Consider the following 53431-nt stretch of genomic DNA (forward strand, 5'->3'; position numbering starts at 1 on the left):
GGGTAGGGAATAGGCAGTAGGCAGTAGGCAGTAGGTTGGTGTTTGCCGCTCAATCTTTCTCCCTACTGCCTACTGCCTATTCCATACTGCCTGCACTAAATTCCTTCGCCGGCAAGCTCTTCCGAAAGCGTGGCGACCTGGTCCTGGGCGCTGCGCATCATCGGATAGATGGCCAGCACCTTCTGCCAGGCTTCGAGCGCCGACTGCTTGTGGCCGGTCAGCGCCATGATCTGCGCCAGGCCCGACAGCGCGCCGAAATGGCGCGGCTCGAGTTGCAGCGTGTGATCGATGTCGGACATCGACTTGCCGTAGTTTTTCATCATGAAATGCACCGTGGCGCGCCGGTTCCAGCCTTCGGAATAGGTCGGCTGCAAGGTCACAACCTGATCAAGCAAATCGAGCGCGACGTCGAATTTCTGGTTGTCCATCGCCTTTTGCGACCACAGCATCATCAAGTCGACCGAGGCGCTGCCGGACTGGAACCATTCGCTCCAGATGTTGCCGGCGATGCGTTCGGCGGCCTTTTCGTTGCGTTCGCGCTTGAGGTCGGAAAACAGCTTGTCGAGCCGGGCCTGTTTCGTCATCGGCGCGGCAGGAGCCTCCGGGGCAGCCGGCGCCGCCGGCTGATCGTCCGCGGCGCTGGCCGGCAAGCTTGTGACGCCGGAAACAAGCAGGGCTGTCAAAAATGCAAAAAGAATCCGCATCGCCCGATCCTAGTCCCGGGCGGCGGAACAGCAAAGTGATTTTAGCGTGAGAAGGTCGGCAGACCGACAAGCATCAAGGGGCGGAGGCGAAAAGCCTCCGGCCGAAAGCTCAGCCCTGGCGCGCCTTGTAGCGCGGGGCGGTCTTGTTGATGATGTAAACGCGGCCCTTGCGGCGAACCAGCTGGTTGTCGCGGTGACGCGCCTTCAGCGCCTTGAGCGAATTCTTGATCTTCATGGTCTTGCCTGTCGGTGTGGACCCGGTTCCGGGTCGAAATTTTAAGGCGCGCCAGAAGACGCGCCTTTTCAACGGTGGGTGGCTCATAAACGAGGAGCCTTGTCCGTGTCAACCGCAAGCATGCGCCATACCTCCATATCATCAAATATCCGCCATGTCGGCCTTGCGGCATTGCGCGGCCGTGGGCCGGCTGGGATGATGCGGAGTGTTTCAAGTGATTTGGGGACGATCATGCGCCGAATATTACTGTCCGCCTGCCTTGTCGTCCTGGCGGGAACGTCGATCGTGCGCGCACAGGAATGCGACCGCTCCGACGACAGCCAGCAGATGATGAACATCTGCGCCGGCGAGGACTACCAGGCCGCCGACGCCAAGCTCAATGCGGCCTATCAGGACCTGATCAGCTCCGATGATGCCAACGGTAAAAGATTGCTGCAGGCGGCGCAACGCGCCTGGATCACCTTCCGCGACGCCGAGTGCGCGCACAGCACGGCCGCCAGCGTGGGCGGTTCCATCCACGCGATGGAGGTTTCGCAGTGCCTGGCCAGGCTGACCAATGACCGCATCAAGCAGCTTGCGGCCTCGGCCAATTGCGAGGAAGGCGATGCGAGCTGCGCCAGCCCCAACGAGGACAGCGACGAGCTGCAATAGGTTCGCTTCCGGCTATTGAACGCGACGGCTGACGCGGATGAAATGGCCCATCTTGCGGCCGGGCCGCGCCTCGGCCTTGCCATAGAGATGCAGCATCAGATCGGGCTCGGCGAGCAGTTGAGGGGCGCGCAGCACGTCGTCGCCGATCAGGTTCTCCATCACGCAATCGGAGTGGCGCTCCGGGCTGCCGAGCGGCAGGCCGGCAACGGCGCGGATATGCTGCTCGAACTGCGAAACGATGCAGGCCGCCTCGGTCCAGTGGCCCGAATTGTGGACGCGCGGCGCAATCTCATTGGCCAGCAGCGAACCGTCGGAAAGCACGAAGAACTCGACGCCGATGACGCCGACATAATCGAGCGCCGACAGGATTTTTGCCGCCGCCGTCCGCGCCGCTTCAGCCGTCTCACGTTTGACGCCGGCTGGCACCGTCGAGGTGTGGAGAATGCCGTTGCGGTGGACATTCTCGGCCGGGTCGTAGGCTGCCACTGCGCCATCCAGGCCACGCGCTGCAATCACCGAGATCTCACGCTCGAAGGGCACGAAGCTTTCCAGGATCAGCGGCACATTGCCCATCGCCTCGCAGGTGCCGGCGAAGCCGCCCGCCTCCATGTTGCGGAAGACACGCTGGCCCTTGCCGTCATAGCCCATGCGCCGCGTCTTCAATATGCCGCTGCCGCCGAATGTCTTCAGCGCCGCCGTCAGGTCCTCGTCGGTGTCGACCGGACGAAAATCGGCGGTGGCAATGCCGATGCCGTTGAGGAATGTCTTTTCGCTCACCCGGTCCTGCGCTACGTCGAGCGCGCGCGCCGGCGGATAGACCGCAACCCTGGCGGCAAGCGCTTCTGCCGCGGCAACGGGAACATTCTCGAACTCGTAGGTGACGACGGCACTTGCCGCCGCCAGCTCGGCAAGGGCGGCCGGGTCGTCATAGGATGACGTAATCTGCCGGTTGGCGACTTGTGCCGCCGGGCAATCCGGCTGCGGCTCCAGCACGATGGTGCGGTAGCCGAGGCGGGCGGCGGCCATCGCCAGCATGCGGCCAAGCTGGCCGCCGCCGATGATGCCGATGGTCGATCCGGCGGGCAGGCTCACGGCGTGTCCGTCGGTTCGTCGGCAACCTTGGCGGTCTGCGAGGCGCGCCAGGCATCGAGGCGCTGGGCAAGCTTGTCGTCGTTCAGCGCCAGAACGGCGGCTGCCAACAGGGCCGCATTGGCCGCACCCGCCTTGCCGATGGCCAGTGTCCCGACAGGAATGCCGGCCGGCATCTGGACGATGGAGAGCAGCGAATCCTGCCCCGACAGCGCCTTCGATTCCACCGGCACGCCGAACACCGGCAGCGGCGTCATCGCCGCCGTCATGCCGGGCAGGTGCGCCGCGCCGCCGGCGCCGGCGATGATCACCTTGTAGCCGGCGGCCTTGGCGCCCTTGGCGAACTCATAGAGCCGGTCGGGCGTGCGATGCGCTGAGATGATCAGGCGTTTGTGCGGGACGCCCAGCGCCTCCAGCGTTTCGGCCGCCTGGCGCATCGTCGCCCAGTCGGACTGGCTGCCCATGATGATGGCGACGTCGGCGCGTTGGTCGTTCAAGCTTGTTGCTCCCCGGCGACAAAGGCGCGCCTTAGCGGAATTCGGCAGCGACGGCAAGGATATCAGGCCACCGGCAAGGCCGGTGGCCATAATCCAGCCTAAACCGCCGCCTTGCGGAAGCGGGCGACGAAGTCGTCGAGTTCGGGGCGCTCCATGTCGGAGATCGCCCAATAGGAGAAGGCGCCGTCGCTCCAGTGCACCATCGAGAAGCCGCCGGAGGAAAGGTCGCCCGGCTGCGTGGTCTTGACGCCCTGCTGCGGTTCGGCGACCAGCGTGATCAGATGCTCGCGGTGGCGGTAGACCAGGGCCGGCACCGGCCGTCCGGATATCACCTCGACCCGGCCGCCGATCAGCGCGTAGCCGTCCTGGGCAAGGTCGGGGGCCGGCGGCGAGACGCCGATGCGGGCGTCGAGCCAGGGCTTGACCGTATGGCGGTCGGACGAAACGATGTCGATCGGGCTCGCGGCAAGTAGGCTGCGGCGATGGCCGCTGGCGACCGCGGCGGCAAAGCCGTCATCGACACCGCTCTGCATCACCCATTGCGTCGCCCCGCTGGCCAGCACTGCGCTGATCATGATCGACGCGGCCATGGCGCGCCAGTCGAACGAGCCGAAGCGGCGCGCTCTCGGTGATGGCCGCGCCTCAGAAGGACGTGTCCCGGCTTCCCGTCTCTGGCCGCCGCCAGCGCCGGCAATCAACCCCGGCAGCGTCGACGGCGTACCGTGCTGCGGCTCCGCCTCGACCGGCGCCTGCCGTTCGGTGCCGGCCATGCCGATCGACGCGATGCGGGCCCGAAACGCGTCGCTGACATCGGGGCGCGGCAAGCGGCTGACGGCGCCTTGCAGGGCGACAATGCGGGCATGCTCGGCGGCAAGCCTGGGGTCGGCGGCGATGCGACGCTCCACTGCAAGAGCGGCCGCCGCATCAAGCTCGCCATCGACAAGGGCATGGATCATCAGTCTGATACCTTCGGGATCGTTGGGCAGTCCGTCGTCGTGCGTCATGACGCTCTCCCCAATTCTGACGCGAGCAGGCCACGGGCGCGGGCCAGCCTGGACATCACCGTGCCGATCGGCACGGCAAGCATGGCCGATATCTCGCGATAGCTCAGGCCGTTGATATCACGCAGCACCAATGTCTCGCGAAATGGCTGCGGCAGAGCCGCTATTGCCGCCTCCAGCGCTGCACTATCGGCCTTGGCGATCAGGCTCGCCTCCGGGCCGTCCTCGTCGGGCATGCTGGTGCCGTGCGCCGCCGCCATGTCATCGAGGTCGCCCAGATCGCCGACGGCCATCATGACACGCGGCCGGTTGCGCGCCATCCAGGTGTAGGAGGTGTTGCGCACGATGGTCAGCAGCCAGGCGCGGGCGTTGCCGCCGGCGTAGCCTGATATGCCGGCATGCGCCTTGATGCAGGCGTCCTGCACCACATCCTCGGCATCGGCGGCATTGCCGGTCAGCCATCGGGCCAGCGCCAGCGCGTCGCCGAGATGCGGCAGCACCACTTCGTTGAAGCGTTCTGCCAGGGCCCTCTCGCTCAAAGCGGCACCATGATCCGATACTCCAGGCCGTGCCGCCTCAAGATGCGACGGCGACCTTGCCCTGCTCGCAGGGGCAAAGCCCCCGGGAACAGGCAGAGCCGCCTGCCTTGCCGAAACTGAATTCATCTGCGTCACCGCTGTCAAGCGCCACGAAGGAGAGCCTGACGACCATCATGCTTGCCAGCGCATCGCCACGGCCGACGCCGTGTTCGCTGTCCTTGCAATGATGGGGCATGCCGGTCTCCTCAACGTCAGCCGTGGCGTATACGGAGGAGATTTGTCGCGGTGCCGATTTATTCCCAAAGCCCGCGATCCGGCTGTTCACAGTCGCGTGATCGCGGGTGGTTTGGGATGGTTGGCCTGGCGCTCAATCCGGCCAGCGCAGTGCGCCAGAAGAATCCTTCCGCGCGGTCTTCATCGCATCGGCGGGACGGTCCTTCGCGGTCAGCACGGCACGCAACCGCTCGGCGACGATCTCGGCCTCGCCGGGATGCAGATTGCAGGGATCGAGGAAGAAGTGGCCGCGCTCGACTTCGTGGTTGCGCACGATGATCGGCGGCGTGCCGGCCGCCAGCGCCGAGGCGAGGCCGGCGGCGCTGAAGCGGCTCTCCGGCGATACGAAGATCTGCAGCCGGTCGAGCGGATTGGCTGTCGGGTCCGGGATGATCTTGGCAAGGATGCCCGACAGTCCCTGCAACGCGTCCTTCCAGAGATTGAGCGCCGCCTCCTCGCGCCGGCGGATGCCGGCGTGATCGCGCTTCTCCCAGGCTTCCAGTGCCGCCATGGTGCCGGCGATGCTTTCCTTGCCGACCTTCATGGCGCGCGCCACGCCGCGGTTCTGCAAATAGGCGGCCCGCACCAGATCCTTGCGACCGGTGACGATGCCGCTGGTCGGCCCACTCAGGAACTTGTGGCCGCTATAGATGACGACATCGGCGCCGCGGGCGAGAAAAACGCGCAGATCATATTCGGACGCCGCATCGACGATCACCGGCACGCCCTTGGCGTGGCAGATCTCGCAGAATTCCTCCAGCGACAGCATGCCGTACTGCACCGTGTGGTGGGCGACGACATAGAGGCCGGCCGCCGTGCGCTCGTTGATTGCTTCGCGCGCATGGTAGTCCTGGGTGACGCTGACCGTGCCCGCGGGCACCACCTTGGCGCCGGCGACGCGGATCGACTGGTCGATCGGGGCGCCGTAATTGACGATGTGGCCAAGCTGGATGACGACCTCCGATTTGAGGTCGCCGGTGTCATCAGGCAGGCGCTCGATGGCGAGCAGGCTGGTTCCTGTCATTGCACCGGCGATCGCCATGGTGATGCCGCTGGCGCAGCAGGCGGTGATGAAGCCGGCCTCGCCACCGGTGAGGCGCGCCACCACCGTGCTCGCGGCGCGCTGCAGATCATCCATCTCCACCCATTGCGAGGCCATCTCCGCCATGGCGCCGATCGCCTCCGGAACGATGATCGATGCGCCGAGCGCGGTCATGGTGCCGGAGACATTGATGATCGGCCGCAAACCCAGCCGTTCGCGAATGGTGGTGTTGGAGCCGGTGTCGGAATAGGTTTTCATGTGAGCGGATCCCGTGAGTAGCAGGTCAGGCGGCGATCTCGACGACCGCCTCGATTTCGACAGTGATGTTTCCAGGCAGCGAGCCGACGCCGATCGCCGAGCGGGCATGGCCGCCGATCTTGTCGAAGACATCGGCGAACAGGTCCGAGCAGCCATTGACCACTTTCGGATGGTCGCTGAAGGTCGGCGTCGCGTTGACGAAGCCGAGCAGCTTGACGACGCGCACGATGCGGCCGAGATCGCCGGCGGCGGCATGCATGACGGCCAGCAGATTAAGCCCGGTCAGGCGCGCATGCTCATAGGCCTGCTCGACGGTCACGTCCTCGCCGACCTTGCCGGTGCAGAGCGTGCCGTCGGCGCGCAGCGGCCCCTGGCCCGACAGGAAGATCAATCGCCCGCTCTCGGCATGGGTAACGAAGTTGGCGATGGGCGTCGGCGGCTCGGGCAGCGTCAGGCCGAGTTCGGCGAGCCGGATGTAAGGCGTCATGGAAGCAGGCTCCTTGGGACGGCACCGGCCGTCCAATGTCAGAAATGCGAGGCGCGGAAGCGCGCCAGGAAGGTGCGGAGGCGCTCATTGCTGGTTTCCGCCGCCAGGATTTCCTTGGGCGGGCCGACGGCGCTGACGCCGCCATCGGCCATGAAGACGATGCGGCTCGAAGCGTCGCGGGCGAAGGCCATTTCATGCGTCACCATCAGCATGGTCATGCCATCTTCGGCCAGGCTGCGCACCACGGCCAGCACCTCGCCGACCAGTTCGGGGTCGAGCGCCGAGGTGATCTCGTCGAGCAAAAGGATTTTCGGCTCCATCGCGACGGCGCGCGCGATGCCGACGCGCTGCTGCTGGCCGCCGGAGAGCTCGGCCGGCAGGCTGTCGGCCTTGTGTGCGAGGCCGACGCGGCCGAGCCAATGCTCGGCGATCTGGCGCGCCTCGGTCTGGCTCTTTCCCCGCACCTTGGTGAGCCCGAGCATGATGTTGCCGGCCGCGGTGAGGTGCGGAAACAGGTTGAAGCTCTGGAACACCATGCCGGTCTCGGCGCGCATCGCAGCCAAGTCGCGTTCGCTGCGGCGCTGGCGCGTTCCGGCCTCGCGATAGCCGACCTCCTTGCCGTCGATGCGGATCGAGCCTGAGTCGTAGCTTTCGAGGAAGTTGACGCAGCGCAGCAACGTGGTCTTGCCGCTGCCCGAGGGGCCGATAACGGTGACCACTTCGCCACGTTTCACCTGAAGGCTGACGGAACGCAGCACCTCGACGGCGCCGAAGGCCTTGGAGACATCGCGCACGTCGAGCAGCGCGGGACTGGCGTTTGTGGCGTCGGACATCGTGCTATTCCCGAATGAAGGCAAAGCGCCGCTCGAGCCGCCGGCTGGCGAGCGAGAGCGCATAGTTGACCGCGAAATAGATGAGCGCGCCGAGGATATAGAGCGGCATCGCCTCATAGGTGCGGCCGATGACCTGGTTGATGGCCTGCATCAGATCGGTGATGCCGAGCAGCGAAACTAGCGCGCTGCCCTTGACCGCATCGGTGACGCCGTTGATCCAGGGCGGCAGGAAGCGCCTGAAGGCCTGCGGGAAGATGACGGAGGTGAGCCGCTGGCGGAAGGTCAGCCCGATCGCCATCGCGGCCTCGGACTGGCCTTTCGGGATCGAGGCGACCGCGCCCCTGAGATATTCGATGACCTGCGCGGTCTTGAACAGGGTGAGCGCCAGCACGGCCGCCCAGAAGGACGGCAGATGCAGCCCGACCGCCGGCAGGCCGTAATAGACGAAGAACATCAGCACCAGGATCGGAATGCCGCGGATGGTGTCGGAGAAGATGCGCACCGCCCAGCGCAGCGGGGCGGGGCCATAGACCAGGCCGACGCCAAGCAGGACGCCGGCGACGAGCGACAGGGTGACGACCAGGAGCGACACCCAAAGGGTCAAGGCGAAGCCTTTGGCGAGGAAGGGCAGGGCGTAGAGGATCTGGCTCGCCATGTCAGCGCGCCGCCCTGAACCGGCGCTCGACGAGCCTGAGCCCGAAGAGCAGGATGTAGCCGGTCACCAGATACATCGCCGTCGTCACCAGATAGACCTCGACGATGCGGAAGGTGTTGAAGTTGATCCACTGGGCGCCGAAGGTGAGCTCGGGCACCGAGATGACCGAGGCTATCGAGGTGTCCTTGAACAGCGAGATGAAGGTGTTGGACAGCGCCGGCAGCGTGATGCGCAGCATGGTCGGCAGGCGCACATGGATGAGCCTTTGCCAGGGCGTCAGGCCGATCGCCTTGCCGGCATCGAGCTGGCCGCGCGGGACGGCCTCGAGGCCCGAGCGAAACACCTCGACCAGATAGGCGCCGCTATAGACCGACAGCGTCAGGACGAACGAGGTCGGCGCGCTGTAGGCCAGGTCGACCACGGTCGGCACCCCGTAGAAGACGAGATAGACGAGCAGGATCAGCGGCACGTTGCGGATGAATTCGACATAGGCGGCGATGATGGCCCGTACCACGCGTCCGGCCGAGACGTACCAGACCGCGAGCACCAGGCCGATGACGGTGCCGATGGCGATCGAGATCACCGCAAGCTCGAGGCTGAGCAGCAGACCGCCCCACAGCTTGTCGAAATGCCGCCAGATCAGGTTGAAATTGAGGGCATAGCCCATGCGTGCGCCTCGGTGTGAAGGCCGTCGAATGGATCGCGGAAGGGCTGGAATGCCGCCCTTCCGCGATCCGGGATCAGATGACCGGGAAGCCGGGATGGCGTGCCGGCGGTTCCTGACCGAAATAATCCTTGAAGGCGGCGTCGTAGAGTGCCGATTCATGGCCGAACATGGCGATGGTGAAGGTCTGGTTGACGAAGGTCAGCCAGTCGAGGTCGCCCTGCCGCAAGGCCGCGCCGTAGAGCATCGAATACCAACTCTTGCCGGCGTCGAAATATTTGTCCGGATTGCGCGAGGCGAGCCAGCGCACGGTGGACAGGTCGACGGCTGCCGCGTCGGCGCGCTTGGATTCCAGCGCCTGCAGCACGTTGGCCTGGGTGTCGATCTGCAGCACCTGTGCCTGTGGCAAGGCAAAGTGGACGGAGCTTTCGGCATCGACATTCTGCAGGATGGAGATGCGCGTCGCCGAACCGCCGGCAAGCAGCTTGTCGAAGGTCTTGTTCTCGGCGGTGGGCAGCGTCAGCAAGGCGACGCCTTCGACATAGTACGGCCGGGAGAAGTTGATCAGCTGCGAGCGCTGCGCCGTCATCGTCATGAACTGGATGGTGATGTCGACCTTGTTGGTGGTGACGTTGGGAATGCGCTGCGCAGGATCCTGCATGACGAATTCGACCTTGGTCGGATCGTCGAACAGACCCTTGGCCAGGATGCGTCCCATGGTGATGTCCATGCCGACCAGTTCGCCGGCATCGTTCTCGAAATGCCAGGGCGCGTTCGTGCTGCCGGTGCCGACGATAAGCTTGCCGCGGTCGAGCACGGTGCGCAGCAGGCTGTCTGATGCCGCCTGGGCGGCCGCCTTCTGCGCATCGACGGTTGCCAGCACGCCGGTGGCGGCCAGTCCCGCCATTCCCAATTTCAGAAAATCACGTCTTCCGGATGTGTCGTTCACGGCGACCTCCTTTCGTGTTGTGTTCCCCATGCACAGGCAAAGACACACGTCGATGATTTCAAAGCGATTGTCTCTTACAAGAGACGCATGTATCCTGTACAAGACAGATACTAACACCAGGAATCGACAATGCAAGATGGCAATGCCTTGGCCGTTTCGGCCGACGAAAAGACGACGGCCTCCCGCGAGAAGGGCCTCAACCGGGTGCTCGAGATCCTGGACTTCCTGCACACGACGCAGCGGGCGATCGGCATTGGCGACCTTGCCAAGGGGGTGAATGCTCCCCGCTCGACGACCTACACGCTGGTGCGGTCGCTGGTCGACGCCGGCCTGCTGGAAATGGCGGGCGACGGCAACCGCGTCTATTTCGGCAAGAAGCTCTATCTCTATGGAATGGATTATGTGCGCGGCAACGACCTGCTGCGGCGCGGGCGCCAGGAGGTCGACCATCTGTCGCGCGAGACCGGCGAGACCTCGGAATTGTGCATGCTGCAGAGCGGCCGCTACACCATCGTCCACTCCAGCCCAGGCACCAGGCCGTTTCGCATCAGCTCCGCCACCGGCCTGCAGATACCGCTGCCCTGGACCGCGTCTGGCCGGCTGCTTCTGGCGGGGCTGGAGCGGGCCGAGGTCGAAGCCATGGTGTCGGAAGACGATCTCGTGCTGCCCGACGGCCGCAAGCTGCGGCTCGACGATTTCATCGACGACATCGCCAAGGCTGGGGTGACCGGCTACTGCGTCACCTCGGGCCTGGTCGATGCCTATACGAAGTGCCTTGCCGTGCCGGTCTTTTCAGCACCGGGCAAGGTCGAGGCGACGATGTGCCTGGTGGTTCCCATCGATACGTCCGACGAGCGCACCGGCAGTCTCATCGGCCTGCTGCGCGATCGCGCGGCCAGGCTTTCGATCGGCGGATAGGGGAAAGCGTTCAGGCGATGATGTCTGGAATGATCTTGTCTTCCAGCTTCATCAGCCGGTCCTTGAGCGCCAGCTTCTTCTTCTTCATGCGCTGGATTTGCAGCGGGTCGCAATTGGTGGCGATCATCGCGTTGATCGCGGCATCGAAATCGGCGTGTTCCTGCTTCAGCCGGGAAAATTCGAGGCGAATATCGGCCTGTTCCTGATCGGACATTCTCTACCGTCTGCACGTCTGCGGCGCCCAAAAAAATGGGCCTGATTGGGCGGGGGTGGCAATTTCTGCCACCGGCGCGCAGGCCATATCACATTTCACCTTGTCGTGGAATGCTACCACGCAGCATTCGACATCGCAGTCGGAAGGTGGCAAAGTGTCATTGTGCCGTCACAGAAGCGACCTGCGGTGGACGCGCCGTGACGGCTGCAATCGAGGAAACCATGAAAGGGAGAACCAATCATGTCTCTTGCATCCCATCTTGATGAGTTGCAGCGGAAACACGGCGACATCGAACGCGAAATCGATGACGCGATGAACCACCCGTCGGTGGACGACCTCGAAATCGTGAATCTCAAGCGACGCAAGCTGGCACTCAAGGATGCGATTGAGAAACTGAAAGCGCAACCGACCACGCATTGATGCCCGACTGACATAGCCGCCACTATGCGGTCTTCCTTGCCGGCGGCACCCGCCGCCGGTACAGGTGGTTTGATTTTCAGCACTATGTCATAAGCCGCGGCTAATATCCTTTCCGATCCCTTTTTTCCCCTGGCCACAGCCGGGTCTTGTTCTGTTTCAGCTCGCCGGCCGGGATCAATTGCTGCCAGTGGCGACCTGTCGCCATTGACAAGCCATCTTTGCTCCTCCACCTCATGCCCGAACCTCAGCGCATCGGCCCTGGGGAGTGTTTGTCCGTCCGAGCGGACGCATGGGGCTCCAGAGACAAAAGGCTGCCGGCATGACCGGATATTTTTCCTTTCCCTTCCCCCGCCGCACCTCGGTCGGCGTCGATGTCGGCGGCGTGGTCGTCGGCGGCGGCGCGCCTGTCGTGGTGCAGTCGATGACCAACACCGACACGGCCGACATCGATCAGACCGTCGCGCAGGTCGCGGCACTGCACCGCGCCGGCTCCGAGATCGTGCGCATCACCGTCGACCGCGACGAGAGCGCGGCCGCCGTTCCGCGCATACACGAACGGCTCCAGCGCCTCGGCATCAATGTGCCGCTGGTCGGCGACTTCCACTATATCGGCCACAAGCTTCTAGCTGATCATCCGGCCTGCGCCGAGGCGCTGGCCAAATACCGCATCAATCCGGGCAATGTCGGCTTCAAGGACAAGAAGGACCGGCAGTTCACCGATATCGTCGAAATGGCGATCAAGCACGACAAGCCGGTGCGCATCGGCGTCAATTGGGGTTCGCTCGACCAGGAGCTTCTGACCCGGCTGATGGACGACAACCAGGACAAGGGTTTTCCGCTGACGGCGCAGGAAGTGATGCGCGAGGCGATCGTGCAGTCGGCGATCCTGTCGGCCGAAATGGCCGAAGAGATCGGCCTTGGCCGCGACAAGATCATCCTGTCGGCCAAGGTCAGCGGCGTGCAGGACCTGGTTGCCGTCTACACCGAGCTTGCCACCCGCTCCGACCATGCGCTGCATCTCGGCCTCACCGAGGCCGGCATGGGCTCGAAAGGCATCGTCGCCTCGTCCGCCGCCATGGGCATCCTCTTGCAGCAAGGCATCGGCGACACCATTCGCATCTCGCTGACGCCGGAGCCGAACGGCGACCGCACGCGCGAAGTGCAGGTGGCGCAGGAACTGCTGCAGACCATGGGGTTCCGCCAGTTCGTGCCGATCGTCGCGGCTTGCCCCGGCTGCGGCCGCACGACCTCCACCGTGTTCCAGGAGCTTGCCCAGAACATCCAGGCCGACCTGCGCAAGAACATGCCGGTGTGGCGCGAAAAATATCCAGGCGTCGAGAACCTGAAGGTCGCGGTGATGGGCTGCATCGTCAACGGCCCGGGCGAATCCAAGCATGCCGATATCGGCATTTCGCTGCCCGGCACCGGCGAGACGCCGACGGCGCCCGTCTTCGTCGACGGCAAGAAGGCGGCGACGCTGCGCGGACCGTCGATCGCGGCGGATTTCGAGAAAATGGTCGCCGACTATATCGAGCAGAGGTTTGGGCGCGGCGGCAAAGCCGCGGCGGAGTAGACGAAATGCAGCGTTTCCTCGCGGTGACGCTGGTTCTGCTTTGCGCCCTGGGGTGGTCGACATCGGTTCAGGCGGATCCGCCGCAATCGGCCAAGCAACGACTGATCGACAAGGTCTGCAACCTGATCCAGGCCCATGCCGACCAGAACGGCCTGCCGCGGGATTTCTTCGCCAGGCTGATCTGGAAGGAAAGCCGTTTCGACCCCAATGCCGTCAGCCCCGTCGGCGCCGAAGGCATCGCCCAGTTCATGCCGGGCACCGCCAAGATGCGCGGGCTCGAAAACTCCTTCGACATCAACCAGGCGATCCCGGCTTCGGCGAAATATCTCGCCGACATGAAAAGCAGCTACGGCAATCTTGGCCTGGCGGCGGCCGCCTACAATGCCGGCGAAAGCCGGGTGTCCCGCTGGTTGGCCTCGGGCGGCTTCCTGCCGATGGAGACCGAGAGCTATGTCTTCGACGTCATGGGCGAGCCGGTCGACAAGTTCACCGACCCCGCCTATGCCGGAAAAATCGAACCGCTCGATACCAAGACGGATTTTGCCGTCGCTTGCCGCAAACTGCCTGTCATCATGTCGCGGACCGTGGCGATGGCCTCGATCAACGTCAAACCATGGGGCGTCCAGGTGGCCGGCAATTTCCGCCGCAGTGCAGCTATCAGCCAGTGGCTCAGGGTCAGGAGCCGGTTTCCGGCCTTGCTCGGTGGGCATGATCCGGTGGTGAGCCGGGTGCGCACGCCGATCGGCCGGCGTGGTATCTACGCCGTCAGGATCGGGATCGACGATCGTGCCGCCGCTAATGTCATCTGCCAGAAATTGCAGAGCGTCGGCGGGGCATGCGTGGTGGTACGCAACCGGTAGTTCGCGGCGGTGGGTCGGCCGGGTTGCCCTGCCTGTGATGAACGACGAGGGCAGCAGGATGTTCGACGCCTACATTATCTGCGGCACGCCGAGAACCGGCAGCACGCTGCTGTGTAAGCTCCTGGCCTCCACCGGGACATCAGGCGATCCGCACTCCTTCTATCGGCGGCAGGACCTGTCGGAATGGGCTGACGAGTGGAAACTGCCGGCCCGCGATACGATGCGCGAGCTTGAATTCGACGTTGCCTATCTCGATGCGGCAATCACCGCCGGCAAGGGCGGGACAGGCATCTTCGGCCTGCGCCTGATGCGCGAAAACCTGGATGAACTTTCGGCGATCCTCGACCGGATTTTCCCAGGGCTGGCGTCAGACACGACGCGCTTCGAAAAGGCCTTTGGCCGCATTCTCTACATCCACCTGTCGCGTGAGAACAAGCTTGCGCAGGCGATATCGCTGATCAAGGCGCAGCAGACCGGTCTTTGGCATATTGCGCCGGACGGCACCGAGATCGAAAGGGTCGCACCGGCGCAAGAACCCCGATATGATTTCGAGCGGATCAAAGAGGAACTCGCCACGCTCGAAGCCTATGACACGGCGTGGAACATCTGGTTCGCGGCGCAAGGCCTGACGCCGCTGCGCGTCGGCTACGATCGTCTCTCCGCCGATCCCGCGGCGGCCTTGCTGGGCATCTGCGAGGCCCTCGGCGTTCCGCCGCCGAATGCCGGGGACATCCGGCCGGGCGTCGCAAAGCTCGCCGACGAGACAAGCCTCGACTGGATGCGCCGCTATCATCTGGATGCGGCCGGCTGAGTATGAAGGCCGAGCAAGGTCGCAACCTAATCGACGACGTAGATTGCGCCTGTCGCGCATGGCAAGCATTTGGGCTATAGGCGGCGGCATGACCGATCCGATCTACAATGATCCCGACTTCGTTCAGTTCTACGACATCGAGAATCAGGATGGCCGCGCCGATTTTGACTATTGCGTCGGTCTTGCCCGGGATGGCGGCTCGGTTCTCGATCTTGGTTGCGGCACCGGTCAACTGGCCGCCGAAATGGCCCAAGGGCGCCACGTCACCGGTGTCGATCCCGCATCGGCCATGCTCGATATCGCGCGACGCAGGACCGGCGGTGACAAGGTCGACTGGGTTGTTGCCGACGCGCGAACGGTGCGGCTCGGAAAACGGTTCGATCTGGTGCTGCTGACCGGTCACGTTTTCCAGGTTTTCCTGACCGAACAGGATCAGCGGGCAGTGCTGTGCACCATCGCCGAACATCTCGGTCCTGGTGGGCGCTTTATCTTCGACACGCGAAATCCCGCCGTGGAGGCGTGGCTGGAATGGACCCCGCAGCGCTCGGAAAGGATTGTGGAGCATCCCAGCCTTGGCACGGTCAGGGCTTGGTATGATGCCGACTGGAATGCCGCCAGTGCGGTGGTCACCTATTCGACCTTCTATGAAATTCCGGGCGGCAGACCAATTCTGGGCGCTGAATCGAAAATAGCGTTTCCGAAGAAGGAAGATATTGCCGGGATGCTGGATGACGCTGGCCTGCTGGTGGAGCAATGGCTCGGCGACTGGCAGGGCGAACCCTATGCGGACACCTCTCCGGAAATCATCCCGGTCGGTCGGCTACGCTGATCAGCCAGCCCGGCCGGACGTATCTCACGCCGTCTTGGCCACCACCGTCTCGCTGAGCCAGGTGCCGATTTTCGTCCCCAGCCGGTCGGGCGAAACCGGCTTCGGCAGATAGTCGTCCATGCCGGCCTCGATGCACTTGTCGCGGTCGCCCTTCAGCGCATGCGCGGTGACGCCGATGATCGGGATGTGACCGCCCGACGAGGTCTCGATCGCCCGGATGGCCCGGGTTGCCTCGTAGCCGTTCATCTCGGGCATAGAGACATCCATCAGGATCAGTTTCGGATGCAGCGACCGGTACATCTCGACCGCCGTGCGGCCGTTGCCGGCGATGCGGTAACTCAGACCGAGGCCGTTGAGGATCTGGCCGAACACCAGCTGGTTCACCTCATTGTCCTCGGCGATGAGGATGTCGATCGGGCCGTTCGGCGTGGCGGTCGATTCCGGCACCGCCATGACCGGCATGGCCGGGCCACGGATGACGGTGAAGGCGGGCAGAGCCGCCTGCGGCACCGGTTTCGGCTGGACCGGTTCGCGGATGAACTGCGCCTTGCCGACCTGCGAGCGAGCCTTCTGGATGACCGAGATGACGGTGCCGAGCAGGACCGCCGAACGCGCCGGCTTGGTCAGATGCGCCGATATGCCGAAATCGATGATCATCTTGCCGAAATCGACCTGGTCGACCGAGGTCAGGATGACGATCGGGATGGCCGACAGCCGGCTGTCGGCGGCGATGGCCCGGGCGACATCGGCGCCATTCATGCCGGGCATCTGGTAGTCCAGGATGATGCAGTCGACGCTGGCGCCCAGCTGGCAGGCGCGATCGAGGAAGGCCAGCCCCACCGCGCCGCTTTCGGCGGCGGCGCAGTCGAAGCTCCAGCTTCTGAGCTGCTCGAGCAGGATTTCGCGGTTGACCGGATTGTCGTCGATGACCAGCACGCGCGCGCCGGTGACGTCGACAGGCACGATCGCTTCGCGTGCCTCGGCATGATGCACAGGCAGCGGCACCGCGAACCAGAAGACGGAGCCGCGCCCGATCTCGCTCTCGACGCCGATCTTGCCGGCCATCAGGTCGACGAGGCGGGCGGCGATGGCAAGGCCAAGGCCGGTGCCTTCGTGACGCCGGGTCGAGGAGCCGTCGACCTGCGCGAATTTCTCGAACACGTTCTGCAGTTTCTCGGCCGGGATGCCGATGCCGGTGTCCTCGACCCGCAGCCTGAGCTGGACGACATCGTTGACGGTTTCGCCGCCGACATCGATCAGCACATGGCCCTTCTCGGTGAACTTCACCGCATTGCCGACCAGATTGGTGACGATCTGCCGGAAGCGGCCGGCGTCGCCGACGACATGGGCCGGCAGGCGCGGATCGACGCGCACGATCAGTTCGAGGTTCTTTTCGGCGACGCGCGCCGAGACCAGTGTCGCCACGTCCTCGACCGCTTCGGTGAGACGGAAAGGGGCAGGGTCCAGGGTGAGCTGTCCGGCGTTGATCTTGGAGAAATCGAGGATGTCGTTGATGATGGTGAGCAGCGCATTGCCGGATTTGACGATGACGTCGGTGAAGGTCTTCTGGCGTGGGGTGAGTTCGGTCTTGGCCAAGAGTTCGGCCATGCCGAGCACGCCGTTCATCGGCGTGCGGATCTCGTGACTCATATTGGCCAGGAATTCCGACTTGGCGCGATCGGCGGCCTCTGCCTTGAAAAGGGATTCGGCCGACTGGGCAAAGGCGCGGCGGATCGCCTGCTCCATCGGCCGGAAGATCCAGAAGGCGACGATGGCCAGGACGCCGAACAACAGGCCGCTCGCCCACAGCAGCAACCGGTCGCTGGACGCATCGGCCAGATGGCGCTCTTCGTCCATGGCGGTGCGGACGCGGACCAGCATCGGCTGGACGAACAGGTCGTTCTGGTTGCGGATTTCCCGATAGCTCCATTCATCGGCCTTCTGCGCCACCGACATCAGATTGAAGTTGCGCACCATGTCATGCGCCGACCAGAACAGGTCGCCGTTGACCGAGGCGGTTTCGAGCTCGTTGAGGGTCTTGGCCGACAGGCGCGAGCGCAGCGCGGCGAACTGGGCGGTCAGCGTGTCGATTTCGTTGGTCAGGCGTTCGGAATGGTCGCGGGCCGAGGCGGTCAACGCGTCGCGTGTTTCGTTGCGCCAGGCGGAACCCGTCGTCTCGGCGAAGCTGGTCGCGTTGCGCAGGTCGCGGGTGAAGACGACGAGGTTGCTGCTCAGCGCGTCAACCTCATGACGGAAGGAATTGACACGGTTGAGCGCAACCATGATGGCCGTGGAAGCCAGCGCGAAAATCAGCAATCCTGAAAGATAGCGAATCCGGACAAACCGGATGAAGGAAGAATATTCCGGCATGCGCAACCCCAACACATACGCATTATTTTAACGACCGGGATTACGCTTCATTTACATTAAGATTTCGTTCGCGCGACCAGCGCGATTGCTCGTCCGCGCGGCGGGAAGATCAGAGCGATGCGGTGATGCCGCCGTCGACATAGAGGATATGGCCGTTGACGAAGGACGAGGCGTCGGAGGCCAGGAACACGCAGGCTCCGACCAGTTCCTCCACCTTGCCCCAACGGCCCGCCGGGGTGCGCTTTTCGAGCCAGCCGGTGAAAGCCGGATCGGCGACGAGGGCTGCATTGAGCGGCGTGTCGAAATAGCCGGGGGCGATGGCGTTGCATTGCAGGCCATGTTTGGCCCAGTCGGTTGCCATGCCCTTGGTCAGGTTGCCGACCGCGCCCTTCGTCGCCGTGTAGGGGGCGATGCCAGGGCGGGCAAGGGCGGTCTGAACGGAAGCGATGTTGATGATCTTGCCACGGCCGCGGCTGATCATGTGGCGCGCAGCCGCCTGGCCGACATGGAAGACGCTGGCGACATTGGTCTGCAGCAGGCGCTCGAACGCATCGGCGGGAAAATCCTCGAGCGGCGTGCGGAACTGCATGCCGGCATTGTTGACCAATATGTCGATGGGTCCGCCGGACAGCTCGAAATTGTCGATCGCGGCGCGAACCGCGTCATGGTCGGTCGCGTCGAAGACAAGCGTTTGCGCCCCGGGGATCTGTGCCGCCGCGGCGCCGAGCTTGGCCGCGTCACGGCCGTTGAGGATCACGCTTGCGCCGGCTTGCGCCAGGCCCTTGGCCAGAGCGAGCCCAATGCCTTGCGACGAGCCGGTTACGAGCGCCCGGCGCCCGCTGAGATCGAACAGATTGGCCGACATCGAAGCTGATCTCCCATTTGTCTCTGAACCCGCACCGACATCGGTGGGCACTCAGCTGTTGCGCGTCGCGATGAAGGTCGCAGCCTCCTTCAGCAGCGCCGCCTTGTCACCAAAGGGATCGAGCAGCGCGTGGGCCTGCCCGACAAGGCCGTGCAGCTGGCTGCGCGCCCAATTCGCACCGTGCAGCGCCACCAGCGTTCCCTTGCCGGCGGCGGCGTCCTTGCCGGTCGCCTTGCCCATCTGGCTGGCGTCGGCGGTCAGGTCGAGCAGGTCGTCGGCAAGCTGGAAGGCAAGGCCGATGGCCGAGCCGAACTCAGCCAGTCTTTCGCGGTCCTCGGCCGCAGCGCCGGCGATGATGGCGCCGGCCTCGCAGGCGAAGCGGATCAGCGCGCCGGTCTTCATTGCCTGCAGCGTTATGATGCCCGCCTCGTCGGGCGGCGTCTGCTCGGCTTCGAGGTCGAGCTTCTGGCCACCGACCATGCCGCCGGCTCCGGCCGCACGGGCAAGCGCCAGCACCAAGGCCGCTCGCCGCTCCGCCGGCAGTACGGTCGCCTCGCCGGCGATGATGTCGAAGGCCAGGGTCAGCAATGCGTCGCCGGCCAGGATCGCGGTTGCCTCGTCGAAGGCCCTGTGCACTGTCGGCTGGCCACGGCGCAGATCATCGTCATCCATCGCCGGCAAATCGTCATGGATCAGCGAATAGCAATGCACGCATTCGAGTGCCGCCGCGACGCGCAGTGCTGCTTCGCCGTCGGCGGAGAAAAGGGCGGCACTTTCCATGGCCAGGAAGGGGCGCAGGCGCTTGCCGCCGTTCAGCACGCCATGGCGCATCGCCGCCATCAGCCGATCGGGCCGCGCGATCTCACCCGAAAGCGGGCGATCGTCGAGCAAGCGCCGCAACAGCACCTCGACGGCCGCTGCTCGCCTGATGAGCGCCATTTCGAACGCCATTTCGTCGTCATTCGTCATGGTCGGGACCGGTAGCCGACACTCAGACGTTGCGCAAGAAGGCAAGCGCCATTATGCCGGAGCGAGGAGAAGCACGGGTTGGGCGGCTTGGCGGAACCGATCGTCGATCATGAAACCGAAAAGCTGGACATGGCGACGAGATCGCGCGGCGTGAACCGTCGCGGTCTCAGGCGCCGGGTCCGGCGCGGCCTTGTCGTGGCCGCCGTATTGGCGTTGATCCCGACCGTGCTGACCTTCCTTTACCTGCCGTCCTTCGTGCACCCGGTGTCGACGCTGATGCTGAAGGATCTGGCGACCTTCTCCGGCTATGACCGGCGCTGGGTGTCGATCGACGATGTCGCGCCGGTGCTGGCTCACTCCGTCATCATGTCGGAGGACGGGCAGTTCTGCTTCCACCGTGGCGTCGATCTCGGCGAACTCAGAGGGGTAGTCGACGATGCGCTGGCCGGCGAGGCGACGCGCGGTGCCTCGACCATCACCATGCAGACGGTGAAGAACCTTTTTCTCTGGTCCCGTCCGCTGGGCTCGGTGCGCAAGGTCGTCGAACTGCCGCTGGCCGTCTATTTCGACGCGGTGATGTCGAAACGCCGTATCATGGAGATCTATCTCAACATCGCCGAATGGGGGCCGGGCATCTACGGCATCGAGGCGGCGGCGCAGCACCATTTCGGCATTCCGGCAAAACAGCTGTCGCGCCGGCAGGCCGCACTTCTCGCCGTCGCCTTGCCCAACCCCATCGCCCGCAATCCGGCCAAACCCGGGCCGGGCTTGAGAAGGTTGGCCAATCTGATCGAACGGCGTGCCGGTCGCTCAGGCGCCTATGTCGGCTGTCTGGAGTAACCGACTCAAAAAAATTCATGGCAGTGCTGGCCAAAACGGTGTCAGGCGTGTATAGGCACCCGACTTTCTCAGATTTAGGCCCCGACATGGCCCTTTCACGAGGGCGGGCGGGGCTTTTGACCATGTAATGGAGCATATCCATGGCCGTTCCGAAACGCAAAACCTCTCCGTCCAAGCGCGGCATGCGCCGCTCGGCCGACGCCCTCAAGGCCCCGACCTATGTCGAGGACAAGAATTCCGGCGAAATGCGCCGCCCGCATCACATCGACCTGAAGACCGGCATGTATCGCGGTCGCCAGGTGCTGACCCCCAAGGAAAGCTGAGACCAGCTTTTTTGAAGGGCTGAGTTGCAAAGGACCGGCCTCAGGCCGGTCTTTTTGCGTTTGGCGAACCTGACGGCCGAGGCCAGACTGCCATCCCACTGGCGGGTAGCGCGCGCCGGCTCCTTCAAGCGCTGAGCCTCTTTCCTACGCTCGCTCCGTGTCGGCTGACATGGTTGTTGCATTCGGTCTTCGACCGTGTTTGCGGCTTGGCACGAAAAATCTTGACGGCGTGGCTGTGGCGCATTCTACAGAAGGTGCCCCCATATGGAGACGCCAGATGTTCGGTGCCGTCCCGCTTTTGATCGTGCCTTTCATTCTCTACAATCTTGGCCTGCTCGGAATTTTCGGCGGCGGCGATGACCCGTGGGCGAGCGAGATCTTCTCGTTCCGCATGATGTCGGGCGGGGTGTTCTCGATGACGCTCGGCGACCTGATGATACTGATCGGCCTGATCTTCCTGTTCCTCGAAATGGTGAAGTCGGCGCGCACGACCAGCGCCTCGATCATGGACCATCTCCTGTCGACGCTGGTCTTCGTCGCCTTCCTGGTCGAGTTCCTGCTGGTCAAGGGCGCGGCGCATTCCATCTTCTTCACGCTGATGATCATCGCGCTGTTCGATGTGCTGGCCGGGTTCGCCGTGTCGATGCGGTCGGCGAGCCGGGACATCAACCTCAACTAAGTACTCAGCCCGGATCCGCGGTGAAGCCGGCGGCCTCGATGCCGGCGATGGCCGCGGCCTCGTCATTGTCCGACGTGTCGCCTGAAATGCCGACGGCGCCGATGATAGTGCCGGCCTTGTCGCGGATCAGCACGCCGCCGACGACCGGCAGCACACGTCCACCCGACACGTCGGAGATGCCGGCGACCAGATGCGGGCGCTCCTTGGCGAAGGCCTCGACCTTGCGCGAGCCCATGCCAATGGCCAACGCGCCATAGGCCTTGCCCGCCGACATTTGCGGGCGCAGGAACGAGGCGCCGTCCTGGCGCTCGAAGGCGACCAGATGGCCGCCGGCGTCAAGAACCGAGACGCCGAGCGGCTTGAGCTTGAGTTCGGCGCCCTTGGCGAAGGCGGCATCGATGATTTGCCGGGCTTTTTCGAGCGGCAGTGCGGTCATGGCAATCTCCTGTTGGGAAAGGGACAATCATCGATGGCCAGCCGGCCGAAGCAATCCCGGTTTCGGTTGAAATTGCTTCTTGTGAAGCGGCGGGATGGGGCCAACTGCCGCCAGGGCGGCGCCGGCGAGCGGCTGAATCGACAGGCGAACGGTGCCGCTGGTCAGGCCGGGTTGCCGAAGGGCCGTGCGGCTATTTCTTCTTGGCGCGGGCAGGTTTCTTGGCGGGCACCGCCGGCGCGTTGGCGAGGTCTTCGGCTTCCTTGGCCAGCCGCAGAGCCCGTAGCTTGTCGGTCTTGGCCTTGCGGGCGTCGCTCTCGGCGGCATATTCCGCCATCGCCTTCTGGCGGACGGTGGCCGCCTCTTCCTGCTTCTTGAAACGCAGATCGGCGCGCGCGCGGGCGGCATCCCGAGAGTTCTCAACCAAGACCTTATCCAATCCCGTGAATTGCGGTTTCCGCTTGTTCTAGCAGAGCCGGCCTCCAAACGGGGAAAATAGTTGATTAGGCGACCGGGCTGGCGCCGAGAGCCTTGCCGGCGACCACGGCTTGATAGGCGGCCTGCAGGGTCGCGCGGACAGAAGGACCGGATGCCGTGTCGAGCGGCATGCCCAGATGCTCATGGCGCAACTCGTCCATGAATTTCTCCCACATCGGCGGTCCGCCCTTTTCCAGCAACTCGGCGCGGATCGATAGTTCCTCGCTTGTCGGCAACCAAACGCGGCCCCAGGCGCCGAGATGGGCCAGGATCGGCACCAGCGTGATGGCCATCTCGGTCAGGCTGTAGATCGCCTTCTGCTTGTGACTGGGATCGTCGGCCTTGGTCAGCATGCCCAACTCCATCAGCCGCTTCAGCCGGTCGGCAAGGATATTGGAGGCAATGCCTTCAATCGATCCGTTGAGCAGTTCGCGGAAATGCCGCCTGCCGCCAAAAATCATGTCGCGAAGGATGATCAGGCTCCAGCGGTCGCCGAACACTTCCAGCGACAGGTTGATTGGGCAGCCGGACCGGCGATCGAGGCTCATTCGATTCTCTCCACACAAAACCAGTTGCATTATCGTATCAGTTTTATTATGGTGCAACCGATTGCAAAATGCAATCAGATTGGGAGACCGAGCAATGACGACGATCAATCGTCCCGAGATCAAATCCGAAGCCTTCGGCGATCCTGAAAATCCCGCGCTGCTTTTGATCATGGGCGCGATGGCCTCGATGCTGTGGTGGCCGGAGGCGTTTTGCCGGGAGTTGGCGGATGCCGGCCTGTATGTGATCCGCTACGACAATCGCGATACCGGCCGTTCGACCAAATATCCGCCGGGCAAGCCGCCTTACACGTTCGACGACATGGCGGACGATGCCATTGGCGTGCTCGACAGCCATGGCATCGGCAAGGCCCATGTCGCCGGCATGTCGATGGGCGGCATGATCGCGCAAATCGTGGCGCTCAAGCATCCCTCCCGCGTCGCGTCGCTGACGGTGATCAGCAGTTCGCCGGTGGGGATGGACACTTCGCATCTGCCGCAGACAACCGGCGCCTATATCGAGCATTCGGCCGCTGGCGCCGATGTCGACTGGTCGGACCGCGGCCAGGCGATCGATTTCGTGGTCAAGGATGCGCGGGCGATCGCCAGCACCACACATCCGTTCGACGAGGTCCAGATGAGAGCTTTCATCGAAAAGGATTACGACCGATCCGGTGGGTTCTTGAGCGCGACCAATCATTTTTCACTCAAGGGTGGCGATGCCTGGAAGGGGCGGCTGCCGCAGATGGCGACGCCACTGCTGGTCATCCATGGCACATCAGATCCGATCTTTCCGGTCGAACATGGCGAGGCGCTGGCCAAAACGGTCGCCGGCGCGAAACTCCTTCGTATCGCGGGCGGCGGCCATGAGCTGCATCCGCAAGACTGGCCGGCGATATCAGCCGCGATCGTTGCGCATATCCGATCCAATTGAGCCTTCGCGGGTGGTCTTGACGGGCAAGGCACGGCGCAATAGTTAAGTGAATGCTTCAGTGTTGATTTCCCGCTGACCGACGATCCCCGAAACGGAAGAGCAAAGAATGTCCCTGACCCTGCATTTCCATCCGCTGGCCTCTTTCTGCTGGAAGCCGCTGATCGCGCTCTACGAGAACGCCACCGCCTTCAACCCGGTCATCGTCGATCTCGGCGACGAGCACTCGCGCGCGGCGTTCCTGAAGATATCGCCGAGCGGCAAGATGCCGGCGCTGCGCGACGATGCGCGCGGCCGCACGGTGCTGGAATCGACCATCGTCGTGGAATATCTGGCTGCGCACTATCCGGGGCCGGTCGAACTCGTTCCCGCCGACATCGACCTGGCGCTGGCGGTCCGCCAGGCCGACCGCTTCTATGATTTCTATGTGCAGGAGCCGATGCAGAAGATCGTCGGCGACCGTTTGCGGCCGCAGGACAAAACCGATCCGCTCGGCGTCGAGCAGGCGCGCGGCCAGCTGCGCAATTCCTACGCCATCGTCGAACAGGAGATGCAGTCGACGACCTGGGCGGTGGGCGACGCCTTCAGCCTGGCCGATTGCGCGGCGTCTCCGGCACTCTTCTACGCCAACAAGGTCGAGCCGTTCGGCGACAAATATCCCGCCGTGAAGCGCTATCACGACCGCCTGCTGCAGCGCCCTGCCTTTGCCAGGGTGATCGAGGAGGCGCAGCCCTACTTCAAGTTCTTCCCCTACAATAATGGCTGACAGCGATGCTGCACGATCCCGCCCAGCTCGACCTGATGTTCCAGGCGCTTGCCGATCCGGCGCGGCGGCAGATGGTCGACCGGCTGTCGCGCGGTCCGGCCTCGGTCAGCCAGCTGGCCGAGCCGCTGGCAATGTCGCTGTCGGCTGTCGTCCAGCATCTCAATGTGCTGGAGGCAAGCGGTCTGGTGCGCTCGGAAAAACTGGGGCGCGTGCGTACCTGCCAGATCGAGCCGAAGGCGTTGAGAGCAGCCGAACACTGGATCAACGAGCGGCGCCTCTCCTGGGAGCGCCGGCTGGATCGGCTCGGCGATTTTCTGGCGCAGACCGACGACGAAAACTGAAGGAGACCAACATGACCGAACGATCCGTCGTCCATTCCACCTTCATCATCGAGCGTCTCTATCCGGCGACGCCGTCGAAAGTCTTCTTCGCGCTCAGCAACGCGGACGCCAAGCGGCGCTGGTTCACCGATCCCGACAATCCGATGCCCGGCCGTTTTGAAATGGACTTTCGCGTCGGCGGCAAGGAGCTCAATGCGGGTGGACCGAAAGATGGCCCGATCCACGTCTACACAGCCACCTATCAGGACATCGTGCCGGACCAGCGCATCGTCTACAGCTATGACATGCTGTTTGGCGCAACTCGCATCTCCGTGTCGCTGGCCACGATCGAACTGTTTGCCGAGGGCAAGGGCACGCGGCTGGTGCTGACCGAGCAGGGCGCTTTCCTCGATGGCCATGACACATCGTCGTCGCGCGAGCACGGGACGGGGGTGTTGCTCGATTTGCTCGGCGCATTTCTGAACGAGAAGACCTGAAAGGGCTGATCGGTCGCCGGCCAGAAACGGTCAGGCTTCCCAGAATTGATCGAGCCAGATGTTGAGTCTCAGGAAGCCGGAATTGCTTACCGTGTACACACGCCGCGTGCCTTCAGCCTTGGCGTTGACCAATCCGGCGTCGAGCAACACTTTCAGATGCTGTGATACGGCCGGGCGTGAGACTGGAAGCCCGGCCGCCAACTCGTTGACGGTCTTCGGACCGCGTCGAAGTTCTTCCAGAAGGTGGCGCCGATTGGGGTCGGCGATCGCCATGAAGGCGTCGGAAAACATCATGCCTCATTTGTGAGGCAAAGTTTTTCGAATCTCAACTGTCTGCTTCTGCTTTTCTTCTTGGGTCAAGCCGCAATGCTTCCGGCGTCACCGAGCGGTCGGCCGGCTGCGTCTTGAAGGCGTCGCGATCGCCGATCGGCACCGGAGCGCGGCGGCTGATGCGCAGCAGCGTGTAGCCTGCCAATGACAGATGCGCGAAGGCGGTGGCCAGGAACAGGCCCTCCGGGCGCATCCAGCCCATCAGCGCTGCCGCCAGCAAGGGCCCGATCATGGTGCCGAAGCCGTAAAGCAGCAGCAGTCCGCCCGACACCTTGACGAAGTCCTCGGCACGGGCGTGGTCGTTGGCATGCGCCACGGCTATCGAATACAGCGTATAGGCAAAAGCGCCGTAAGCGGCGGTGAAGACGATGACGAAAATGCCGGAGCGCGGTTGGAACAGGAAGATCAGGAGCGCGAACAGGGCCGCGCCGAAAGCGGCGCCGGCCAGCACGAAACGCCGGTCGGTCTTGTCGGAGAGACGCCCGGCCGGTAGCTGCATGGCAGCGCCCGCGACGACGACGAGGCTCATCATCAAGGCGATCTCCGCGGTGGGAATGCCGATGCGCGCGCCATAGACCGCACCCAGCGTGCCCCAGGCGCCATTGGCGATGCCGATCAAAACGCAGGCGATCGCCGACACCGGCGAGTTGGCGTAGAGCCCCTTGACGTCGAGTTTGACGTCCTGCAGCGGCTTGGGGTGCGACGCCGTCGAAACCGCGGTCGGGATCAGCGACAGGCAGAACAGGATGCCGGTGATCATGAACAGCGACGCCGATTTCACGTCGCCGCCGGCGACAATCATCTGGCCGCCCATGATCGAGGCGTAGGTGACCATCATGTAGAGGCCGAAGACGGTGCCGCGGTTCTCGTTGGTGGCCTTCTCGTTCAGCCAGCTTTCGATGACCATGAAGGCGCCGGCCATGGTGAAACCGGTAAAGGCGCGCAGCAGGATCCAGACATATTCATCGATGATCAGGCCGGTGAGCAGGGCCACGATGGCGCCGGACGCGGCGAAGGCGCCGAAGGCGCGCACATGCCCGGCGCGGCGCACGATGCGTGGGGCAAAGAAGCAGCCGGTGACGAAGCCACCGGCCCAGGCCGTGCCCATCAGGCCAAGCGATGCGGTGGAGAACCCTTCCACCTGGCCGCGCAGGGGAAGCAGCAGCCCATGCAGACCGGATGCCGCCAGCAGGAAGGCAGTGCCGCGAAGCAGGGAGAGGATCGGTCTGTAGGATGCGAGCATTTATTGATCCGGCTGGACTCTGGAGGGACAAGGTCTGAAGACAGTCGCATTCGGGCTTTTCGGCGGCGGGCTGTTGCGCCCGTCTGCCTATCCGCGGCGGAACAGTGCCTCGGCGGCCGATTTGGTGTTGTCCTTGGCCTTGAGCTCAGCCTCCAGCCTTGCGATTTCGTCGCGCAGGATGCCGATGCGCTCCGACAGTTCGCCGACGGAAAGCAGCGACAGATCCTGCCCGATCTCGTGCGGCCGTGCCTTCTTCTTGGGTTCGTCGTCGAAGATCGCCATCGTTGCTCCTCCTCCGCCACACCAGATTGGCCATTTGCCTGATTTGGCAATCAGCATACATAGGGCAAGGGCGTCGATGCAAACAGCCGGTAAGAATGCGGCGAGGAAGACGGGAAACTCCATGGCGAGCGGACAGAAAATTCCGGCGAGGATGACGGCAATCGCGATCTCGGAACCGGGTGGCCCACGGGTGCTGAAACCGGAAACGCGCGATGTCCCCTTGCCCGGCCCCGGCGAGATCCTGATCAAGGTGCATGCCGCCGGCGTCAACCGGCCCGACGTGCAGCAGCGCAAGGGCGCCTATCCGCCGCCGCCCGGTGCATCGGACCTGCCGGGCCTCGAAGTATCTGGCGAAGTGGCTGCCCTTGGCGACGAGATATCGCGCTGGCGCATCGGCGACCGGGTGTGCGCGCTGACCCCCGGCGGCGGCTATGCCGAATATGTCAAGGTTCATGCCGGCAGCGTGCTGCCGCTGCCCGCCGGCTTCACCCACACGGAAGCAGCGGCCGTGCCGGAAAACTATTTCACTGTTTGGCACAATGTGTTCGAACGCGGTGGCCTGAAGAAAGGCGAGACGCTGCTGGTGCATGGCGGCTCGTCCGGCATCGGCACGACGGCGATCCAGCTGGCTTCGGCCTTCGGCGCCTATGTCATCACCACCGCCGGATCCAGGGAGAAATGCGACGCCTGCCTGAAGCTCGGCGCCGACCGGGCAATCAATTACCGCGAGGAGGATTTCGTCACGGCGGTCAAGGAGGCGACGGATGGCAAGGGGGCCAATGTCATCCTCGACATGGTAGGCGGCGACTATGTCCAGCGAAACTACGAAGCGGCGGCGGTCGAGGGCCGCATCGTCCAGATCGCCGTGCAGGCTGGTGCCGTCGCCAGCGCGGATTTTTCCAAGATCATGGTCAAGCGGCTGACCCATACGGGGTCGACGCTCAGGCCGCGCACCGTCGAGTTCAAGGCGGCGATCGCGGCGGCTCTGGAGGCACAGGTGTGGCCACTGCTCGGCACGCGCAAGGTCGCACCCGTCATGGACATGATCTATCCGCTGACCGATGCCTGGCGCGCGCATGAGCGGATGGAGGAGGGCGAGCATATCGGCAAGATCGTGCTCGACGTCGGCTAGGACGGCGATATTCAGGCAAGGCCGGCCTGCAAATGATGGCTTCCTGCGCTTCCGGCCTCCGCCGGCCGAAGCACTCATGTGGGCGGTCGTGGCAGCCAAGGCTATGGCCGGCGTAGGCCGGTGCTCGCCTACGAAAAGTACGCTCCGCTCTGGTTCTCGGTATCAACCCAGTTTGGTCGCTTCGCGCCCGTCTTCGACTCCGACTCGGCCTGACCGGAATCTCGACACGGCCTGGGACAGCGCCTTTCGTCCCTGCCTACAAGATGAACAGAGGCTTAATGGTGCAATGCAGCATTTGCATCATTGCTATGCAAAATCGGCCGTTCAAGTCCTCATCGATGATCACTATCTGTGCAGCATCGAAACAAACACCCCATTCAGGAGGACTACCATGAACCCGATCCGCGCTTTCCGTAACTGGCGCATGTACAACGAGACCGTGCGCGAACTGAACCGTCTCAACGCACGTCAGCTCAGCGATCTCGGCATCAACCGCGCCGACATCGAGCGGATCGCCCGCCAGGCGATCTGATTGCAAGCATGATCCGGCCGCAGGGCCGGCTCATGTTGAGAAGTAGAGCCGTCGCAGACGTTCCCCGTTTCCGGTTCGAACCCGCTGGACCTTGTCCAGCGGGTTTTGTCTTTTTGGAGCCAGTGCAATTGGCGATTCCAGGAGCGGCGCGGCACTTGTGCGGCCTGCTCAAAAGTGCCTGTCCCCTACGCGCTTACCGGCTCTCGAACCCATCGGGGCGGCCGCGCTTCCAAAAACATTGCGAAACGGCAAGGGAACGGTTATACAGGCCGCGAATTTCCCATTTTGGTGGCTCTAAACCACCGCCCGCGCGGGAACGCGGGCGAACGAGAAGGATTTTTCTAATGGCCAATACGCTGTTGATGCCCAAGGCGACCGCCGTCTGGCTGGTCGACAACACCGCGCTCTCCTTCGAGCAGATCGCCCAGTTCTGCGGGCTGCATCCGCTCGAGGTCAAGGCAATCGCCGACGGCGAATCGGCGCAAGGCATCAAGGGCATGGACCCGATCATGACCGGCCAGCTGACCCGAGACGAGATCGCGCGCGCCGAGAAGGACCCGAACCAGCGCCTGAAGCTTTCCGACCCCAAGGTGCGGGTGCCGGAATCCAAGCGCAAGGGCCCGCGCTACACGCCGCTGTCGAAGCGCCAGGACCGGCCGAACGCCATCCTGTGGCTGGTGCGCAACCATCCCGAACTCAAGGACGCGCAGATTTCGCGTCTCGTCGGCACCACCAAGTCGACGATCGAGCAGATCCGCGAACGCAAGCACTGGAATTCGGCCAATCTGCAGCCGATGGATCCGGTGACGCTGGGTCTCGCCTCGCAGATCGACCTCGACATGGAAGTCAACCGCGCCTCGCGCGGCCGCGAACAGGCGCAGCCGGTCGGCGACACGCTGCTGCCGGCGGCCCTGACCGAGCGGCTGGTGCCGGCCCCCGAAAAGCCGAGGGACGAGGATGCCGAACTCGACGCCAACGCCGTGTTCGCCAAGCTCTCGGCGCTGAAGTCGAAGAACGAAGATGCTGACGACGAATAAGGTCTGCGACAGTTCATGAAAAAAGCCCGCTTCGAGCGGGCTTTTTTATTCCATATGCTATCTCAGCTTCGCGCCACGCGGTCGGGCGCCATGCCGTAATCCTCGCTGCGCTCCACGGCCCGGTAGAAGTCGGCAAGCTGCTTGCCGCGCTCCGGCTTGAAGATGCGGCCGGCGATCACCACCGAGGCGATGCGGTCGATGCGGAAGGCGCGGAAGTCGTCGCGCATCTCGCACCAGGCGACCAGCGTCCACACCTTGCCCCAGAACCACAGGCCGAGAGGCCTGATGTCGCGCGCGGTGCCGCGCCCGGCCTCGTCGCAATAGTCGATGGTCAGCACCTGGCGCTTTTCGACCGCACGCTCGATCAGGTCGATCGCCTCGCGGGCGGCGTCGCTGACCACCCACATCGGTGTGTGGATCTCGGTGCGGGCGATGCGGTCCTTCTCGGCATCGGGCAGCACCGCGCCGATCTTGACCAATGCCTCGTCGGCGGCGCGTGCCATTGCGGCGCCGCCAAAGGCGCGCACCATGCGCGCGCCGGCAACCAGCGCCACGATCTCGTCACGCGTGAACATCAGCGGCGGAAGGTCGAAGCCCTCCCTCATCATGTAGCCGACGCCGGCCTCGCCGTCGATCGGCACCCCGGTCGACTGCAGGTCGGCAATGTCGCGATAGATCGTTCGCTCGGAAACCTCGAGCCACGTGCCGAGCTTCTGGGCGGTGACCAGACGGCCACCCCGCAGATGCTGCACGATCTGAAAGAGCCTGTCGGCGCGGCGCATCGTTTGCTTCCCCAGTGTTGTTGCTAGGGCGGCTCCTGGACCGGAGCCGCTCCTGACGACATTCATTACGGTTTCAGTCCTTCGCGCTTGCGCTGCGCGGCGATGAATTCCGCGCCAAAGGACAGTTTCTTCGTTGTCGGCGTCCTCGCATCGAGCACGCGCCAGAAGGGCGCGATGTCGCTCGTAGTCATGCCGCGATCGAGGTCTTCCCTGGCGGCTTCGGCGACCGTGCGCAGATGATAGCCAATGGTCACCGGACATGTCACTTCGGCGCCGTGTTCGATGGCGAGCGCCGTGCGCAGCGCACGGACATCCATCTCGACGCCTTCGGGAATCGACCGGATGAAAGCGTCGACCTGGCGCGCGGTCGGCACCAGCATCGGCTGGCCCTCGACCACGTCACCCACCGTGCGCGGCGTTGGTTTCACGCCGTTGGTGCCAGGCGTGTTCAGCCTGTCGTTCCAGCTTTTCATCGGTCGTTCTCTCGGCTGGCCATGCGCATTATCTCATCGTTGCACATCCCTCCTGACAGCATACTGTCAGGAGGCTTCAGCATATTCCCTGGCAAACAGCGTCCGCATCTGCGCGAGATCGGCGCCTCGCTCGGGATAGAGCGTCTTCAGAAAGGCAAGGGCAAAGGTGCCGGGCGCCGAACCCGGCGCGGAGACGATTTTGCCGTCGGCGACCGCGTGCGGCACGTCCTGATAGTTGTTGTCGCCGGCATAACCGGCTTCGTGTCCGTTGATCCAGTCGCGGCCATTGCTGGTATGTTTGGCTTGTTCGAACATGCCGGCGCGGGCCAGCGCCAGCGTGCCAGCGCAGATGCCGCCGACGACGCCGCCGCGCGTTGCAACGGCATTGAGCAATTGAGCGACATCCGGAGGTGTTTTGCCCGCCCACTGGTCGGAACCGATGACGGCGACTGCGTCAAGATCGGCATTCTCGTCGATGCCGGCCGAGCGGTCGGGCGTCAGCCGAAAGCCGCTTATCCCGGTCACCGGCTTGCCTCCAGGGGTCAATGACACGGCACGAGCACCGAACCACTCAACCGCCGAGGCGGCCAGCAATCCATATTCCCAGTCGGCAAAACCTTCGATGAAGACGAAGCCGATTGTCTTCTGATCAGGCATAAGCTCGCTCCGTCCCCCAGCGCGCCGCAGCTATATCTGGGCATTGCCGCGCCCATGTCCAATATCGATGTCGAAAAATTCGCCTCAATTGCCGCGAGAGCGACGTTCCACATACATATCGGGCCAGCCGATATCCTTGCGGATGTCCGCGGGCAGCGCGTTCATGAAACGCTGCGTGCGAATTTCGTTGCGCATGGTGCGAACCTTGCCAACATAGTGCTGCATGCCGCGCAGGATGGTGAAACCGTTCATGGCTATTCTCCTCTCTCTAACTGGATGCAGTATCGCACACCCCTCCTGACAGCAGTCTGTCAGGAGGATGGCAGGGCGCGCGGCGATCGTTCCGGCTGGCGGAAATTGTCCCCGGCCGTGATCTTCGACCCAGCCTTGCGGATGAGGGATTGTTCACGCCGGGGTGCCTATGGAGCCGACACTGTTCAATTCACGGCGACGAACTGTCAGGATAGGCGGCCTTCAGCGAGGTGACCGCAGTTCTGATATGAAGGGAGAAAATTCTTCCCCAAAACCAGGGAGACGACCATGAGCCTGCAACTGACAGGAATCCACCATCTGACCGCCATCACCGCCAACGCACCGGGCAATCTTCATTTCTATACGAAGGTGCTGGGCTTGCGGCTGGTCAAGAAGACGGTGAACCAGGACGACACGTCGGCCTATCACCTTTTCTATGCCGACGGCGAAGCGACGCCGGGCACCGACCTCACCTTCTTCGACTGGCCGGTTGGCCGCGAGCGGCGCGGCACCCACAGCATCGCGCGGACCAGCCTCAGGGTCGGCAGCCCGGAGAGCCTGGCCTGGTGGAAACAGCACCTGGCCGGCGAAAACATCGCGACAGGAGAGATTGCCGACATCGGCGGCTACCCGTCGTTCGATTTCGAGGATCCCGAAGGCCAGCGTCTGCGGCTCGTCAGCGATGGCGGCAAGGGCGGCAGCCATCCCTGGGCGCAAAGCCCGGTGCCGGCCGAGCATCAGATCCGCGGGCTCGGGCCGATCGTCATCAGCGTCCCCGACATCACCAACACCGAGACGGTGCTGACCAGGGTGATGAACATGCGCAAGGCCCGCGACTATGCTTCGCCGGATGGCGAAGGCCAGGTCCATGTCTTCGAAATGGGCGCTGGCGGGCCGGCTGCGGAGCTTCATGTCGCCGTGCAGCCCGGGCTGGCTCCCGCAAGGCAGGGCGCCGGTGCGGTTCATCATGTTGCCTTCAGGGCGCCGGACCAGGAGACGCTGCATCAATGGACCGCCCGCCTGGCCGAATTCCGCCTGCCGTCGAGCGGCGAGGTCGAGCGCTATTACTTCCGCTCACTCTATTTCCGTGAGCCCAACGGCATCCTATTCGAGATCGCCACGGACGGGCCGGGCTTCACCGCCGACGAGCCGCTGGAGACGCTGGGCGAAAGCCTGGCCCTGCCGCCGTTCCTCGAACCGAAGCGCGCCTCGATCGAAGCCGGCCTCAAGCCGCTGAAGTAGGTCGTCCTCCCAAAACGGCGGGCGCCGCGGTCCGGTTGGGGAACGCGGCGTCCGTTCTTTCTCGGCTTTGACAGCGGGCCGCGTTGCTGGTCAAAGGCGGCATGACGAAACTTCTCGCCCTTGTCATCGTCGGCTTCATGGTCATCCAGCTGATCAAACCGATCGGCTGGCCAGGGCTCAAGCGCCGCGGCGATTTCTGGAAGCTGGCGCTGCTGGCCATGGCCGCGATCTCACTGGCGGCCGTGCTCGGGCATTTGACATAGGTCTGCAGGCCGCATCGGCCGTCGGTGTTCAGCTGGCGAGCACCAGGTCGACGAGATGCGCGGCCCAGGCGCGGTAGCCCGCCTCCGAGGCGTGGAAGCCGTCCGAGGCGAAACCCTGTTCGGGATTGGTGATCGGCAAGCGCGGGGCCGGCACCGCGCCGCGTTCAAGGCAGAGCCGTTCACCCATCCGGTTCATTGCGGTGGCGCGGATCTCGAGGATCTTGCCGAGCAGCGGCGGCATGGCCGGCGCCCGCGTGAACTCCAGCACCGGCGACCACACGACGCGTGCCTCCGGCCATTTGGCGCGCAGGCCGTAGAGCAAGCCGCCGAACTCCTTCTTGAAGCGCGGCACCGAATGAAAATTCTTGGTATCGTTGGTGCCGATGGCAAGCACGATATGCGTCCACGGATCGGCCGACAGGTTGGGCAGGACATGGTCGCGGATCTGGCCCGATGTCGCCGAATTGAAGCCGGCGGCGCGCCAGCGCACGGCGCGGCCGGTGCGCTGCGAGATCAGCACGGCGAGCTGCGCGGCAAGCCCGTCCTCGGAATTGCCGATGCCGACCGAGGCGGCCGAGGAGTCGCCCAGCACCAGAAGCGAGATACCGGGCGCCTTGCCGGCGAGTTCGTGCATGACCGGTCCCTGTGCCGGCAGCATGCGCGTTGTGCGGCGGCGCACGCCGAGCCCCTGCCAGACATAGACGGGGAAGGCGAGCCAGGTGAGAGAGGCCGGGAAGCGCATGGCGGAACCGTGGAATGATCTGCGGCAGGCTTAGCGCATGTTTGGGCCGAGGTGAACGGATCCTTGCATCGCCGGCCGGTACCCTAAGGGCATTCATCGCCCCGCAGCGACCTGTTCCCGTATTCATCGTGCAGTCGCACCCAGTCCATGAAGGTCCCGTAAGGACCGGTCTCGTCACGACCTTTCGGTGCAATGTCGAGATACTGATAGGCGCCGATGAACTGCTCGCTGCCGCGGGCGCGCGACATGAAGGTCAGGAAAATGTCACCGGTTTCGCCCTTGTAGAAGACAGTGGTGCCGGGCAGGTCCTTCGACGTCAGCACCGGTGTTTCGAAATTGTAGACCGCTTCGCCGGACGCGATCTGCTTGTCGGTGAAGGACACTTGCATATCGAAGTTGAAGTCCGACGCATAGGAAGAGACCCAGTCGAACGTCCAGCCCATGCGCTGCTTGTAGGGCTGCAGCTCGGCCAGCGGCGCCCGCGATATGGAGACAAGCGACACGTCACGATGCCTGAGATGCCGGTTGGCGCCGTCCATATGGTCGGCGACGAAGGCACAGCTTTCGCAGTGATGGGTGGAGCCTGGCGCGAACACGAAGTGATAGACGATCAACTGGCTGCGGTTGGCGAAAAGATCGGCCAGTTTCATCGGCCCTTGCTCCGTCTCGAAGACGTAGTCCTTCCTTACTTTCAGCCATGGCAGTTCCCGCCGCTCGGCCGCGACACGCTCGCGCAACCGCGTCAGTTCCTTCTCACGCGCCAGATGCGCCTTGTGCGCCTGGAACCAGTCTTCGCGTGAAACGACCTTGTTGCGATGCATGAACCTCTCCCTGTCTCTCATCCCAAGGACGTTCGGGACGAGCGCAAACCGACACCACCGGCAACGCCCAGAGGAAATAGGGATGAGGAGGTCTTCCCCCAAATCGCGGATAGGAAAAACCCGGGCGCGTTGGCCCGGGTCTGAACGGGGATGGAAAAGCTGGGCTCAGGCGGCCTGTTCGAGGCCAGGCTTCCATTTTCCGAGCGCAGCCAGATAGTTCATATGGGCGCGATGGGTGAAGGCGGCCTGGCCGGCGGCGACGTTCGACGCCTTGCCGCTCCATGCCTTCTGCGGGGCAGCCTGCAGCGCACGGCCATAGGAGAAGGTCAGCTTCCACGGATGCGGACCGATGGCATTGATGGCGTTGAGGTTGGCGGTTGCCTCCTCGTCCTCCTGGCCGCCGGAGAGGAAGGCGATGCCCGGGACCGCCGCCGGCACCGTCTCGCGGAACAGTTTTATGGTCATCTCGGCGACCTTTTCGGGACTGTCCACCGTCCCCGACTTCTTGCCCGACAGGACCATGTTGGGCTTGAGGATCGTGCCTTCGAGCACGACGCGCGCCGCATGGAGTTCATCGTAGAGCTTGATCAGCGTCGCCTTCGAGACCTCGTAGCAGGTGCCGATGTCGTGGGCGCCGTCCATCAGCACTTCCGGCTCGACGATCGGCACGATGCCGGCTTCCTGGCAAAGGGCGGCATAGCGGGCGAGCGCATGGGTGTTCGCGCTGATCGAAGTGGCCGAAGGCACGCTCTTGCCGGTATCGATGTCGATCACCGCGCGCCATTTGGCGAAGCGGGCGCCGAGCTTGTAGTAGTCGGCAAGGCGCTCACGCAGGCCGTCGAGGCCCTCGGTAACGGTGTCGCCGGGAAAGCCGGCGAGCGGCTTGGCGCCGGCATCGACCTTGATGCCGGGGATGGCGCCTGACGCCTTGATGATGTCGACCAGAGGCGTGCCATCGGCGGCCTTCTGGCGGATGGTCTCGTCATAGAGGATGACGCCGGAGATGTACTTGGTCATCGCGTCCTTGGCGCGAAACATCATCTCGCGATAGTCGCGGCGGCTGTCGGCGGTCGATTCGACGCCGATGACATCGAAACGCTTCTTGATGGTGCCGGAACTTTCGTCGGCGGCCAGCAGGCCCTTGCCGTTGGCCACGATCGCGGCGGCTATGTCTTCGAGACGTTCGCTCATCATGCTTCTCCTGAGAGGGGTTCGTTCCGCGCTTAACGGAAGTCTACCGCCAAAGGAATGGCATCGGAAAGCTCGAATCGATTGAAAGTCCCGGGCGTCTCTTTGTGTCGATCGCCTTGCTTGTTCCAGCCGCATGTCTGCACCGCCAGGCGTTTCCGCCTGGCTGCAAAATGCGCTTGAGTCTCGACGCAATTCCCAAGGGAAAGCGCTACGCGCTTTTCCCGGGAAAACCGTCTCACGCTTTTGCTGGAATTGCTTAGCGCTTCAGCACGTCGACGCCTGGCAGCGGCTTGCCTTCCATCCATTCCAGGAAGGCGCCGCCGGCGGTCGAGACATAGGTGAAGTCATCGGCGACGCCGGCGTGGTTGAGCGCCGCCACCGTATCGCCGCCACCGGCGACCGAGACCAGCTTGCCGGCCTTGGTGCGCGCGGCCGCGTGTTTTGCCGCCGCCACCGTGGCGTGATCGAACGGCGCGATCTCGAAAGCGCCGAGCGGGCCGTTCCAGACCAGGGTCGCGGCGCGGTCGATCCATTCGCCGATCGTCTTCACGGTCTTTTCGCCGACATCCAGAATCATGCCGTCGGCCGGCACGTCGGCGATGGCAACAGTCTCGCAAGCGGCGCCGGCCTTGAATTCCTTGGCGACGACGCCGTCGACCGGCAGGATGATGGCGCAGCCGGCCTCGGCCGCCTCGATCATGATCTGCTTGGCGGTGGCGGCAAGGTCATGCTCGCACAGCGACTTGCCGACATCGGTGCCGCGCGCGGCAAGGAAGGTGTTGGCCATGCCGCCGCCGATCACCAGCGCGTCGACCTTCTTCACCAGGTTCATCAACAGGTCGATCTTGGTCGAGACCTTGGCGCCGCCGACGATGGCGACGACCGGGCGGACCGGATTGCCCAGCCCCTTCTCCAGCGCTTCGAGCTCGGCCTGCATGGTGCGGCCGGCAAAGGAAGGCAGCAGATGCGCCAGCCCTTCAGTGGAAGAGTGGGCGCGGTGCGCCGCGGAAAAGGCGTCGTTGACAAAGATGTCGCCATTGGCGGCGAGCCGCTCGCTGAAGGCCGGGTCGTTCTTCTCCTCGGCCTTGTAGAAACGGGTGTTTTCGAAGAGCAGCACGTCGCCCTTGTTCATGGCCGCGACGGCACTTCCCGCTATGTCGCCGACGCAATCCGAGGCAAAGCCGACGGGGCGGCCGAGCACCTCGGCCGTCGCCCTGGCGATCGGCTCCAGCGAGAATTCCGGCGATGGCCCATCTTTGGGCCGGCCGAAATGGGCGAGCAGGATGACCTTGGCGCCCTTGCCCGACAGTTCGGCGATGGTCGGCGCGATGCGTTCGATGCGGGTGGCGTCGGTGACCTTGCCGTCGGCGACGGGAACGTTGAGGTCGACGCGCACCAGCACGCGCTTGCCGCTGATGTTGCCGATATCGTCCAGTGTCTTGAAGGCGGCCATGCGGGTTCCTTTCCTCGGAAAAATCGCCGGGACCATACCCCGCATCGGTGACGATGCAAGGCTTTGGCCGCGGCGCGGTGCGAAATTTTGAGGCGGGCGCGAACATAGTCCGTGAAGATCGCCCCCCGCCGCCGGGGCAAGGCAAACGATCGCTCTTTTCAGCTCCCTGTCGTGGCCCTTTCGACCGGCGGCTCGGGCGGCTCATCTTTTTGGGCTGCCGCCTCCTGCGTCTCGGTCGGCTTGCGCCAGTTGCGGATGAAGGCGCTGAGACGGTCGCCCATCTCGCCCGCGCTCAGGAACACCGGTACCCGCGCCACCGGCGCGGTCGGCTCGAAGGAAAGACCCAGACCCGTGATCCTGCCCTTGTCGTCGACATCCCTGACGATCAGCTCGATCGAGCCGATCAGCACCCGATCGGCATATTCGGCATGGCCGCCAAGCCGCGCCGTGACCAGCGCGCCGACGGTGAGCTTCTGCTCCGCCTCGGTCAGGCCCGGAGCGTAGGCTGCCTCAAGCTCGGCGGCGGAGCGCGCCGGGTCGACGGCGAAGGCGCCGAAGAAATCGGCGTCTTCCGGGTCGACCACCGCGCGGCTGGCGAAAAGCTTGTCGAGCAGGCGCGGATAGCGGTCCGGCACGAAGATGTAGACCTGGTCGCCGGCGGCGAGCCGGCCCATGTCCTGAAAGCGCATCGAGCGGCCGTCGCGCAGCACCAGCGAGGGCCGCGCCCAGCGCGGAATGCGCTCGCCGCGCGCCACCGGGCTGCCATGCGCCACGCGATAGGCAAGGAGCTCGTGGTGGGCGGAGCCGGGGAGTTCGAGTTCGACCTTGTCCAGCGGTCCGAGGCGCGCCGGCACGATGAGGCCGAGGCGACGCGCCAGCGGGCCGACCGTCCAGCCCTGGATGACAAGCGACACCAGCACGATGATGAAGGCGGCGTTGAAGATGGTGCGGCCGTTCTCAAGCCCGCCAAGCAATGGGGTGATGGCGAGCAGGATCGAGACGGCGCCGCGCAGGCCGACCCAGGAGACGAAGGCGACTTCGGGGCGCGGCAGGCGGAACGGGATCAGGCAGAGCCAGACAGCGATCGGGCGGGCGACGAACATCAGGAAAAGACCAAGCGCTATCGCCGGCACCATGATCGCCGGAAATTGCGAAGGGGTGGCGAACAGGCCAAGGATCAGGAACATGATGATCTGCGCCAGCCATGACATGCCGTCCTGGAAACGCTTGAGGATGGTGACGGCGCGGATGTCGGAATTCCCGGCAATGAGGCCGGCGATATAGACCGCCAAGAAACCGGAGCCGCCGACGGCGCCGGCGGCGGCGAAGACCATCAGCGACAGCGTCAGCACGAAGATCGGCAGCAGGCCGTGGTCGAGATTGAGCCGGTCGACGAGACGCACGATGGCAAGGCCGCCGAGTGCGCCGAGGATGGCGCCAAGGCCCATATTGACGAGGAAGCCGAGGATCAGGCTGGTGACCAGGACATTGGTTTCGGGGTTGGCGTGGGCGGCGATGACCTCGACCAGGGTGATGGTCAGGAAGATGGCGATCGGGTCGTTGGTGCCGGATTCCACTTCGAGCGTCGAGCGGACGCGCTCGCGCAGATTGATCTCGCCGGCGCGCAGCAGGAAGAACACCGCCGCGGCGTCGGTCGAAGCGACGGCGGCGCCGAGCAGGAAGGATTCCAGCCAGCTGAGGTCAAGCAGATAGTAGGCGGCCGCGCCGAACAGGCCGGTGGTGAGAAGCACGCCGAAGGTCGCCAGCGAGAGCGCCGGGCCTGCCGCCTGCCGCAAGGCGTTGAGCGGTGTACCGAAGCCGGAATCGAACAGGATGACCGCCAGCGCCAGTGAGCCGGCAAAATAGGCGATGCGGGCATTGTCGAATTCGATGCCGAGGCCGTCGGTTCCGGTGGCGAGCCCGATGCAGAGAAAGAGCAGCAGGAGGGGGGCGCCGAAGCGGAAGGCGATCAGGCTCGAAAACGCGGCGGCGACAACGAGCGCCGTGCCGACCAGCGTGACGAGATAGATCGCATGCTCCATCCGTGATTTGCCCCTCGAATTCCTCTTTCTATCGATTTACGGGAGAGTGGGGCGAAGGCATGGCCAGTGCAAGGCGCGGGGGTGGTTTTTTACCCTATGCCGCTGATTTTCGACGGTTTTGCGATTGCTGCTTCGGCAAACGAAAAACGCCCGGCCAAAGCCGGGCGTTTCGATGTCGCGAGACGGAGCCGCGCGATCAGGCGATGGTCTTGCCGAAGGCGACGGCGGTGTCGCCCATGCGGTTGGAGAAGCCCCACTCATTGTCGTACCACGACAGCACCGAAACGAAGTTGCCGTCCATCACCTTGGTCTGGTCGAGCGCCATGATCGAGGAGTGCGGATCATGGTTGAAGTCGATCGAGACATTCGGGTGATGGGTGACGCCGAGAATGCCCTTCAGCTTGCCGTTGGAGGCGGCGATGACCGCTTCGTTGATTTCCTGCACCGTGGTGGCGCGCTTGGCGATGAACTTGAAGTCGACGACCGAGACGTTCGGGGTCGGCACGCGGATCGAGATGCCGTCGAGCTTGCCCTTGAGGTCGGGGAGCACGAGGCCGATCGCCTTGGCCGCACCGGTCGAGGTCGGGATCTGCGACAGCGCCGCTGCACGGGCGCGGTAGAGATCCTTGTGCATGGTGTCCAGCGTCGGCTGGTCGCCAGTGTAGGAATGGATGGTCGTCATCATGCCTTTTTCGATGCCGACCGTCTCGTGCAGCACGGCCGCCAGCGGCGCCAGGCAGTTGGTGGTGCACGACGCGTTCGAGATGACGATGTGGTCCTTGGTCAGCTTGTCGTGGTTGATGCCGTAGACCACGGTCAGGTCAGCGCCATCGGCAGGTGCGGAGACCAGCACGCGCTTGGCGCCGGCGGTCAGGTGCGCGGCGGCCTTGTCACGGGCGGTGAAGATGCCGGTGCATTCGAGCGCGATGTCGACGCCGAGCTCCTTCCACGGCAGCTGCGTCGGGTCCTTGATGGCGGTGACCTTGAACTTTTCCCTGCCGACGGTGATCTGGTCGCCGGACACCGACACTTCATGCGGGAAGCGGCCATGCACGCTGTCGTAGCGCAGCAGGTGCGCATTGGTCTCGACCGGGCCGAGATCGTTGACGGCGACGACGTCGATGTCCTTGCGGCCGGATTCATGGATGGCTCGCAGGATGTTGCGGCCGATGCGGCCGAATCCGTTGATGGCAACTCTGACGGTCATTTTTCTCTCCCTGGGAGCTGGAAGGCTGACGATGGGTCCGCAGCTTCATAGCGGCGGACGGGCAAAGAATCCAGCCAAAGCGATGTAGATTTAAATCGATTAGGTTGGGCCAGCCCGGCGAAATCGCTTTGCGCGGTTTCGCCGGGGCGTTTTTGTTTGGTGCCTGCCGTCATCTCAAACCGCGACACAGTTTTGGGCGGCCTGCACAGCCTTACTTGGCGTGCAGGCGGGCTTCCACCGCCTTGGCCGCTGCCTCGGCGGTGATGCCGAAATGCGGGTAGAGCTGCTCGATCGTGCCGGAGGCGCCGAAGCCGGTCATGCCGACGAAGATGCCGTCCGAGCCGATGAGATGATCCCAGCCCTGGCGGATGCCGGCCTCGATCGCCATCTTGATCGGCGCGTTGCCGATCGTCTTCTTGCGGTAGTCGTCGCTCTGCTTGTCGAACAGCTCGAAGCAAGGCACCGACACGACGCGGGTCGGGTGACCGTGCTTCTCGAGCAGGTCGCGGGCGCCGAGGGCGATCTCGACCTCGGAGCCGGTGGCGAAGATCGTCACCGCCGCCTCGCCGCTGGCCGCGGCCAGTTCGTAAGCGCCCTGACTGCTCAGGTTCTTGGCCGAATGCTCGGTGCGCACGGTCGGCAGGTTCTGGCGGGTCAGCGCCAGCGTCGACGGCGTCTTTTCGGATTCGAGCGCGATCTGCCAGCATTCCGCGGTTTCCACGGCGTCGGCCGGACGGAAAACATTGTGGTTGGGAATGGCGCGCAGGGCCGCCAGATGCTCGACCGGCTGGTGGGTCGGGCCGTCTTCGCCCAGACCGATGGAATCATGGGTCATGACGAAGATCGAGCGGATGCCCATCAGCGATGACAGCCGCATCGACGGGCGGGCATAGTCGGAGAAGCACATGAAGGTGCCGCCATAGGCGATGAGGCCGCCATGCAGCGTCAGGCCGTTGATGGCCGCCGCCATGCCATGCTCGCGGATGCCGTAGTGGACATAGCGCTGGCCATAATCGTCCGGCGTGATGTTCTTGGTCTGGCTGGTCTTGGTGTTGTTGGAGCCGGTCAGATCGGCGGAGCCGCCGATGGTTTCCGGCACGGCGCCGTTGATGACCTCAAGCGCCATTTCCGACGATTTGCGGGTGGCGACCTTCGGCTTGTCGACCGAGAGCTTCTTCTTGTAGTCGGCGATGACGGCGTCGAAATTGGACGGCAGCTTGCCGGCGAGGCGGCGCTCGAACTCGGCCTTCAGCTTCGGCTCTGCCTTGGCGAGACGGCCCTCCCAGTCAGCCCGCGGCTTGGCGCCGGCCTTGCCGGCGGCGCGCCAGGCATCGAGGATGTCGGCCGGAATCTCGAAGGGCGGCGAGCCCCAGTTGAAGAATTTGCGCGCGCCGGCGATCTCGTCGGCGCCGAGCGGCGAACCGTGCGCCTTGTTGGTACCGGCCTTGGTCGGGGCGCCGAAGCCGATGGTCGTCTTGCAGGCGATCATCGTCGGCTTGTCGGAATGGCGGGCGGCCTCGATGGCATAGGCGATGGCTTCCGGATCGGTGCCGTCGATATGGCTGGCGTTCCAGCCGGAGGCCTGGAAGCGGGCAACCTGGTCGGTGTTGTCGGCGAGCGAAACCGGGCCGTCGATCGAGATGTTGTTGTTGTCCCAGAAGACGATCAGCTTGTTGAGCTTGAGATGTCCGGCCAGCGCGATGGCCTCCTGGGAAACGCCTTCCATCAGACAGCCGTCGCCGGCCAGCACATAGGTGTAGTGGCTGACGAGGTCGTTGCCGAAGGCGGCGTTCATGATGCGCTCGCCGAGCGCGAAGCCGACCGAATTGGCAAGGCCCTGGCCGAGCGGGCCGGTCGTCGTCTCGATGCCGGCGGCGTGGCCGTATTCGGGATGGCCGGCGGTCTTGGAGCCGAGCTGGCGGAAATTCTTGATCTGGTCGAGGGTCATGTCCTCGTAGCCGGTCAGATAGAGCAGCGAGTAGAGCAGCATCGAACCATGACCGGCCGACAGGATGAAGCGGTCGCGGTCGGCCCAGTGCGGGGCCTTGGCGTCAAATTTCAGGAAGCGGGTGAACAGCACCGTGGCAATGTCGGCGCAGCCCATGGGCAGGCCGGGATGGCCGGAATTGGCCTTCTCGACGGCATCCATGGAGAGAAAGCGGATCGCATTGGCCATCCGGTCATGTTGTTCACGCGACGTCATGGTTCCTCCAAAGGTGGGGGTTTGGGGGCTTGGGAGCGCCCTTGAAAAGGTGCGCGACACATAGCAGGCGCGGGCTTTTAGTCAACAAATCGGGCGCAGATTTGCCGGTCTTGTGATGCTGGCGGCGGCCCTACATTAGCGTTAGCAGGGGACAGTCGTGAGAGCTTTGTTGACGTTGCCTTCACCCGGTGCCTAATGTTTCAGGGATAACGCGTTCTGAACGCGAACGATTCGGTGATGGGCAGGGCACAGGACGAAGGCCATGACCGGGGAAACCACACTCAAGGAAGTCATCGCCAGGCTGGGCAAGGCCATCGAGGGGCTGGAAAACGCCGTCGCGGCCAAGCTGGAGCATGAACGCGATTACTCGGAAGCCGAGGCCGAGGTGCAGCGGATGAATGCCGACCGCTCCCGGCTGGCGCAGGAACTCGACAATTCGGAAGCGCGCGCCGAACGGCTGGAGGACGCCAACAAGGAAGTATCGCGACGGCTGGTGACCGCCATGGAAACCATCCGCGCCGTGTTGGACAGATAGGAGCTGGCCCATGGCACAGGTCACGGTTTCAATCGACGGCAAACAGTATCGGATGGCCTGCGACGAAGGCCAGGAAGAGCATCTGATCGACCTCGCCGAACGCTTCGACCGTTATGTCTCGCATCTGAAGGATTCTTTCGGTGAGATCGGCGACCAGCGGCTGACCGTCATGGCCGGCATCATGGTGATGGACGAACTTTCGGAGCTGCAGAAGCGCGTCAAGGGCATGGAAAGCGAAGTGCTGACCTTGCGCAAGACGCGCGACGAGGCGCTGACCAAGGCCGACAAGAGCGACAGCGTGCTGACCAACGCGCTTGGCGCGCTGGCGCAGCGGATGGAAGATCTCGCCACGTCGCTGGCCGTGAAATCCTAGACTTTTGGCCACGCCGACAGCGAAATTTCTACATTCCCCAGGAAAAGGCGAAAATTTTTCGCGGCCTGCATCACTGGCGGCGACCTGACCGTTTTGAACGTCGCCGATGGAGTGATAAAAGGGTGGCAGCCCGCCAACAGGCGGCATTCACAGGGGTAGGAACCATGAGCCTTCGTATCAACGACATCGCGCCGGATTTCACGGCCGAGACCACGCAGGGGACGATCAGCTTTCACGACTGGATCGGTGACGGCTGGGCGATCCTCTTCAGCCACCCGAAGAATTTCACACCGGTCTGCACCACCGAGCTCGGCACGATGGCCGGGCTGGAAGGCGAGTTCAAGAAACGCAACGTCAAGATCATCGGCATCTCCGTCGATCCGGTTGCCAGCCACGACAAATGGCAGGCCGACATCAAGACGGCGACCGGTCAAACGGTGCACTATCCGCTGATCGGCGACAAGGACCTCAAGGTCGCCAAGCTCTACGACATGCTGCCCGCCGGCGCCGGCGAGACCTCGGAAGGCCGCACGCCCGCCGACAACGCCACCGTGCGCTCGGTCTATGTCATAGGGCCGGACAAGAAGATCAAGCTGGTGCTGACCTATCCGATGACCACCGGCCGCAACTTCGACGAGATCCTGCGCGCGGTCGATTCCATGCAGCTCACCGCCAAGCATCAGGTGGCGACGCCGGCAAACTGGAAGCAGGGTGAGGACGTCATCATCACCGCCGCCGTTTCCAACGAGGATGCGATCAAGCGCTTTGGCGCCTTTGACACCATCCTGCCTTATCTCAGGAAGACCAAACAGCCGTCCGCCTGAAACGGGGGCGCCGGAACGGTTTTTGCCTTTTCCACCCAGGCGGGCCAAGTCATGCTTGACTGGCTCGCCTGGGTGGACAACCATGCTCTTGTTGGAGCTTGGCGGAGAAAATCGTTCCTGCTGGCTGGGTTGGGGGGTTCGGGTTGGACTTGGCTTTGGCAAAACCTGAGGTCAGGGGCTTTTACGACAAGCCGACCGGGGCCATTCAGTATGTCGTCACCGATCCGGCGACAAGGCGATGCGCCATCATCGACCCGATCCTCGACTTCGATGAGAAATCCGGCGCGACGGGAACGAAGAGCGCGGATGCCCTGCTCGATTTCGTCGGGGAGAACGGGCTGGAGATCGAGTGGATCCTCGATACCCACCCGCATGCCGACCATTTCTCGGCAGCGCATTATCTGAAACGGAAGACCGGTGCGCAGACCGCGATCGGCAACAGGATCGTCGACGTCCAGAACCTGTGGAAGGCGATCTACAACTGGCCGGATTTTCCCGCCGACGGTTCGCAGTGGGACAGGTTGTTCAGGGAAGGCGAGACCTTCCTGGTCGGGACAGTCCCGGTCAAGGTGCTGTTCTCACCCGGACATACGCTGGCCTCGATCACCTATGTGATCGGCAACGCCGCCTTCGTGCACGACACGCTGTTCATGCCCGACAGCGGCACGGCGCGAGCGGATTTCCCCGGCGGCAGTGCCGCGCGGCTGTGGCGCTCGATCCAGGACATACTGGCGCTGCCCGATGGGACGCGCGTCTTCGTCGGCCATGACTATCAGGCCGGTGGCCGCGAGCCCTTGTGGGAGAGCACGGTTGGCCAGCAGAAGGCCAGCAATATCCATCTCGTTGCCGCGCGCAGCGAAGCCGAATTCGTGGCGCTGCGCGAGGCTCGCGACAAGACGTTGCCGATGCCGCGGCTGATCCTGCACGCGCTGCAGGTCAACATGAATGGCGGCCGGCTGCCGGAACCGGAAGCCAATGGCCGGCGGTATCTGAAATTTCCGCTGGATGCGCTTTGAGGCGATCGTGACACCGGCCGAGGTTCACGAAAAAGGCGGCGCCAGTTTCCTGACGCCGCCTTGATGTTTTGTCGCCGAAGCTGGCTTAAGCCGCCGGCTGTGCCTCGATGGTGCGCAGCGCCTGGGTCTGGCGCTTGGCGGCGGCCTTGACCGCATCCTGCACCTTCTCGAAGGCGCGCACCTCGATCTGACGCACGCGCTCGCGGCTGATGTCGAACTCGGCCGACAGCTCTTCCAGCGTCAGCGGCTCCTCGGCGAGGCGACGGGCCTCGAAGATGCGCCGCTCGCGCTCGTTGAGCACGGCAAGAGCGCCTGACAGCATGCCGCGCCGGTTTTCCAGCTCGTCCTGCTCGATCAGCATCTCTTCCTGGCTTTCGTGGTCATCGACCAGCCAGTCCTGCCATTCGCCGGATTCGCCTTCCGTCGCCCGGATCGGCGCGTTGAGCGAAGCGTCGCCCGACAGGCGGCGGTTCATCGACACCACCTCTGCCTCGGTAACGTTCAGCCGCGTCGCGATCTCGGTGATCTGGTCGGGCTTGAGGTCGCCGTCATCCAGCGCCTGGATCTTGCCCTTCACCTTGCGCAGGTTGAAGAACAGACGCTTCTGGTTGGCGGTCGTGCCCATCTTGACCAGGCTCCACGAGCGCAGGATGTACTCCTGGATCGAGGCCTTGATCCACCACATGGCGTAGGTCGCCAGGCGGAAACCGCGCTCGGGTTCGAATTTCTTGACGGCCTGCATCAGGCCGACATTGCCTTCCGAGATCACCTCGCCGATCGGCAGGCCGTAGCCGCGATAGCCCATGGCGATCTTGGCGACGAGCCGCAAATGGCTGGTGACGAGCTTGTGCGCGGCGGACGTGTCTTCATGCTCGGCATAACGCTTGGCGAGCATGTACTCTTCCTGCGGCTGAAGCATGGGAAAGCGGCGGATTTCTTCCAGGTAGCGGCTGAGGCCGCCTTCGCCGGAAACAATGCTAGGTAGTGACTGGGCCATGATAGCGCCCCCTCTCTATTGGAGTGATGCCCCCGAAACGCGGCGGGCATGTGACGCGAACACCAAAAGGCTCGCTCGCGACATAAAGGTCTTATACAGGAACAAAACCAGAAACGACAGGCATTTGTTCAACACGAAACAGTGTGTCACGCTGAAGTGAACAATGCCAGTCAAGTTTTTTGATGGTCGATTTCGAGCTTGTTGATGGCGGGTCAGAGATGGCGAAAGCCGCCGACGAGTTCCTCCATGTCCCTCGGTATCGGCGCCTCGAACCTCATCGTCAGATGGGTATCGGGATGGCGAAATGCAAGGAGCCAGGCATGCAAAGCCTGCCGGGAAAATGCCCTGACCTGACTTTTCAGGGGTTCCGGCAGCCGGTTGGCCTTGGTGCGGAAGGCCTGGCCGTAGTCGGGGTCGCCGATGACCGGGTGGCCGATATGGGCCATATGGACACGGATCTGGTGGGTCCGGCCGGTTTCCAGCCGGCATTCGACCAGGCTGGCGGTGGCGAATTCCTGCTGTCTTTCGCCGAAACGCTCCTGAACGGCAAAGTGGGTGACGGCGTGGCGGGCATCGTCGCGGCCTTCCGGCACCACGGCGCGGCGCACCCGGTCGGCGGCGCGGCCAAGCGGCGCATCGACCGTTCCGGTCGGCCGCTGCGGTATGCCCCAGACCAACGCCAGATAGGCGCGTTCGAGATCGCCGGTCCGGCCGTGATCGGCGAAGGCTTCCGACAGCGCCTTATGGGCGCGGTCGGTCTTGGCCACCACCATGACGCCGCTGGTCTCCTTGTCGAGGCGGTGGACGATTCCCGGCCGGCGCACCCCGCCAATGCCCGACAGGCTGTCACCGCAATGATGGATCAACGCGTTGACCAGCGTGCCGGTCCAGTTGCCGGCGCCGGGATGCACGACCAGTCCCGCCGGCTTGTTGATGACGATCAGCGCGTCGTCCTCATAAAGCACGTCGAGCGCGATGGCCTCGCCCTGCGGCGCGGCCGGCTCCGGTTCCGGCATGGCGACCGACACGCGTTCGCCCGCGATCATCCTGCGCTTGGTCTCGTCGGCCGGCTCGCCGTCGACGCTGACGGCGCCTTGCCTGATCAGCATCTGCACGCGGCTGCGCGACATGTCAGGGCCGAGGCTGGCCGCCAGCCACTGGTCGAGGCGCTGGCCGGCCGCATCCGCGCCCACCACCAGCACCCTCGGCTCGGCCGCGATGAATCGATCCTCTATCAATTCGGGGGCCTGTTCGTTATGAGCGCTCATCGAAAACCGTTCCGGAATATTTGCCATGGCCCGGCCCGATGCCGACGAAGATCAGGAAAAGCCGCTCGACCCCGAGGTCGAAAAGATGCGTGGCAAACTCGTCCGCTTCATGGCCATCAATCTCGGCCTGCTGTTGCTGGCTCTTATGGTGGTGATCGCGGCGATTGTCTACAAAGCCCGCAAGGCACCGCCGGCAAACCCGCCGCTGGCCGGTGACATCCAGGTACCGGCCGGCGAACCGCTCAGCGGCGACATCGTGCTGCCGGTCGGGGCGAAAGTGGTCAGCCAGTCGCTGTCCGGCAATCGCGTCTCAATCGACGCCGAGCTTGCCGACGGCGGCCGTGCGATCTTCGTCTATGATATAGCCGAGCGCCGCCTGATCGGGCAGTTCGCAATTCGCAACAAATGACCGGCAGCAATGCAACAAACAAGTTTGCCGCAGAAATGAACAGGCCTCAGTCATGACTGACTTTGCCGGACATCGTCGTGTCGCGACCGTGGCGCTGGTCGTCGCCAACTATGACGAGGCGATCGCCTGGTATGTCGGGCGGCTGGGTTTCCTGCTCCTCGAGGATGTCGATCTCGGCGGCGGCAAGCGCTGGGTTACGGTAGCGCCGGCCAACGGGCAGGGCGCCCGGCTGCTGCTGGCCGAGGCCGCGGATGAGGCGCAAAGGCAAAGCATTGGCAACCAGACAGGCGGCCGGGTCTTCCTGTTCCTCGAAACCGACGACTTTGCGCGCGACCATGCGGCGATGCTGGAAAAGGGTGTCGAATTCCGCGAGGCGCCGCGTTTCGAACCCTATGGCACGGTCGCGGTTTTCGCCGATCTGCACGGCAATCTCTGGGACCTGATCGAGCCGAAACGCTAGGCTTGCGGCCAGCTTTTCTTGGATGTGGTAAAGCTGGCCAAACCCCAGTTGCTTTTTCCCAGCCATCAGCCTATATCGCCGGTTCTTGAGCGCGCCCATCGTCTAGCGGTCAGGACACCGCCCTCTCACGGCGGGAACAGGGGTTCGATTCCCCTTGGGCGTACCAAGAGACTCAATGATTTAGCTGAATGTGGATCAAGACCGTCAAGTAACGGTCAAATATGCTGTCTGGTCGATACCGCTCAGGGGTTGCCCAGGTGGGAACTGCGGGTGGCGGCTAGCGGCCGGCGTCCCCTTCACCGTAACGGCGCGATGGATTTCCTCGGTCACGCTGTTGTTGACCTCGACGAGCCGGTGCACCTCATCCTGGATTTTCAAGAGCGCTTCGGCATCCTTGTAGGTCTGCGGCGCCTGCTTGTCTGAGGCGGCGACCGAAGCCTTTTGGCCAACCATGATTACCGACAAGCAGCACCAGCCGCAAAAATGTCTGCGCGATCCAGGCGATCAGCGTCGCTACTCCGACCTGGATGGCAGCCGGCAAGCTGATGGGGGCGATCCCCGCAAAGACATAGCTCATGCCCGTGAGGTGAGGTCCGACCTTCTCGCGGCTGATACTGGAAACACAAGTCGGCCACGCGCCTAACCTGGCGCTTTAGCCGGCCGACGGTGAAGCGGGCAGATGCCCAATGGACTACCTCTAATAGTACCTGTGGTGGTGGTGGTAATAGTGCCTATGGTGATAGTAGTGTCTATGGTGGTAATAGTACCGTTGCGGGTAGTAGTAGCGGTGGTAGTACCTGTGGTGGTATCGGTAGTATGGGCGATATGGCGCGTAGTACGGGTCATCGTAGTACGGACCGCTATAGCGATAGGGGAACGGGAACCCTCCGAAACCACCATAATAGCCGCCAAAGGGCGAGAAGAGGAACTGCGCCTGGGTCGGAGAAGCGACGGCTGCTGTGGTAGCAAACGCGAGCACGGATACGAGTATCAGCTTCCTCACGGTTACCTCCATCGGTTCGATCGTAAATAACGCGAACGCCGGTCGAATCGTTCCTTTCCTTATGCTCAGTAGGTTCCAGGTGAATCGCCTCCATCACGTCGCTCACCTTGCGCGAGGAAGGCACAGGGATGATGATGACAGCCCGCAGCGCTTCCCCGGTCGTATCGATCGAACAAGACCTGCGCCGACTTCCAAGGGCCTGTCAAAATAGATGTTGCCTCCATGATCGACACACCCAAGCGTCAGGATCCCGATGAGACCAACGAGCCGGGTTTCCAGGCGACCGAGGCGCGCAGAGTTCCCTTGCCGGTCGGCTACCGACAGGGTGTGATCTCCGCCATCACCGTATTGCTCGGGTTTTCGCTTCTTTTCCTGCGCTATTGGAATTTCGAAGCTGATGGCGGATGGACGACGGCCTCGATCCTGGCGACGCTCCTGCTCGCCCTGGCCATCGTCCTCCAACTCGTCGCATTGTGGCGTTCGCTGCTCCCGCGCGACGACGACGAACCGGTCTACCAGGTCACGCTGCGCTGGTTCCTCGCCTCGATCATCGCTCTCCTTGCGGGCGTGCTGCTTGCCGGGCTGACTGCTTCGCACGTCTTCAATCCTTGATCGGGGGGCTCATTCCGGGCTGCTCGACCATCGGCTTTTGCGCCGCAAGGTCGTGCAGGCGAATGCACGGAAAAGCCCCGCCGACCGGGAGTCAAGCGGGGCCCTTGGAGTAGCCGCAAAAGGGGACTGGCTTCGGACTACTCATAGATCCGTAGGATCATTTTTCAATGTAGTCCTCAAGATGAGATGCCGCATCGGCCGAATAGATGAAGGAAACAGCCTTATCCAAATTTCAAGGCGATATCGCCGTCCTGCAACGATGGGACCTGCGGCTTCTGGCGCGGCGGGGCCGATTGCATTAGCATCACGTCATGGATTTCGAGGGCACGGCTCAGGCGGCGCGCAGAACGCCTAGTGCCAGGCAGATCCTGACGACCAATCGATGCCGCGGGGAGAAGGCCAATGCAGAAACTGCAAGCACAAGGCGTCCACCACATCACCCTTGTCGGCGCCGGGCGCCGGACCTCGATCGATTTCTGGGAAGGCGTGCTCGGCATGCCTTTCGTCTTCGAGCAGCCCAACCTCGACAAGGCCAGCGAGAGCCATCTCTATTTCGATCCGGGCGACGGCCGGCTGATCACCATCTTCACCGATGAAAGCCGCGTGCCGCTGAAGCGGCGCACGCCGACCGATCCGGGCTGCGTCCACCACATCGCGTTCGCGGTGTCGCGGGTCACCTTCCTGCAGGCGGTCGCCCGGCTCGACGAGCGCGGCATCAAGCACAGCGGCGTCAAGGATCGCGGCTTCATGGATTCGATCTATTTCGAGGATCCGCTTGGCCTTTTGATCGAACTCGCGTCCTACCGCTTCGAACCGCCGGCGGGTTTCACTCATGCCGATGTGCTGATGCAGGCGCACAGGCTGCGTGTCGGGCGCGGCGACTACAATATCGCCGAGGTGCATCTTGCGGACGCGATCCAGGCGCTTGTCGAGAGCTCCCGCGCGACCTTGTCGGATGACCGGGCGCCGAAGAATCCATACTGACGGCCAACGAAACAAAGGGAGGACAAAAAATGGCAAAGACAGTGACCAAGAGTGCTGGGAAATCGGCTGCCAAGGCAAAGGCAAAAGCGAAGCCGGCGGTGAAGGCAGCCGCAAAGGCTGCGCCGAAGGTGGCCGCGAAAGCCGCGGCAAAACCGGCGGCGCAAAAGTCGGCGGCCAAGACCGCCAAGGCCAAGTTGGCGAAAAAGCCGGCGTTGAAGCTCAGCATGCTGAAGCCGAGCGTCAACAACATGACGGTGCGGGTGTTTGCTCGCGCGGCCGGCTTCGACGCCGCCGAGACCGACGCCTGGGGCCACACGCGTTCGCCCGAATATCTGGCGCGCAATCCGGCGCATCTGACGCCGATGATCGAGGACAAGGGGTTGCCCAGGGGCGTGCTCTGGGAAAGCTGCGCCATCATGCAGTATCTCGCCAACAAGCACGGGCTGGAGAAATTCTATCCCAAGGCGCCGGCCAGACGGGCGATGATCGACAGCGCCATGTTCTATCTGATCGGCACGCTCTACCCCTATGTGGCGCGCGCCACCTATCCGGCGCTGGGTTTCCCGCAATATGCCGGCGAGGTCGGCCACAGCGATGCCCATCCCGACAAGAAGTCGGAAGCGCAGAAGGCCGCGATGGCGGCGATCGCCGAGCCGCTGGAGGTCTTCCACAGCTTCTTCAGGGACGGCAAGCCGTTCATCGGCGGTACGAACCCGTCGATCGCCGACATAAGGCTGGCGGCGACTCTCGAATTCCTGGCGGTCATCGACTACCCGCTGCCCAAATGGGCGCAGGAGTACATGGCGGCCATCGAGAAGAAGCTCGGCAAGGCCTATGCCGAGCCGGCCGGCGACGTGCGCGGCTATATCGCCTATGTGCGGTCGCAGGCGAAGGCTTCAGCTTAAGGATTCGTTAACCAAAGCCCTGTCTACTGGCGGGAATTCACCGCGCGACCACGGATGTACTGGCGCATTATCGGTGGAAGGAAAGGTCGGCTCCGTGCCGGCCTTTTTTGCTTTTTCGGACCCCATGCCGGGACCTCGCGCGGCGATGATAGGGCCGCGCCGGAACGTCAACTTTTCGCGTCGGGATATTGTCATCGCCGACGTTGCCTCTAACATCCCGTTGAGCGGATCCGGCTTGGAATAAGATGAGGGCTTGCGATGAAATGCGTGGCGGCAATGCTGACGATCGCCGGTGGAATGCTGGCTGGGACGCTCCTGCCTGCACAAGCAGCAGTGCTCAACACAATGGATGATGTCGGGGGACGCGATCCAGGCATGCTGGACGCCGCCGGCGGACGCGGGTAATTCCACAGTAACCCTGAGTTTCAGCTTCAAGCGCGACGGCTCGCTGATCGGTCCGCCGCGGCCGACCGCCGCCAAGGTGACCGGCGATGACAAGGCGCGAAAAGCGTTCATCGACGCGGCCATCGCCGCCGTCAAGAATTGCACGCCTCTGAGTTTTTCACCGGCTTTGGCGCAAGGCATTGGTGGCAACGTCTTCACGTTGCAACTGGTTTCCCCAAAGAAATAGCGGCTGGCGCGGC

65 protein-coding genes, 1 tRNA gene and 1 pseudogene are annotated in these 53431 nt (G+C 63.7%); 30 read left to right on the forward strand and 37 right to left on the reverse strand.

Annotated elements, in window-relative coordinates; translation table 11 throughout:
• Positions 1-95: 95 nt before the first annotated feature.
• Positions 96-704, reverse strand: coding sequence for a hypothetical protein (locus tag CK226_RS22785; protein ID WP_095793127.1), 609 nt, complete (start codon positions 702-704; stop codon positions 96-98).
• Positions 705-813: 109 nt separating this feature from the next.
• Positions 814-939, reverse strand: coding sequence for a type B 50S ribosomal protein L36 (ykgO, locus tag CK226_RS22790; RefSeq protein WP_006327841.1), 126 nt, complete (start codon positions 937-939; stop codon positions 814-816).
• Positions 940-1170: 231 nt separating this feature from the next.
• Here ykgO and CK226_RS22795 point away from each other — a divergent pair, with 231 nt between their 5' ends.
• The gene (locus CK226_RS22795) at positions 1171-1590 is read left to right on the forward strand and encodes a lysozyme inhibitor LprI family protein (protein WP_095788008.1); all 420 of its coding nucleotides are present in this window, start codon (positions 1171-1173) and stop codon (positions 1588-1590) included.
• A gap of 12 nt (positions 1591-1602) precedes the next feature.
• Here CK226_RS22795 and CK226_RS22800 read toward each other — a convergent pair whose 3' ends face one another.
• From CK226_RS22800 to CK226_RS22850, 11 genes are all read right to left on the reverse strand, one after another.
• On the reverse strand, positions 1603-2682 hold the full coding sequence (locus CK226_RS22800) for a 5-(carboxyamino)imidazole ribonucleotide synthase (protein WP_095793128.1): 1080 nt from the start codon (positions 2680-2682) through the stop codon (positions 1603-1605).
• Positions 2679-3176 (reverse strand): 5-(carboxyamino)imidazole ribonucleotide mutase, encoded by a 498-nt coding sequence (purE, locus tag CK226_RS22805; RefSeq protein WP_010911966.1) that lies wholly within the window; start codon positions 3174-3176, stop codon positions 2679-2681. Before purE ends, CK226_RS22800 begins: the two co-directional genes overlap by 4 nt.
• Before the next feature lie 98 nt (positions 3177-3274).
• On the reverse strand, positions 3275-4180 hold the full coding sequence (locus CK226_RS22810; RefSeq protein WP_095793129.1) for an anti-sigma factor: 906 nt from the start codon (positions 4178-4180) through the stop codon (positions 3275-3277).
• Positions 4177-4716 carry a sigma-70 family RNA polymerase sigma factor gene (locus CK226_RS22815; protein ID WP_095772104.1) on the reverse strand — a complete coding sequence of 180 codons (540 nt, stop codon included), beginning with the start codon at positions 4714-4716 and terminating at the stop codon, positions 4177-4179. Before CK226_RS22815 ends, CK226_RS22810 begins: the two co-directional genes overlap by 4 nt.
• A gap of 37 nt (positions 4717-4753) precedes the next feature.
• Positions 4754-4951, reverse strand: a complete 198-nt coding sequence (locus CK226_RS22820) for a hypothetical protein (protein ID WP_095793130.1) — start codon at positions 4949-4951, stop codon at positions 4754-4756.
• Positions 4952-5083: 132 nt separating this feature from the next.
• Positions 5084-6289, reverse strand: coding sequence for an aminotransferase class V-fold PLP-dependent enzyme (locus CK226_RS22825; RefSeq protein ID WP_095793131.1), 1206 nt, complete (start codon positions 6287-6289; stop codon positions 5084-5086).
• A gap of 25 nt (positions 6290-6314) precedes the next feature.
• Positions 6315-6776, reverse strand: coding sequence for a RidA family protein (locus CK226_RS22830; protein WP_010911960.1), 462 nt, complete (start codon positions 6774-6776; stop codon positions 6315-6317).
• 38 nt (positions 6777-6814) lie between these two features.
• Positions 6815-7609 (reverse strand): amino acid ABC transporter ATP-binding protein, encoded by a 795-nt coding sequence (locus CK226_RS22835; RefSeq protein WP_095793132.1) that lies wholly within the window; start codon positions 7607-7609, stop codon positions 6815-6817.
• Positions 7610-7613: 4 nt separating this feature from the next.
• Positions 7614-8264: an amino acid ABC transporter permease gene (locus CK226_RS22840; protein WP_095793133.1), complete on the reverse strand. Its 651-nt coding sequence runs from the start codon at positions 8262-8264 to the stop codon at positions 7614-7616.
• 1 nt (position 8265) lies between these two features.
• A complete protein-coding gene (locus CK226_RS22845; protein WP_095772109.1) occupies positions 8266-8931 on the reverse strand; it encodes an amino acid ABC transporter permease in 666 nt (221 codons plus the stop codon).
• A gap of 73 nt (positions 8932-9004) precedes the next feature.
• Positions 9005-9835, reverse strand: coding sequence for a transporter substrate-binding domain-containing protein (locus CK226_RS22850; RefSeq protein ID WP_179295887.1), 831 nt, complete (start codon positions 9833-9835; stop codon positions 9005-9007).
• 171 nt (positions 9836-10006) lie between these two features.
• Between CK226_RS22850 and CK226_RS22855 the strand changes: the two genes are divergently transcribed.
• On the forward strand, positions 10007-10795 hold the full coding sequence (locus CK226_RS22855; RefSeq protein WP_095772110.1) for an IclR family transcriptional regulator: 789 nt from the start codon (positions 10007-10009) through the stop codon (positions 10793-10795).
• Between the two features lie 10 nt (positions 10796-10805).
• Here the strand turns inward: CK226_RS22855 and CK226_RS22860 are convergent, their stop codons facing one another.
• Entirely contained in the window at positions 10806-11009 is a 204-nt protein-coding gene (locus tag CK226_RS22860; protein ID WP_010911954.1) for a YdcH family protein, read from the reverse strand.
• Positions 11010-11249: 240 nt separating this feature from the next.
• On the opposite strand from CK226_RS22860, the gene CK226_RS22865 reads away from it, so the two are divergent.
• From CK226_RS22865 to CK226_RS22885, 5 genes are all read left to right on the forward strand, one after another.
• Positions 11250-11429, forward strand: coding sequence for a YdcH family protein (locus CK226_RS22865; protein WP_010911953.1), 180 nt, complete (start codon positions 11250-11252; stop codon positions 11427-11429).
• Between the two features lie 319 nt (positions 11430-11748).
• Positions 11749-13002, forward strand: a complete 1254-nt coding sequence (ispG, locus tag CK226_RS22870; protein ID WP_095793263.1) for a flavodoxin-dependent (E)-4-hydroxy-3-methylbut-2-enyl-diphosphate synthase — start codon at positions 11749-11751, stop codon at positions 13000-13002.
• Between the two features lie 5 nt (positions 13003-13007).
• Positions 13008-13862: a lytic transglycosylase domain-containing protein gene (locus tag CK226_RS22875; protein WP_095793134.1), complete on the forward strand. Its 855-nt coding sequence runs from the start codon at positions 13008-13010 to the stop codon at positions 13860-13862.
• A 37-nt stretch (positions 13863-13899) separates the two neighbouring features.
• Entirely contained in the window at positions 13900-14673 is a 774-nt protein-coding gene (locus tag CK226_RS22880) for a Stf0 family sulfotransferase (RefSeq protein WP_142887644.1), read from the forward strand.
• Positions 14674-14761: 88 nt separating this feature from the next.
• Positions 14762-15502 carry a class I SAM-dependent methyltransferase gene (locus CK226_RS22885; protein WP_095793265.1) on the forward strand — a complete coding sequence of 247 codons (741 nt, stop codon included), beginning with the start codon at positions 14762-14764 and terminating at the stop codon, positions 15500-15502.
• Positions 15503-15526: 24 nt separating this feature from the next.
• On the opposite strand, the gene CK226_RS22890 is transcribed toward CK226_RS22885, so the two are convergent.
• The 3 genes from CK226_RS22890 to CK226_RS22900 form a co-directional block, all read right to left on the reverse strand.
• Positions 15527-17872 carry a response regulator gene (locus CK226_RS22890; RefSeq protein WP_095793266.1) on the reverse strand — a complete coding sequence of 782 codons (2346 nt, stop codon included), beginning with the start codon at positions 17870-17872 and terminating at the stop codon, positions 15527-15529.
• Between the two features lie 109 nt (positions 17873-17981).
• Positions 17982-18737, reverse strand: coding sequence for an SDR family oxidoreductase (locus CK226_RS22895; protein ID WP_095793135.1), 756 nt, complete (start codon positions 18735-18737; stop codon positions 17982-17984).
• 51 nt (positions 18738-18788) lie between these two features.
• Positions 18789-19706 (reverse strand): polyprenyl synthetase family protein, encoded by a 918-nt coding sequence (locus tag CK226_RS22900; protein ID WP_095787998.1) that lies wholly within the window; start codon positions 19704-19706, stop codon positions 18789-18791.
• Between the two features lie 78 nt (positions 19707-19784).
• Between CK226_RS22900 and CK226_RS22905 the strand changes: the two genes are divergently transcribed.
• The 3 genes from CK226_RS22905 (at position 19785) to CK226_RS22915 (ending at position 21548) form a co-directional block, all read left to right on the forward strand.
• On the forward strand, positions 19785-20546 hold the full coding sequence (locus CK226_RS22905; RefSeq protein ID WP_095772116.1) for a transglycosylase domain-containing protein: 762 nt from the start codon (positions 19785-19787) through the stop codon (positions 20544-20546).
• A gap of 140 nt (positions 20547-20686) precedes the next feature.
• The gene (gene rpmF, locus CK226_RS22910) at positions 20687-20869 is read left to right on the forward strand and encodes a 50S ribosomal protein L32 (protein ID WP_008834724.1); all 183 of its coding nucleotides are present in this window, start codon (positions 20687-20689) and stop codon (positions 20867-20869) included.
• A gap of 277 nt (positions 20870-21146) precedes the next feature.
• Positions 21147-21548: a hypothetical protein gene (locus CK226_RS22915; protein ID WP_095787997.1), complete on the forward strand. Its 402-nt coding sequence runs from the start codon at positions 21147-21149 to the stop codon at positions 21546-21548.
• Positions 21549-21552: 4 nt separating this feature from the next.
• On the opposite strand, the gene CK226_RS22920 is transcribed toward CK226_RS22915, so the two are convergent.
• The 3 genes from CK226_RS22920 to CK226_RS22930 all read right to left on the reverse strand — a co-directional run bounded on the left by CK226_RS22920 (position 21553) and on the right by CK226_RS22930 (position 23006).
• A complete protein-coding gene (locus tag CK226_RS22920) occupies positions 21553-21984 on the reverse strand; it encodes a heme-binding protein (RefSeq protein WP_038650156.1) in 432 nt (143 codons plus the stop codon).
• Between the two features lie 190 nt (positions 21985-22174).
• Positions 22175-22408: a hypothetical protein gene (locus CK226_RS22925; protein WP_056576497.1), complete on the reverse strand. Its 234-nt coding sequence runs from the start codon at positions 22406-22408 to the stop codon at positions 22175-22177.
• A gap of 76 nt (positions 22409-22484) precedes the next feature.
• Positions 22485-23006, reverse strand: a complete 522-nt coding sequence (locus CK226_RS22930) for a helix-turn-helix domain-containing protein (RefSeq protein WP_095772119.1) — start codon at positions 23004-23006, stop codon at positions 22485-22487.
• A 94-nt stretch (positions 23007-23100) separates the two neighbouring features.
• Between CK226_RS22930 and CK226_RS22935 the strand changes: the two genes are divergently transcribed.
• The 4 genes from CK226_RS22935 to CK226_RS22950 all read left to right on the forward strand — a co-directional run bounded on the left by CK226_RS22935 (position 23101) and on the right by CK226_RS22950 (position 25517).
• Positions 23101-23937 carry an alpha/beta hydrolase gene (locus tag CK226_RS22935; RefSeq protein ID WP_095793136.1) on the forward strand — a complete coding sequence of 279 codons (837 nt, stop codon included), beginning with the start codon at positions 23101-23103 and terminating at the stop codon, positions 23935-23937.
• 106 nt (positions 23938-24043) lie between these two features.
• Positions 24044-24700 carry a glutathione S-transferase family protein gene (locus CK226_RS22940; protein WP_095793137.1) on the forward strand — a complete coding sequence of 219 codons (657 nt, stop codon included), beginning with the start codon at positions 24044-24046 and terminating at the stop codon, positions 24698-24700.
• Positions 24701-24705: 5 nt separating this feature from the next.
• On the forward strand, positions 24706-25041 hold the full coding sequence (locus CK226_RS22945) for a metalloregulator ArsR/SmtB family transcription factor (protein WP_095772122.1): 336 nt from the start codon (positions 24706-24708) through the stop codon (positions 25039-25041).
• 11 nt (positions 25042-25052) lie between these two features.
• Positions 25053-25517: an SRPBCC family protein gene (locus tag CK226_RS22950; RefSeq protein ID WP_095793138.1), complete on the forward strand. Its 465-nt coding sequence runs from the start codon at positions 25053-25055 to the stop codon at positions 25515-25517.
• Positions 25518-25547: 30 nt separating this feature from the next.
• On the opposite strand, the gene CK226_RS22955 is transcribed toward CK226_RS22950, so the two are convergent.
• The 3 genes from CK226_RS22955 to CK226_RS22965 all read right to left on the reverse strand — a co-directional run bounded on the left by CK226_RS22955 (position 25548) and on the right by CK226_RS22965 (position 27372).
• On the reverse strand, positions 25548-25811 hold the full coding sequence (locus CK226_RS22955) for a metalloregulator ArsR/SmtB family transcription factor (RefSeq protein ID WP_027053942.1): 264 nt from the start codon (positions 25809-25811) through the stop codon (positions 25548-25550).
• Positions 25812-25842: 31 nt separating this feature from the next.
• Positions 25843-27090, reverse strand: a complete 1248-nt coding sequence (locus CK226_RS22960) for an MFS transporter (RefSeq protein WP_095772124.1) — start codon at positions 27088-27090, stop codon at positions 25843-25845.
• Positions 27091-27177: 87 nt separating this feature from the next.
• Positions 27178-27372, reverse strand: coding sequence for a DUF1192 domain-containing protein (locus CK226_RS22965; RefSeq protein ID WP_027047479.1), 195 nt, complete (start codon positions 27370-27372; stop codon positions 27178-27180).
• Between the two features lie 121 nt (positions 27373-27493).
• Between CK226_RS22965 and CK226_RS22970 the strand changes: the two genes are divergently transcribed.
• The 3 genes from CK226_RS22970 (at position 27494) to CK226_RS22980 (ending at position 30073) form a co-directional block, all read left to right on the forward strand.
• The gene (locus CK226_RS22970) at positions 27494-28504 is read left to right on the forward strand and encodes an NAD(P)H-quinone oxidoreductase (RefSeq protein WP_095787989.1); all 1011 of its coding nucleotides are present in this window, start codon (positions 27494-27496) and stop codon (positions 28502-28504) included.
• A gap of 391 nt (positions 28505-28895) precedes the next feature.
• Positions 28896-29036 (forward strand): DUF1127 domain-containing protein, encoded by a 141-nt coding sequence (locus CK226_RS22975; RefSeq protein WP_064987068.1) that lies wholly within the window; start codon positions 28896-28898, stop codon positions 29034-29036.
• A gap of 344 nt (positions 29037-29380) precedes the next feature.
• On the forward strand, positions 29381-30073 hold the full coding sequence (locus tag CK226_RS22980; protein ID WP_095772126.1) for a DUF1013 domain-containing protein: 693 nt from the start codon (positions 29381-29383) through the stop codon (positions 30071-30073).
• A 62-nt stretch (positions 30074-30135) separates the two neighbouring features.
• Here CK226_RS22980 and CK226_RS22985 read toward each other — a convergent pair whose 3' ends face one another.
• The 4 genes from CK226_RS22985 to CK226_RS23000 all read right to left on the reverse strand — a co-directional run bounded on the left by CK226_RS22985 (position 30136) and on the right by CK226_RS23000 (position 32237).
• Entirely contained in the window at positions 30136-30855 is a 720-nt protein-coding gene (locus CK226_RS22985; protein ID WP_095201249.1) for a YafY family protein, read from the reverse strand.
• A 65-nt stretch (positions 30856-30920) separates the two neighbouring features.
• Entirely contained in the window at positions 30921-31328 is a 408-nt protein-coding gene (locus tag CK226_RS22990) for a hypothetical protein (RefSeq protein ID WP_095787988.1), read from the reverse strand.
• 66 nt (positions 31329-31394) lie between these two features.
• Positions 31395-31985 carry a type 1 glutamine amidotransferase family protein gene (locus CK226_RS22995; protein WP_095793139.1) on the reverse strand — a complete coding sequence of 197 codons (591 nt, stop codon included), beginning with the start codon at positions 31983-31985 and terminating at the stop codon, positions 31395-31397.
• Positions 31986-32069: 84 nt separating this feature from the next.
• The gene (locus CK226_RS23000) at positions 32070-32237 is read right to left on the reverse strand and encodes a hypothetical protein (RefSeq protein ID WP_095787987.1); all 168 of its coding nucleotides are present in this window, start codon (positions 32235-32237) and stop codon (positions 32070-32072) included.
• Positions 32238-32525: 288 nt separating this feature from the next.
• Between CK226_RS23000 and CK226_RS23005 the strand changes: the two genes are divergently transcribed.
• Positions 32526-33479 (forward strand): ring-cleaving dioxygenase, encoded by a 954-nt coding sequence (locus tag CK226_RS23005; protein WP_095793140.1) that lies wholly within the window; start codon positions 32526-32528, stop codon positions 33477-33479.
• 101 nt (positions 33480-33580) lie between these two features.
• Positions 33581-33742, forward strand: a complete 162-nt coding sequence (locus CK226_RS23010) for a hypothetical protein (RefSeq protein ID WP_080512074.1) — start codon at positions 33581-33583, stop codon at positions 33740-33742.
• A 28-nt stretch (positions 33743-33770) separates the two neighbouring features.
• On the opposite strand, the gene CK226_RS23015 is transcribed toward CK226_RS23010, so the two are convergent.
• From CK226_RS23015 to tkt, 7 genes are all read right to left on the reverse strand, one after another.
• Positions 33771-34484 carry an SGNH/GDSL hydrolase family protein gene (locus CK226_RS23015; RefSeq protein WP_095793141.1) on the reverse strand — a complete coding sequence of 238 codons (714 nt, stop codon included), beginning with the start codon at positions 34482-34484 and terminating at the stop codon, positions 33771-33773.
• An 83-nt stretch (positions 34485-34567) separates the two neighbouring features.
• Complete coding sequence (locus tag CK226_RS23020) at positions 34568-35305, reverse strand: thioredoxin family protein (RefSeq protein WP_095793142.1); 738 nt, start codon at positions 35303-35305, stop codon at positions 34568-34570.
• 165 nt (positions 35306-35470) lie between these two features.
• Positions 35471-36496 carry a class I fructose-bisphosphate aldolase gene (locus tag CK226_RS23025; protein ID WP_095793267.1) on the reverse strand — a complete coding sequence of 342 codons (1026 nt, stop codon included), beginning with the start codon at positions 36494-36496 and terminating at the stop codon, positions 35471-35473.
• 256 nt (positions 36497-36752) lie between these two features.
• Positions 36753-37949, reverse strand: a complete 1197-nt coding sequence (locus CK226_RS23030; RefSeq protein ID WP_095793143.1) for a phosphoglycerate kinase — start codon at positions 37947-37949, stop codon at positions 36753-36755.
• A 158-nt stretch (positions 37950-38107) separates the two neighbouring features.
• Complete coding sequence (locus CK226_RS23035; RefSeq protein ID WP_095793144.1) at positions 38108-39991, reverse strand: potassium/proton antiporter; 1884 nt, start codon at positions 39989-39991, stop codon at positions 38108-38110.
• A gap of 196 nt (positions 39992-40187) precedes the next feature.
• Positions 40188-41198 carry a type I glyceraldehyde-3-phosphate dehydrogenase gene (gap, locus tag CK226_RS23040; protein ID WP_095772134.1) on the reverse strand — a complete coding sequence of 337 codons (1011 nt, stop codon included), beginning with the start codon at positions 41196-41198 and terminating at the stop codon, positions 40188-40190.
• 211 nt (positions 41199-41409) lie between these two features.
• The gene (gene tkt / locus CK226_RS23045; RefSeq protein WP_095772135.1) at positions 41410-43401 is read right to left on the reverse strand and encodes a transketolase; all 1992 of its coding nucleotides are present in this window, start codon (positions 43399-43401) and stop codon (positions 41410-41412) included.
• A gap of 262 nt (positions 43402-43663) precedes the next feature.
• Here tkt and CK226_RS23050 point away from each other — a divergent pair, with 262 nt between their 5' ends.
• From CK226_RS23050 to CK226_RS23065, 4 genes are all read left to right on the forward strand, one after another.
• Complete coding sequence (locus CK226_RS23050) at positions 43664-43936, forward strand: DUF4164 domain-containing protein (protein ID WP_006200774.1); 273 nt, start codon at positions 43664-43666, stop codon at positions 43934-43936.
• Positions 43937-43946: 10 nt separating this feature from the next.
• Complete coding sequence (locus CK226_RS23055; RefSeq protein WP_010911917.1) at positions 43947-44309, forward strand: cell division protein ZapA; 363 nt, start codon at positions 43947-43949, stop codon at positions 44307-44309.
• Positions 44310-44473: 164 nt separating this feature from the next.
• Positions 44474-45133 (forward strand): peroxiredoxin, encoded by a 660-nt coding sequence (locus CK226_RS23060; protein WP_010911916.1) that lies wholly within the window; start codon positions 44474-44476, stop codon positions 45131-45133.
• Positions 45134-45288: 155 nt separating this feature from the next.
• Positions 45289-46149 carry an MBL fold metallo-hydrolase gene (locus CK226_RS23065; protein ID WP_245437820.1) on the forward strand — a complete coding sequence of 287 codons (861 nt, stop codon included), beginning with the start codon at positions 45289-45291 and terminating at the stop codon, positions 46147-46149.
• Positions 46150-46234: 85 nt separating this feature from the next.
• Here the strand turns inward: CK226_RS23065 and rpoH are convergent, their stop codons facing one another.
• Positions 46235-47146, reverse strand: coding sequence for an RNA polymerase sigma factor RpoH (gene rpoH, locus CK226_RS23070; protein ID WP_095772137.1), 912 nt, complete (start codon positions 47144-47146; stop codon positions 46235-46237).
• Between the two features lie 212 nt (positions 47147-47358).
• The gene (locus CK226_RS23075) at positions 47359-48414 is read right to left on the reverse strand and encodes an RluA family pseudouridine synthase (RefSeq protein ID WP_095793268.1); all 1056 of its coding nucleotides are present in this window, start codon (positions 48412-48414) and stop codon (positions 47359-47361) included.
• Between the two features lie 25 nt (positions 48415-48439).
• Between CK226_RS23075 and CK226_RS23080 the strand changes: the two genes are divergently transcribed.
• The 3 genes from CK226_RS23080 (at position 48440) to CK226_RS23090 (ending at position 49449) form a co-directional block, all read left to right on the forward strand.
• Positions 48440-48823 (forward strand): fimbrial protein, encoded by a 384-nt coding sequence (locus CK226_RS23080; RefSeq protein WP_095772138.1) that lies wholly within the window; start codon positions 48440-48442, stop codon positions 48821-48823.
• 52 nt (positions 48824-48875) lie between these two features.
• Positions 48876-49283 (forward strand): VOC family protein, encoded by a 408-nt coding sequence (locus tag CK226_RS23085; RefSeq protein WP_095793146.1) that lies wholly within the window; start codon positions 48876-48878, stop codon positions 49281-49283.
• A gap of 91 nt (positions 49284-49374) precedes the next feature.
• Positions 49375-49449: transfer RNA gene (locus CK226_RS23090), tRNA-Glu, on the forward strand.
• Positions 49450-49487: 38 nt separating this feature from the next.
• Here CK226_RS23090 and CK226_RS23095 read toward each other — a convergent pair.
• Entirely contained in the window at positions 49488-49736 is a 249-nt protein-coding gene (locus tag CK226_RS23095; RefSeq protein WP_095793147.1) for a hypothetical protein, read from the reverse strand.
• A 772-nt stretch (positions 49737-50508) separates the two neighbouring features.
• Between CK226_RS23095 and CK226_RS23105 the strand changes: the two genes are divergently transcribed.
• The 4 genes and pseudogenes from CK226_RS23105 (at position 50509) to CK226_RS23120 (ending at position 53418) form a co-directional block, all read left to right on the forward strand.
• Positions 50509-50898, forward strand: coding sequence for a hypothetical protein (locus CK226_RS23105; protein ID WP_210202252.1), 390 nt, complete (start codon positions 50509-50511; stop codon positions 50896-50898).
• Between the two features lie 402 nt (positions 50899-51300).
• Positions 51301-51882: a VOC family protein gene (locus CK226_RS23110; protein ID WP_095793148.1), complete on the forward strand. Its 582-nt coding sequence runs from the start codon at positions 51301-51303 to the stop codon at positions 51880-51882.
• A gap of 29 nt (positions 51883-51911) precedes the next feature.
• Entirely contained in the window at positions 51912-52787 is an 876-nt protein-coding gene (locus CK226_RS23115) for a glutathione S-transferase family protein (protein ID WP_095772142.1), read from the forward strand.
• Positions 52788-53045: 258 nt separating this feature from the next.
• A pseudogene (locus CK226_RS23120) lies at positions 53046-53418 on the forward strand (hypothetical protein).
• The last annotated feature ends 13 nt before the right edge of the window (positions 53419-53431 follow it).

This window comes from Mesorhizobium sp. WSM4311, assembly GCF_002295115.1.
In the GTDB taxonomy this organism is placed as follows: Bacteria; Pseudomonadota; Alphaproteobacteria; order Rhizobiales; family Rhizobiaceae; genus Mesorhizobium.

Coding starts and splice junctions, on each gene's coding strand:
- CK226_RS22785 (WP_095793127.1), bottom strand. CDS start 704: ATGCGGATTCTTTTTGCATTTTTGACAGCCCTGCTTGTTTCCGGCGTC.
- ykgO (WP_006327841.1), bottom strand. CDS start 939: ATGAAGATCAAGAATTCGCTCAAGGCGCTGAAGGCGCGTCACCGCGAC.
- CK226_RS22795 (WP_095788008.1), top strand. CDS start 1,171: ATGCGCCGAATATTACTGTCCGCCTGCCTTGTCGTCCTGGCGGGAACG.
- CK226_RS22810 (WP_095793129.1), bottom strand. CDS start 4,180: ATGACGCACGACGACGGACTGCCCAACGATCCCGAAGGTATCAGACTG.
- CK226_RS22820 (WP_095793130.1), bottom strand. CDS start 4,951: ATGCCCCATCATTGCAAGGACAGCGAACACGGCGTCGGCCGTGGCGAT.
- CK226_RS22825 (WP_095793131.1), bottom strand. CDS start 6,289: ATGAAAACCTATTCCGACACCGGCTCCAACACCACCATTCGCGAACGG.
- CK226_RS22830 (WP_010911960.1), bottom strand. CDS start 6,776: ATGACGCCTTACATCCGGCTCGCCGAACTCGGCCTGACGCTGCCCGAG.
- CK226_RS22835 (WP_095793132.1), bottom strand. CDS start 7,609: ATGTCCGACGCCACAAACGCCAGTCCCGCGCTGCTCGACGTGCGCGAT.
- CK226_RS22840 (WP_095793133.1), bottom strand. CDS start 8,264: ATGGCGAGCCAGATCCTCTACGCCCTGCCCTTCCTCGCCAAAGGCTTC.
- CK226_RS22845 (WP_095772109.1), bottom strand. CDS start 8,931: ATGGGCTATGCCCTCAATTTCAACCTGATCTGGCGGCATTTCGACAAG.
- CK226_RS22850 (WP_179295887.1), bottom strand. CDS start 9,835: ATGGCGGGACTGGCCGCCACCGGCGTGCTGGCAACCGTCGATGCGCAG.
- CK226_RS22855 (WP_095772110.1), top strand. CDS start 10,007: ATGCAAGATGGCAATGCCTTGGCCGTTTCGGCCGACGAAAAGACGACG.
- CK226_RS22860 (WP_010911954.1), bottom strand. CDS start 11,009: ATGTCCGATCAGGAACAGGCCGATATTCGCCTCGAATTTTCCCGGCTG.
- CK226_RS22865 (WP_010911953.1), top strand. CDS start 11,250: ATGTCTCTTGCATCCCATCTTGATGAGTTGCAGCGGAAACACGGCGAC.
- ispG (WP_095793263.1), top strand. CDS start 11,749: ATGACCGGATATTTTTCCTTTCCCTTCCCCCGCCGCACCTCGGTCGGC.
- CK226_RS22875 (WP_095793134.1), top strand. CDS start 13,008: ATGCAGCGTTTCCTCGCGGTGACGCTGGTTCTGCTTTGCGCCCTGGGG.
- CK226_RS22880 (WP_142887644.1), top strand. CDS start 13,900: ATGAACGACGAGGGCAGCAGGATGTTCGACGCCTACATTATCTGCGGC.
- CK226_RS22885 (WP_095793265.1), top strand. CDS start 14,762: ATGACCGATCCGATCTACAATGATCCCGACTTCGTTCAGTTCTACGAC.
- CK226_RS22890 (WP_095793266.1), bottom strand. CDS start 17,872: ATGCCGGAATATTCTTCCTTCATCCGGTTTGTCCGGATTCGCTATCTT.
- CK226_RS22895 (WP_095793135.1), bottom strand. CDS start 18,737: ATGTCGGCCAATCTGTTCGATCTCAGCGGGCGCCGGGCGCTCGTAACC.
- CK226_RS22900 (WP_095787998.1), bottom strand. CDS start 19,706: ATGACGAATGACGACGAAATGGCGTTCGAAATGGCGCTCATCAGGCGA.
- rpmF (WP_008834724.1), top strand. CDS start 20,687: ATGGCCGTTCCGAAACGCAAAACCTCTCCGTCCAAGCGCGGCATGCGC.
- CK226_RS22915 (WP_095787997.1), top strand. CDS start 21,147: ATGTTCGGTGCCGTCCCGCTTTTGATCGTGCCTTTCATTCTCTACAAT.
- CK226_RS22920 (WP_038650156.1), bottom strand. CDS start 21,984: ATGACCGCACTGCCGCTCGAAAAAGCCCGGCAAATCATCGATGCCGCC.
- CK226_RS22930 (WP_095772119.1), bottom strand. CDS start 23,006: ATGAGCCTCGATCGCCGGTCCGGCTGCCCAATCAACCTGTCGCTGGAA.
- CK226_RS22935 (WP_095793136.1), top strand. CDS start 23,101: ATGACGACGATCAATCGTCCCGAGATCAAATCCGAAGCCTTCGGCGAT.
- CK226_RS22940 (WP_095793137.1), top strand. CDS start 24,044: ATGTCCCTGACCCTGCATTTCCATCCGCTGGCCTCTTTCTGCTGGAAG.
- CK226_RS22945 (WP_095772122.1), top strand. CDS start 24,706: ATGCTGCACGATCCCGCCCAGCTCGACCTGATGTTCCAGGCGCTTGCC.
- CK226_RS22950 (WP_095793138.1), top strand. CDS start 25,053: ATGACCGAACGATCCGTCGTCCATTCCACCTTCATCATCGAGCGTCTC.
- CK226_RS22955 (WP_027053942.1), bottom strand. CDS start 25,811: ATGATGTTTTCCGACGCCTTCATGGCGATCGCCGACCCCAATCGGCGC.
- CK226_RS22960 (WP_095772124.1), bottom strand. CDS start 27,090: ATGCTCGCATCCTACAGACCGATCCTCTCCCTGCTTCGCGGCACTGCC.
- CK226_RS22965 (WP_027047479.1), bottom strand. CDS start 27,372: ATGGCGATCTTCGACGACGAACCCAAGAAGAAGGCACGGCCGCACGAG.
- CK226_RS22970 (WP_095787989.1), top strand. CDS start 27,494: ATGGCGAGCGGACAGAAAATTCCGGCGAGGATGACGGCAATCGCGATC.
- CK226_RS22975 (WP_064987068.1), top strand. CDS start 28,896: ATGAACCCGATCCGCGCTTTCCGTAACTGGCGCATGTACAACGAGACC.
- CK226_RS22980 (WP_095772126.1), top strand. CDS start 29,381: ATGGCCAATACGCTGTTGATGCCCAAGGCGACCGCCGTCTGGCTGGTC.
- CK226_RS22985 (WP_095201249.1), bottom strand. CDS start 30,855: ATGCGCCGCGCCGACAGGCTCTTTCAGATCGTGCAGCATCTGCGGGGT.
- CK226_RS22990 (WP_095787988.1), bottom strand. CDS start 31,328: ATGAAAAGCTGGAACGACAGGCTGAACACGCCTGGCACCAACGGCGTG.
- CK226_RS22995 (WP_095793139.1), bottom strand. CDS start 31,985: ATGCCTGATCAGAAGACAATCGGCTTCGTCTTCATCGAAGGTTTTGCC.
- CK226_RS23000 (WP_095787987.1), bottom strand. CDS start 32,237: ATGAACGGTTTCACCATCCTGCGCGGCATGCAGCACTATGTTGGCAAG.
- CK226_RS23005 (WP_095793140.1), top strand. CDS start 32,526: ATGAGCCTGCAACTGACAGGAATCCACCATCTGACCGCCATCACCGCC.
- CK226_RS23010 (WP_080512074.1), top strand. CDS start 33,581: ATGACGAAACTTCTCGCCCTTGTCATCGTCGGCTTCATGGTCATCCAG.
- CK226_RS23015 (WP_095793141.1), bottom strand. CDS start 34,484: ATGCGCTTCCCGGCCTCTCTCACCTGGCTCGCCTTCCCCGTCTATGTC.
- CK226_RS23020 (WP_095793142.1), bottom strand. CDS start 35,305: ATGCATCGCAACAAGGTCGTTTCACGCGAAGACTGGTTCCAGGCGCAC.
- CK226_RS23025 (WP_095793267.1), bottom strand. CDS start 36,496: ATGAGCGAACGTCTCGAAGACATAGCCGCCGCGATCGTGGCCAACGGC.
- CK226_RS23030 (WP_095793143.1), bottom strand. CDS start 37,949: ATGGCCGCCTTCAAGACACTGGACGATATCGGCAACATCAGCGGCAAG.
- CK226_RS23035 (WP_095793144.1), bottom strand. CDS start 39,991: ATGGAGCATGCGATCTATCTCGTCACGCTGGTCGGCACGGCGCTCGTT.
- gap (WP_095772134.1), bottom strand. CDS start 41,198: ATGACCGTCAGAGTTGCCATCAACGGATTCGGCCGCATCGGCCGCAAC.
- tkt (WP_095772135.1), bottom strand. CDS start 43,401: ATGACGTCGCGTGAACAACATGACCGGATGGCCAATGCGATCCGCTTT.
- CK226_RS23050 (WP_006200774.1), top strand. CDS start 43,664: ATGACCGGGGAAACCACACTCAAGGAAGTCATCGCCAGGCTGGGCAAG.
- CK226_RS23055 (WP_010911917.1), top strand. CDS start 43,947: ATGGCACAGGTCACGGTTTCAATCGACGGCAAACAGTATCGGATGGCC.
- CK226_RS23060 (WP_010911916.1), top strand. CDS start 44,474: ATGAGCCTTCGTATCAACGACATCGCGCCGGATTTCACGGCCGAGACC.
- rpoH (WP_095772137.1), bottom strand. CDS start 47,146: ATGGCCCAGTCACTACCTAGCATTGTTTCCGGCGAAGGCGGCCTCAGC.
- CK226_RS23075 (WP_095793268.1), bottom strand. CDS start 48,414: ATGAGCGCTCATAACGAACAGGCCCCCGAATTGATAGAGGATCGATTC.
- CK226_RS23080 (WP_095772138.1), top strand. CDS start 48,440: ATGGCCCGGCCCGATGCCGACGAAGATCAGGAAAAGCCGCTCGACCCC.
- CK226_RS23085 (WP_095793146.1), top strand. CDS start 48,876: ATGACTGACTTTGCCGGACATCGTCGTGTCGCGACCGTGGCGCTGGTC.
- CK226_RS23095 (WP_095793147.1), bottom strand. CDS start 49,736: ATGGTTGGCCAAAAGGCTTCGGTCGCCGCCTCAGACAAGCAGGCGCCG.
- CK226_RS23105 (WP_210202252.1), top strand. CDS start 50,509: ATGATCGACACACCCAAGCGTCAGGATCCCGATGAGACCAACGAGCCG.
- CK226_RS23110 (WP_095793148.1), top strand. CDS start 51,301: ATGCAGAAACTGCAAGCACAAGGCGTCCACCACATCACCCTTGTCGGC.
- CK226_RS23115 (WP_095772142.1), top strand. CDS start 51,912: ATGGCAAAGACAGTGACCAAGAGTGCTGGGAAATCGGCTGCCAAGGCA.